Origin of the sequence: Myxococcus sp. CA056 (assembly GCF_013336715.1) — a bacterium.
Classification (GTDB): domain Bacteria; phylum Myxococcota; class Myxococcia; order Myxococcales; family Myxococcaceae; genus Myxococcus; species Myxococcus llanfairpwllgwyngyllgogerychwyrndrobwllllantysiliogogogochensis.
Window position 1 is genome coordinate 126,188 of record NZ_JABUMT010000005.1, and the last position, 57,671, is coordinate 183,858.

39 protein-coding genes, 1 tRNA gene and 1 pseudogene (1 of these 41 cut by a window edge) are annotated in these 57,671 nt (G+C 67.6%); 28 read left to right on the forward strand and 13 right to left on the reverse strand.

Going from position 1 to position 57,671, the window contains the following annotated elements:
* Positions 1–5,915 (reverse strand): non-ribosomal peptide synthetase (locus HUA76_RS22810; protein WP_174462059.1); only part of this gene is annotated, 5,915 nt, incomplete at its 3' end.
* A 178-nt stretch (positions 5,916–6,093) separates the two neighbouring features.
* Positions 6,094–9,039 (reverse strand): hypothetical protein, encoded by a 2,946-nt coding sequence (locus HUA76_RS22815; RefSeq protein WP_254614410.1) that lies wholly within the window; start codon positions 9,037–9,039, stop codon positions 6,094–6,096.
* A gap of 69 nt (positions 9,040–9,108) precedes the next feature.
* Between HUA76_RS22815 and HUA76_RS22820 the strand changes: the two genes are divergently transcribed.
* The 7 genes from HUA76_RS22820 (at position 9,109) to HUA76_RS22850 (ending at position 19,230) form a co-directional block, all read left to right on the forward strand.
* On the forward strand, positions 9,109–10,056 hold the full coding sequence (locus HUA76_RS22820) for a pirin family protein (RefSeq protein ID WP_254614411.1): 948 nt from the start codon (positions 9,109–9,111) through the stop codon (positions 10,054–10,056).
* A gap of 273 nt (positions 10,057–10,329) precedes the next feature.
* The gene (locus HUA76_RS22825; RefSeq protein ID WP_217440057.1) at positions 10,330–12,081 is read left to right on the forward strand and encodes an alpha-keto acid decarboxylase family protein; all 1,752 of its coding nucleotides are present in this window, start codon (positions 10,330–10,332) and stop codon (positions 12,079–12,081) included.
* A gap of 473 nt (positions 12,082–12,554) precedes the next feature.
* The gene (locus tag HUA76_RS22830) at positions 12,555–13,904 is read left to right on the forward strand and encodes an FAD-dependent oxidoreductase (protein WP_254614412.1); all 1,350 of its coding nucleotides are present in this window, start codon (positions 12,555–12,557) and stop codon (positions 13,902–13,904) included.
* Positions 13,901–16,912, forward strand: a complete 3,012-nt coding sequence (gene vioB, locus HUA76_RS22835) for an iminophenyl-pyruvate dimer synthase VioB (protein ID WP_174462062.1) — start codon at positions 13,901–13,903, stop codon at positions 16,910–16,912. The genes HUA76_RS22830 and vioB overlap by 4 nt, the downstream gene beginning before the upstream one ends.
* Positions 16,913–18,202, forward strand: coding sequence for an NAD(P)/FAD-dependent oxidoreductase (locus tag HUA76_RS22840; RefSeq protein WP_174462063.1), 1,290 nt, complete (start codon positions 16,913–16,915; stop codon positions 18,200–18,202).
* Positions 18,203–18,209: 7 nt separating this feature from the next.
* Positions 18,210–18,839, forward strand: coding sequence for a violacein biosynthesis enzyme VioE (gene vioE, locus HUA76_RS22845; RefSeq protein ID WP_174455285.1), 630 nt, complete (start codon positions 18,210–18,212; stop codon positions 18,837–18,839).
* Positions 18,840–18,954: 115 nt separating this feature from the next.
* A complete protein-coding gene (locus tag HUA76_RS22850; RefSeq protein WP_174462064.1) occupies positions 18,955–19,230 on the forward strand; it encodes a hypothetical protein in 276 nt (91 codons plus the stop codon).
* An 87-nt stretch (positions 19,231–19,317) separates the two neighbouring features.
* Here the strand turns inward: HUA76_RS22850 and hutH are convergent, their stop codons facing one another.
* Positions 19,318–20,844 carry a histidine ammonia-lyase gene (hutH, locus tag HUA76_RS22855; protein WP_174462065.1) on the reverse strand — a complete coding sequence of 509 codons (1,527 nt, stop codon included), beginning with the start codon at positions 20,842–20,844 and terminating at the stop codon, positions 19,318–19,320.
* 107 nt (positions 20,845–20,951) lie between these two features.
* Here hutH and HUA76_RS22860 point away from each other — a divergent pair, with 107 nt between their 5' ends.
* From HUA76_RS22860 to HUA76_RS22875, 5 genes and pseudogenes are all read left to right on the forward strand, one after another.
* On the forward strand, positions 20,952–22,229 hold the full coding sequence (locus HUA76_RS22860; RefSeq protein ID WP_174455288.1) for an aspartate kinase: 1,278 nt from the start codon (positions 20,952–20,954) through the stop codon (positions 22,227–22,229).
* A 4-nt stretch (positions 22,230–22,233) separates the two neighbouring features.
* Entirely contained in the window at positions 22,234–22,650 is a 417-nt protein-coding gene (locus HUA76_RS22865) for a helix-hairpin-helix domain-containing protein (protein ID WP_141641282.1), read from the forward strand.
* Between the two features lie 9 nt (positions 22,651–22,659).
* A pseudogene (locus HUA76_RS46475) lies at positions 22,660–22,758 on the forward strand (zinc-ribbon domain-containing protein); the annotation flags it as partial.
* A 114-nt stretch (positions 22,759–22,872) separates the two neighbouring features.
* Positions 22,873–25,104 carry a lipopolysaccharide assembly protein LapB gene (locus tag HUA76_RS22870; protein WP_254614414.1) on the forward strand — a complete coding sequence of 744 codons (2,232 nt, stop codon included), beginning with the start codon at positions 22,873–22,875 and terminating at the stop codon, positions 25,102–25,104.
* 169 nt (positions 25,105–25,273) lie between these two features.
* Positions 25,274–26,458: a glycosyltransferase family 2 protein gene (locus HUA76_RS22875; RefSeq protein WP_174462067.1), complete on the forward strand. Its 1,185-nt coding sequence runs from the start codon at positions 25,274–25,276 to the stop codon at positions 26,456–26,458.
* 61 nt (positions 26,459–26,519) lie between these two features.
* Here the strand turns inward: HUA76_RS22875 and HUA76_RS22880 are convergent, their stop codons facing one another.
* Complete coding sequence (locus HUA76_RS22880) at positions 26,520–27,386, reverse strand: CHAP domain-containing protein (protein ID WP_174455292.1); 867 nt, start codon at positions 27,384–27,386, stop codon at positions 26,520–26,522.
* A gap of 136 nt (positions 27,387–27,522) precedes the next feature.
* On the opposite strand from HUA76_RS22880, the gene HUA76_RS22885 reads away from it, so the two are divergent.
* The 6 genes from HUA76_RS22885 (at position 27,523) to HUA76_RS22910 (ending at position 33,920) form a co-directional block, all read left to right on the forward strand.
* Positions 27,523–29,214: a HEAT repeat domain-containing protein gene (locus HUA76_RS22885; RefSeq protein WP_174462068.1), complete on the forward strand. Its 1,692-nt coding sequence runs from the start codon at positions 27,523–27,525 to the stop codon at positions 29,212–29,214.
* A 53-nt stretch (positions 29,215–29,267) separates the two neighbouring features.
* Complete coding sequence (locus HUA76_RS22890) at positions 29,268–31,349, forward strand: ATP-dependent helicase (RefSeq protein ID WP_174462069.1); 2,082 nt, start codon at positions 29,268–29,270, stop codon at positions 31,347–31,349.
* Between the two features lie 89 nt (positions 31,350–31,438).
* Positions 31,439–33,058, forward strand: coding sequence for an Hsp70 family protein (locus tag HUA76_RS22895; protein ID WP_141641288.1), 1,620 nt, complete (start codon positions 31,439–31,441; stop codon positions 33,056–33,058).
* Positions 33,059–33,064: 6 nt separating this feature from the next.
* Positions 33,065–33,490: a hypothetical protein gene (locus HUA76_RS22900; protein ID WP_141641289.1), complete on the forward strand. Its 426-nt coding sequence runs from the start codon at positions 33,065–33,067 to the stop codon at positions 33,488–33,490.
* A 14-nt stretch (positions 33,491–33,504) separates the two neighbouring features.
* Positions 33,505–33,774 carry a hypothetical protein gene (locus tag HUA76_RS22905; RefSeq protein ID WP_141641290.1) on the forward strand — a complete coding sequence of 90 codons (270 nt, stop codon included), beginning with the start codon at positions 33,505–33,507 and terminating at the stop codon, positions 33,772–33,774.
* Positions 33,775–33,848: 74 nt separating this feature from the next.
* A tRNA-Val gene (locus HUA76_RS22910) sits at positions 33,849–33,920 on the forward strand.
* Between the two features lie 155 nt (positions 33,921–34,075).
* On the opposite strand, the gene HUA76_RS22915 is transcribed toward HUA76_RS22910, so the two are convergent.
* Positions 34,076–35,062 carry a TerC family protein gene (locus tag HUA76_RS22915; RefSeq protein ID WP_174455296.1) on the reverse strand — a complete coding sequence of 329 codons (987 nt, stop codon included), beginning with the start codon at positions 35,060–35,062 and terminating at the stop codon, positions 34,076–34,078.
* A gap of 349 nt (positions 35,063–35,411) precedes the next feature.
* Here HUA76_RS22915 and HUA76_RS22920 point away from each other — a divergent pair, with 349 nt between their 5' ends.
* From HUA76_RS22920 to HUA76_RS22940, 5 genes are all read left to right on the forward strand, one after another.
* On the forward strand, positions 35,412–36,482 hold the full coding sequence (locus tag HUA76_RS22920) for a carbohydrate-binding protein (protein WP_174462070.1): 1,071 nt from the start codon (positions 35,412–35,414) through the stop codon (positions 36,480–36,482).
* A gap of 245 nt (positions 36,483–36,727) precedes the next feature.
* Positions 36,728–38,344, forward strand: coding sequence for a Rieske 2Fe-2S domain-containing protein (locus HUA76_RS22925; RefSeq protein ID WP_174462071.1), 1,617 nt, complete (start codon positions 36,728–36,730; stop codon positions 38,342–38,344).
* A gap of 348 nt (positions 38,345–38,692) precedes the next feature.
* The gene (locus HUA76_RS22930) at positions 38,693–39,994 is read left to right on the forward strand and encodes an ankyrin repeat domain-containing protein (protein WP_254614415.1); all 1,302 of its coding nucleotides are present in this window, start codon (positions 38,693–38,695) and stop codon (positions 39,992–39,994) included.
* 296 nt (positions 39,995–40,290) lie between these two features.
* The gene (locus HUA76_RS22935; protein ID WP_174462072.1) at positions 40,291–41,544 is read left to right on the forward strand and encodes a carboxypeptidase-like regulatory domain-containing protein; all 1,254 of its coding nucleotides are present in this window, start codon (positions 40,291–40,293) and stop codon (positions 41,542–41,544) included.
* 468 nt (positions 41,545–42,012) lie between these two features.
* Positions 42,013–42,600 carry a hypothetical protein gene (locus HUA76_RS22940; RefSeq protein ID WP_174462073.1) on the forward strand — a complete coding sequence of 196 codons (588 nt, stop codon included), beginning with the start codon at positions 42,013–42,015 and terminating at the stop codon, positions 42,598–42,600.
* Positions 42,601–42,667: 67 nt separating this feature from the next.
* Here HUA76_RS22940 and HUA76_RS22945 read toward each other — a convergent pair whose 3' ends face one another.
* The gene (locus tag HUA76_RS22945; RefSeq protein WP_174462074.1) at positions 42,668–44,251 is read right to left on the reverse strand and encodes a carboxypeptidase-like regulatory domain-containing protein; all 1,584 of its coding nucleotides are present in this window, start codon (positions 44,249–44,251) and stop codon (positions 42,668–42,670) included.
* A 168-nt stretch (positions 44,252–44,419) separates the two neighbouring features.
* On the opposite strand from HUA76_RS22945, the gene HUA76_RS22950 reads away from it, so the two are divergent.
* Complete coding sequence (locus tag HUA76_RS22950) at positions 44,420–45,565, forward strand: mannosyltransferase family protein (protein WP_174462075.1); 1,146 nt, start codon at positions 44,420–44,422, stop codon at positions 45,563–45,565.
* 27 nt (positions 45,566–45,592) lie between these two features.
* Here HUA76_RS22950 and HUA76_RS22955 read toward each other — a convergent pair whose 3' ends face one another.
* The 6 genes from HUA76_RS22955 to HUA76_RS22980 form a co-directional block, all read right to left on the reverse strand.
* The gene (locus tag HUA76_RS22955; protein WP_174462076.1) at positions 45,593–47,473 is read right to left on the reverse strand and encodes a Vps62-related protein; all 1,881 of its coding nucleotides are present in this window, start codon (positions 47,471–47,473) and stop codon (positions 45,593–45,595) included.
* 85 nt (positions 47,474–47,558) lie between these two features.
* On the reverse strand, positions 47,559–48,137 hold the full coding sequence (locus HUA76_RS22960; RefSeq protein ID WP_371823509.1) for a hypothetical protein: 579 nt from the start codon (positions 48,135–48,137) through the stop codon (positions 47,559–47,561).
* A 143-nt stretch (positions 48,138–48,280) separates the two neighbouring features.
* A complete protein-coding gene (locus HUA76_RS22965; RefSeq protein ID WP_141644544.1) occupies positions 48,281–49,411 on the reverse strand; it encodes a hypothetical protein in 1,131 nt (376 codons plus the stop codon).
* Between the two features lie 33 nt (positions 49,412–49,444).
* Positions 49,445–50,545 carry a hypothetical protein gene (locus HUA76_RS22970; RefSeq protein WP_141644543.1) on the reverse strand — a complete coding sequence of 367 codons (1,101 nt, stop codon included), beginning with the start codon at positions 50,543–50,545 and terminating at the stop codon, positions 49,445–49,447.
* Entirely contained in the window at positions 50,542–51,792 is a 1,251-nt protein-coding gene (locus HUA76_RS22975) for a glycosyltransferase family 2 protein (protein ID WP_174455306.1), read from the reverse strand. Before HUA76_RS22975 ends, HUA76_RS22970 begins: the two co-directional genes overlap by 4 nt.
* Positions 51,793–52,035: 243 nt before the next feature.
* Positions 52,036–53,250 (reverse strand): phosphatase domain-containing protein, encoded by a 1,215-nt coding sequence (locus tag HUA76_RS22980; RefSeq protein ID WP_141644541.1) that lies wholly within the window; start codon positions 53,248–53,250, stop codon positions 52,036–52,038.
* An 83-nt stretch (positions 53,251–53,333) separates the two neighbouring features.
* Between HUA76_RS22980 and HUA76_RS22985 the strand changes: the two genes are divergently transcribed.
* Entirely contained in the window at positions 53,334–54,113 is a 780-nt protein-coding gene (locus tag HUA76_RS22985; protein WP_141644540.1) for a 4'-phosphopantetheinyl transferase superfamily protein, read from the forward strand.
* A gap of 3 nt (positions 54,114–54,116) precedes the next feature.
* Here HUA76_RS22985 and HUA76_RS22990 read toward each other — a convergent pair whose 3' ends face one another.
* Positions 54,117–54,902: a thioesterase II family protein gene (locus tag HUA76_RS22990; RefSeq protein ID WP_141644539.1), complete on the reverse strand. Its 786-nt coding sequence runs from the start codon at positions 54,900–54,902 to the stop codon at positions 54,117–54,119.
* A gap of 164 nt (positions 54,903–55,066) precedes the next feature.
* Between HUA76_RS22990 and cysD the strand changes: the two genes are divergently transcribed.
* The 3 genes in view from cysD to cysC are tightly spaced (at most 7 nt apart) and all read left to right on the forward strand, a layout consistent with a single transcriptional unit that may run on beyond the window.
* Positions 55,067–55,972, forward strand: coding sequence for a sulfate adenylyltransferase subunit CysD (gene cysD, locus HUA76_RS22995; protein ID WP_220137878.1), 906 nt, complete (start codon positions 55,067–55,069; stop codon positions 55,970–55,972).
* Positions 55,972–57,228, forward strand: a complete 1,257-nt coding sequence (locus tag HUA76_RS23000) for a GTP-binding protein (protein WP_174462078.1) — start codon at positions 55,972–55,974, stop codon at positions 57,226–57,228. The genes cysD and HUA76_RS23000 overlap by 1 nt, the downstream gene beginning before the upstream one ends.
* A gap of 7 nt (positions 57,229–57,235) precedes the next feature.
* Positions 57,236–57,671, forward strand: the 5' portion of a protein-coding gene (gene cysC, locus HUA76_RS23005) for an adenylyl-sulfate kinase (protein ID WP_174462079.1). Its footprint extends 122 nt past the window's final position; 436 of the gene's 558 nt are visible here — the first part of the coding sequence; its start codon is at positions 57,236–57,238; its stop codon lies off the right edge, out of view.

Sequence of the window (57,671 nt, forward strand, 5' to 3'; positions counted from 1 at the left end):
AGGAGGACGTCGAGGAAGGAAGGGTTGCCGGAGAGGCGAGCGGGGAGAGGGAGAGTGTTGACGAAGAATCCGATGAGGGATTCGAGCTGAGGACGGGTGCGGTTGGCGATGGGAGAGCCGACGAGGAAGTCGAGCTGGCCGGAGTAGCGGGAGAGGAGGAGCTGGAAGGAGGAGAGCAGTGCCATGAAGAGGGTGGCACCGTGGAGACGGGAGAGGGAGTCGAGGGAGTCGCGAAGGTGGAGGGGAAGAGAGAAGCGGTGAGTGGAGCCCTCGAAGGATTGGAGAGAGGGACGAGGAAAGTCAGTGGGAAGAGAGAGGACGTGAGGGACGCCGTCGAGGAGGCGAGTCCAGAAGGAGAGCTGGGAGGAGAGGGTGTCGCCGGAGAGCCAGTGACGCTGCCAGGAGGAGAAGTCGGCGTACTGGATGGAGAGCGGGGCGAGGGAGGAGGCCACGCCCTGGAGGCGAGCGAGGTACTCGGCGGAGAGCTCCTGGTAGAGAACGCCGAAGGACCAACCGTCGGAGATGATGTGGTGGAGGTTGAGCAGCAGCAGATGCCGCTGAGGCGCGAGGAGGAAGAGGCGCGCGCGGAAGAGAGGACCGAGGGCGAGGTTGAAGGGCGCCTCGGCATCGAGTTGGAGCAGGCGAAGGGCTTCGTCGTCGGAGTTGGGAGAGGACGAGAGGTCGACGAGTTCCCAGTCGAAGTCGAGGGAGTCGGAGATGTGCTGAGAGGGAACGCCGTCGCCGGGGAAGTGAGTGCGGAGAGCCTCGTGACGAAGGACGAGCGCGCGGAGGCTGTCGTGGAGTGCGGCGACGTCAAGAGCGCCCTCCAGACGCAGCGCGAAGGGCATGTTGTAGACGGCCTGCTGCTCATGAAGCTGGCTGAGGAACCAGAGACGCTCCTGCGCGAAGGAGAGCGGCAGCGGCGCGTCTCTGCTCACCGTTGGGACGAGGGCCACGTCTGTCGGAGCAGGAACGTCGTTTCGGCGCTGCTCGACGACGCGAGCAAGGGCCTCGATGGAGGGCGCCTCGAATAGCGCGCGAACGGGAATCAACGTGCCCAGGTGCTCCTGGATGCGAGAGATGACCTGGGTGGCGAGCAAGGAGTGCCCGCCCAGGTCGAAGAAGTTCGCGGTGACGCTGACGCTGTCGAGCTGAAGCACAGCGGCCCAGATGGCCGCGAGCCGCGACTCCAGCTCCGTGCGTGGAGCGACGAACGAGTCCGTCTCCAACGCTCCGAACTCAGGCGCCGGCAACGCGCGCCGATCCACCTTGCCATTGGGTGTGAGTGGAAGCGCGTCGAGGACGACGACCGCCGAGGGCACCATGTAGCTGGGAAGCTGTTGTCCCAGGTGCTCACGCAACAGTGTCCCGGAGCTTCGCGTCACGACGTATGCGACCAGTCGCTTGTCACCCGGCGAGTCCTCTCGCACGAGCACGACGGCGTCGCGCACGGCGGGATGGGCACGCAGCGCGGCCTCGACTTCACCCAGTTCGATGCGGAATCCGCGCAGCTTCACCTGGTTGTCGCGGCGGCCAATGAAGTCCAGCTCTCCGTCCTGACGGAAGCGAACGAGGTCGCCCGTGCGATAGAGGCGCGCGCCCGGAGTCGTGCTGAAGGGATGGGGAATGAAGCGCTCGGCGGTGAGGTCGGGTCTGTCCCAATAGCCCCAGGCGAGGCCGTCGCCTCCGACGAACAGCTCACCCGCGACACCCCGAGGAACAGGTTGCAGATTCGCATCGAGCACATAGGCGGTGCTGTTGGAGACAGGCCTTCCAATGGGGACCGACAGCTCGGTGGAGGGCTGGGCCTGATACCAGGTGCTGTACGTGGTGTTCTCGGTGGGGCCGTAGCCGTTCACCAATGCGACCGGTGCTCCGTGTGTGAGCACGCGTTGAACAGTCGTTGCGTCGGCGGCCTCTCCTCCGAAGATGACCCAGCGCAACCCCGCGAACGCATCAGGGTGCGTGCGCGCGGTGTGGTGGAAGATGGCGGTCGCGACGACCAGCGCGGAGATGCGCTCCTCCCGCAGGTGGCGCGCGAAGACGTCGGGCTGGATGACCTCGTCCTTGTCGAAGATGACGAGCGCGGCGCCATTGAGCAGCGCACCCCAGATCTCCAAGGTGGAGAGGTCGAACGTCACCGTGGTCACCTGGGCGACCCGGTCGTCTGGCCCCAGGCGGACCTGGTCCGGGTCGAGCGCCATGCGAACCACACCCCGGTGTGGAATGCAGACACCCTTGGGACGCCCCGTGGACCCGGAGGTGTAGATGATGTGCGCCAGGTCATCGGCGGTGCTGTCATCCACCCACGGAGTTGACGCCGAACCCTCCAGCGCATCCCCGAGCCGATCCAGGTTCACCACGTGCCACGGTCCCTCGGGAAGCCGCGTGCTCAGCGCATCGTGAGAGACGATGGCCGCGAGTCGGGCGTCATGGGCCATGAAGGCCAGTCGCTCCGTGGGGTGCTCGGGGTCGAGCGGAACGTACGCTCCGCCGGCCTTGAGACTCGCGAGGAACGCGACGATGAGCTCCGGGGACCGAGGCAGGCACACGCCCACCTGCGGATGCCGGCGGTTGACGCCCTGGGCTCGCAGTACCTGGGCCAGCGCATTGGCGCGCGAATCGAGCTGGGCATAGGTGAGCGCGCGCTCTCCCTGTCGAACCGCCACGGCTTCGGGCCGCAGCGCCACCTGTGCATTGAAGAGGCGCACGAGAGACGACTCGGACGGGTAGGCGCGCGCCGTGTGGTTCCAGTCGATGAGCCACTGGCGTTGCTCGTCGTCGGAGAGGATCGGCACTTGTCCGCAAGGACGCTCGGGTTCCCGGACGAACGCCTCGACGAGTCGCACGAAGTGCTCCGCCATCCGTTCGATGGTGTGCGGAGCGAACAGCGCGGTGGAGTACTCGATGGAGCCCCGGAGTCCCTCGGGGGATTCCTCCAGCGCGAGGAACAGCTCGAACCGCGACGTCCGTGTCTCCAGATCCAGCGGAGCGACCTGGAGCCCTGGAAGCTGAAGCTGTCCCCCGGGAGCGTTCTGGAGCGCGAATAGGACCTGGACCAACGGACTGCGTCCGGGCTCGCGCTCGACGTGGAGTTCCTCGACGAGCTTCTCGAAGGGAAGCTCCTGGTGGGAGTAGGCGCCCAGGCAGGAGTCGCGAGTGCGAAGGAGGACGTCGAGGAAGGAAGGGTTGCCGGAGAGGCGAGCGGGGAGAGGGAGAGTGTTGACGAAGAATCCGATGAGGGATTCGAGCTGAGGACGGGTGCGGTTGGCGATGGGAGAGCCGACGAGGAAGTCGAGCTGGCCGGAGTAGCGGGAGAGGAGGAGCTGGAAGGAGGAGAGCAGTGCCATGAAGAGGGTGGCACCGTGGAGACGGGAGAGGGAGTCGAGGGAGTCGCGAAGGTGGAGGGGAAGAGAGAAGCGGTGAGTGGAGCCCTCGAAGGATTGGAGAGAGGGACGAGGAAAGTCAGTGGGAAGAGAGAGGACGTGAGGGACGCCGTCGAGGAGGCGAGTCCAGAAGGAGAGCTGGGAGGAGAGGGTGTCGCCGGAGAGCCAGTGACGCTGCCAGGAGGAGAAGTCGGCATACTGGATGGAGAGAGGGGCGAGGGAGGAGGCCACGCCCTGAAGGCGAGCGAGGTACTCGGCGGAGAGCTCCTGGTAGAGGACGCCGAAGGACCAGCCGTCGGAGATGATGTGGTGGAGGTTGAGCAGCAACAGATGCTCATGTTCGTGAGCAGCGGTCGTCACCAGCAGTGCTCGAAAGAGCGGACCACGTGCGAGGTCGAACGGACGTTCCGCCGCGGCACGCAGCAGGGCGTGGGCCTGTTCGACTGAACTCACGGAGCTCCGATCCAGCCGCACGGACACGGACTCCGCCACGAGTTGCACGGGAGCGCCTTCGCCCGGGAAGGTCGTGCGCAGGGACTCGTGACGGTCAACCAGTGCCTGGATGCTTTGCTCCAGGGCTGTGACGTCGAGAGGCCCCTCCAACCGGAACGCCATGGGCAGCGAGTACACGGCCGTGTCCGGCATCCACTGGTCGAGGAACCACAGGCGCTGCTGCGCGAACGATGGGCTCAGGCGCGCCTCGCCCTGGGCGGGTCGGATGAGGTCCTCGGAGAACGCGCTCGTGGTCTCCTCGAGATTGGCGCACAGCTCGCGAAGGACGGGCCTATCGAAGAGCGCACGCAGCGGAAGGTGGAACCGTGTCTCCTCGCGCATCCGGGTGATGACCTGCGTGGCGAGCAGCGAGTGGCCCCCCAGGTCGAAGAAGTTCGCGGTGGCGCTCACGGCGTCCATTCCCAGCACCTCCGCCCAGATGCGCGCGACGGCGGTCTCCAGGGCCGACTCCGGCGCGATGAAGTCCTCGGAGTGCGCCTGGGGTGTGGGCAGCAACGCGCGGTCCACCTTGCCGTTGGGCGTGAGTGGCAGTGCGTCCAGCACCACGATGGCGGCGGGCACCATGTACCCGGGGAGCAGGCGTTGCACGTGCTCGCGCAGCTCGACGGAGGACGCTCGCGCGACGACGTACGCGACCAGCCTCCGGTCTCCCGGTAAGTCCTCTCGCACGAGCGCGAGTGCCTCCAGCACGGAGGAATGCTGGCGCAGCGCGCTCTCCACTTCCCCCAGCTCGATTCGGAAGCCACGCAGCTTCACCTGGTGGTCGCGACGGCCGATGAACTCCATGACTCCATCGACGCGCTGCCGCACCAGATCTCCGGTGCGGTACATCCGCCCACCGGGCGTATCGCTCCAGGGGTCGGGCAGGAAGCGCTCTCCCGTCAGGTCCGCGCGCTCCCAGTATCCCCACGCGAGGCCCAGGCCCCCCGTGTACAGCTCACCCACGGTTCCGACGGGAACGGGCCGCAGCGCCTCGTCCAGCACATACATCCGCGTCCCGGAGATGGCGCGCCCAATGGCGACGGCCGTGGTGTCATCTGTCTCCAGTGCTCCGCGCATCGGGTGGAAGCTGGTGAACGTCGTGTTCTCGGTGGGCCCGTAGAAGTTGACGAGCCGGATATGAGGAAGCTGCTCCAGCGCCTTGCGCGCATGGGGCACGGAGAGGACCTCGCCTCCCGTGAGCAGCTCGCGCACGCGGCCCATTCCAGGCAGGCCGAGCTCGACGAGTTGATGGAAGAGGCCCGTTGTCACCCAGACCACCGTCACTCCCTGCGCCTCCAGGAAGGGACCCAGCTCGTCCAGCCCCGCGGCGCCCTGGGTGAACACGGCGAGCCGCGCGCCATTGAGGAGCGCTCCCCAGATTTCAAAGGTCGACGCATCGAAGGCCACGGGCGCGAGCTGCAGCAGCACGTCGTCGGGGCCCACGTCCACGTAGTTGGCGCCCAGCACCAGCCGCAACACGCCCCGGTGGGGAACACAGACGCCCTTGGGTTTGCCCGTGGAGCCCGATGTGAAGACCACGTAGGCGAGGTCGTCCGGGCAGACCTCCCGCTTGGGCGGATGCGCGGGAAGCGCGTCCAGCTCCGCCTCCAGTGCGTCCAGGCACAGCGTGGGCACACCGCCCGACGGCAGGCGGGAGCGCAGGCCCGTCTGCGTGACGATGGCGTGGACCCCCGCGTCCTCCGCCATCAACCGCAGTCGCTCGGACGGGTAGTCGGGATCGAGCGGAACGTAGGCGCCGCCCGCCTTGACGATGGCGAGGAGGGTGACCAGCAGCTCCGCCGAGCGCGGGAGACAGACGCCCACCTGGGGATGCTCTCGACCGATGCCCTGGGCGCGCAGGCGCCACGCGAGCTGGTTCGCCCGCGCGTCGAGTCCCGCATACGTCAGGCTCACGCTGTCGCTGCTGACCGCGACAGCGTGAGGACGCAGCGCTACCTGGGCTTCGAAGGCGTCCGCGATGTTGGAGGGAAGAGAAGCCGGAGAGGGAGCCGACAAGGAGAGGGCGTCGAGCATGTCAACGCGTCGCCCTCACAGGATGAGAAAGCGACGGCTGCCGCGGGGGGCACGGCAGCCGATGAGACGGGGCGGAACGCGTGAGTCATATCTAGGAGGCTTGCCGAGACATGCGCAAGATTGGCTGGTCCTCCCCGCCCTGATGAGGCGGATCTCCGTTGAGTTGTGTTTCAGTTTATTACGGGTGACTCGTCGGGTCCGCCGGGTTCGTGCCAGCGGAGCGCTCGTCGCCATCGCGGAAGCCGTCGAGGTCCCGGTCGATGCCGATGCGCGTTCCCGAGCCCGGGGGCACGCACGTGTACGTCAGCACGCCGTTGCTCGCCGTGGTGGCGGCGCGAAGGTTTGCGTCCGACACTCCTGGCAGACCCTGTCGGTCGACGATGAACTGACCTCCTCCCACGTAGAGGAAGCCCGCATCGTGCGGGCCCACCCGGCCCTTGGCGACCAGGTCGCACTCGCCCGCGTTCGCTCGCGCCACCAGCAGGTTGATGCGCGGCCCCACCACGGCGGCCTGGGCTGCCGTCAGCGTCACCTGCTGGCCGACGATGGGCGCCAGGTTCGTGTCGAAGACGAAGATGAACTGCTCCATGTTCTTCTTCGCCGCGACGCCCTCCGGCGTATCCGGGATGCCCACCGAGTTGAAGATGGGGTGGAAGTCGAAGCCGCTGTTGAACGTGAAGAGGGTGGGGACGGTGCCGTCGCTGTTGAAGCCGAAGCCGCGCACCTGGTCTCCCATGAAGGGATCCACGGGCAGGTTGCCCGTGGCGAAGGGCGCGCCGAACATTCCGACCTTCTGGTACGCGTTGCGCAGGTGCGGCACCTTGGGAAACTGCGGCACCACGTCGAACGACGACCGACCGTCCGTGCCGAAGAAGCCCTTGAAGACACCTTCGCCAGGGTTCGCGTTGGGGTCGAGCGTGTGGCACGAGCCGCAGGGCCCGTGGAAGAACGTCGTCGTGTTCAGGAAGAAGTCCCGGCCCGCCTGCTGCGTGGTCGTGAGGGAGTTGTCCAGCTTGCGGATGGGGTTGGGCGGATAGACGACCTGGAGCGCGAAGTCGGTGAACTTCTGGAGCTGCTGCGGCGTGAGCTGGGCGTTGCGGCCCAACAGGTCCATGAAGGCCGGGTTGAACTGCTTGAAGGCCTCCGACTCATTGAAGGAGCCGTTGTTGGGCTGGGCGTTCGCCGCGCTGTCTCCGCCGTTGCGGTCTCCTCGCCAGTGCATGGGGCCGTGGTTGGCCATGCCTCGGAGGCTCTGCGTCGTCATCGGGCCCTTCAGCGGGTGGAAGGCCGTGCTCTGGCCGAACGTCGGATCGCTGCCGAACTCGGGCATGATGGGGACGACGGGGCTGGGGTTGTTCTTCACCGCGCCGTCCGGGTTGCCCAGGTCCCAGGCCAGGCTGTCGAAGTCGCCGAAGATGTGGCAGCTGGCGCACGAGGAGTCGCCGTGGCTGGAGCTGTTCCGGGCGTCGTAGAGGAACGGACGGCCCTCCACCACGCTCGCGGGCTCCGGGTTGTACATGGGCAGGTGGGCGATCTCCTGGCGCGTCGTCGTGTTGATGACGGAGATGGCGTTGTCGAAGCGGGTGAGCACGTAGAGCCGCCGCCGCGCCTCGTCCAGCACCAGCCCCGTGGGGCCGCCGCCGGTGAGCTGAATCTGGTTCGCGGCGTTCGGCACGAAGGTGTCCGCCTCCAGCGCCGCGGTGGAGTAGACGCCCAGCTTCGAGGAGCCGAAGGCCGTGACGAACAGCGTGGCGCCGTCGGAGGTCACCGCCATGCCCAGCGGCTGCGCGAGGCTCTTCTCGCTCTCCGGATTGGGCGTGGGCGCGCAGCAGGTGCCGTAGTTGATGTGCTTGTTGAGGTGGCGCGGCGTGACGCTGGTGGGGCCGAGCACGGTGATGCGGCTCTCGTGGATGTGGCCGCGCAGCGTGGTGTTGGCGAAGGTGCCGGGCCCCTCGAAGCGCAGGTCATTCCGGGCCTCGGTGTTGCTGACGTACACCTTCCCGTTGGCGGGGTTGACCACCATGTTGAACAGGATGGTGCCCACGCCGGCGTAGACGCTCCCGCTGCCGGTGAGCGGCGCGGGCGGGTTGGAGGTGGCGTCGATGGCGAAGACGTCCTTGTCCGGCAGGGACAGGCGCACCTGCGGCGTCCACGAGCGGTTCACCACGTCCACCCAGTCCTGCCCGTTGTACTTGACGATGACGGAGACCTCCGGGGCGGGGACGCCCGCGAAGTTGGTGTTGGGGCTCGGAACGCCGCCCGCGGCTTCGCCACCGTTGGGAATGGCCGCCTCGTGCAGCACCGTGGTGCGATTGCCGGAGTGGAAGGCCGCCGCGTACACCCGCGAGCCGTCGGGCGTCGTCGCCAGGGCCCGGGGCGTGTCGGCGAACAGCGACAGGATGGTGAGCGGCGTGCCACCCAGCGAGCTGCCCAGGTGGTCCGAGTCGAAGACCCAGACGTCGGCCCGGCCCACGCCCGGCGTGGTGAGCTGGGGGTCGAACGGCGCGTTCTGTCCGCGATGCGCCGCGGTGATGAACGCGCGCCGCCGGCCCGGGCCCGCGAAGACCAGGTCGCGAGGCTCGTCACCCACGAGCAGCGTGCGCGTCACGATGCCGCTGTTTCCCTCACCGTCCACGCGGACGATGCTGACGCTGTCAGACAGGTGGTTGACGACCCAGACCTCGTCGTTCGTCCTCGCGGCGACGGCCACGGGCTCCAGGCCCACCGGCACCGAGCCCCGGTGGCTGAGGCCACTGTTGCCGACGCGGAAGATCTCCAGGCGGTTGTCCGGAGTGTTGACGGCGAACAGCAGCCTTCCGTCAGGGGAGAGGGCCAGGGGCCGCACCTGTCCGCTTTCGAAGAGCGTGAAGGGCGCCGCCACGGCTTCGCGGCTTGAAAAGACTCCCGCCAGCAGCAACGTCAAGACAACGCTTCTCAGCGAACCAGCTCGAACGGCAGTGCACCGGGGTTTCACATCATCCTCCAGGGGAGAGGGACTCTTCCCTCCCTCCGTCGAGGGAGTGACGGTTGGAAGGGAATGCGGAATCTTCCGTGGATACGGTGTGAACCGTAAATACTGGCATTCGCTTTCGTGGAAATGCCCGTGACGGTGACGCAGTCTCATGGGTCTGGAGTGTCCGGACCTACCCATGGCATGTCCGGACGGAGCGAATTTTTACAGGAGTGTGAGCCGATGGCCTGGAAGATGCCCGAGGAACCCTATGTCGACGCGGAGCCTGGCTCCGCGCTGGAGACCGTCATCGTTCCGCGCACGCGGGACCTGGGGGATGGCTTCGAGGTGCGCCGGGCGCTGCCGTCGTCGCGGCGGCGGATGGTGGGCCCGTTCATCTTCCTGGACCAGATGGGGCCCTCGGTGCTCCAGGCGGGCAAGGGGCTCGACGTGCGGCCCCATCCGCACATTGGCCTGGCCACGGTGACGTATCTGTTCGATGGCGAGGTCCTGCACCGGGACTCGCTGGGCGTGGTGCAGACCATCCGGCCCGGCGCGGTGAACTGGATGGTGGCGGGACGCGGCATCGTCCACTCGGAGCGCACGCCGCCGGAGGCGCGCGTGAAGGCGAACCGGCTGTTCGGCATCCAGTTCTGGGTGGCGCTGCCCGGCAAGCACGAGGAGGTCGCGCCGTCCTTCGTACACACGCCGGTGGAGGCGCTTCCGGTCATCCAGGACCACGGCCTGGAGCTGAGGCTCATCGCAGGCGAGCTCTTCGGCGAGCGTTCTCCGGCGAAGACGCAGTCAGAGCTGTTCTACGCGGACGTGAAGCTCGACGTGGGCACCCGGCTTCCCGTGCCGTCCGTGCATGAGGAGCGGGGCCTGTTCATCGCGGAGGGGCAGGTGGAGGTCGGCGGCGAGAGCTTCGGTCCCGGTCAGCTCCTGGTGCTGCGTCCGGGCGCGGACGTCGTCGCCCGGGGCGGCGGGGCCACGCGCTCGCGCTTGTTGCTCTTTGGCGGCGAGCCCATGGATGGGCCGCGTCACATCTGGTGGAACTTCGTCTCCAGCTCGAAGGAGCGCATCGAGCAGGCCAAGGAAGACTGGCTCGCGGGGCGCATCGGCCAGGTCCCGGGTGAGACGGAATTCATTCCGCTCCCGGAGCCCGAGCCAAACGTGCCCCGCTATCCCTGACACGCCCGCAAGGTTGATTGAGACAGCCCCGCAGGAGGTCCTTCTGCGGGGAGTGTCTGTGTGCCCCGAGGCAGCTCAATCCTTGTGCAAACACTCTCCATTTCAGTATCCGCCGCTTGGATTGATGGGAAGCCGACGGGCGAGGGAGGGCAGGGTTTTCACGGATTGAGTTGTGAGGCTTGCGATGCAAATCCTTTCGCAGTGACCTTGGGTGTCTGGAGATGCCCGAGCGAGTCTCTTGTGCGGGGAGGAATCGCCGTGAGCCATCCGAACATGAAGTCGCGAGAAGTGTCCGTCTCTGTCGGAGATTATCTGCTGGCCCGCTTGCAGGAGCTGGGCATCCACCATGTCTTCGGCGTCCCGGGAGACTTCAACCTGGGCGTGCTCGAGCAGTTGCTCAAGCATCCGGGGCTGCGGTGGGTCGGGTGCTGCAACGAACTCAATGCCGCCTACGCCGCGGACGGGTATGCCCGCATGCGAGGGGTTGCCGCGCTGCTGACGGCCTACGGCGTGGGGGAGTTGAGCACCATCAACGGCATCGCCGGCGCGTATGCCGAGCGGGTGCCCGTGGTGGCCATCACCGGAGCCCCTCCGCTGTCCCATCTCCAGAAGCGCTCCGTGATTCACCACAGCCTGGGGGATGGAGACTTCGGCAACACGCTGGCGAGCGTGGCGCCCTTCACCGTGGCGCAAGCGGTGCTGACACAGGCGAATGCACCCCAGGAGATCGACCGGGTGCTGCGCACGTGTCTTCGGGAGCGGCGGCCCGTGTATCTCCAGCTCCCCTCCGACGTGACCTTCCAGCACGTCCCAGCTCCCGAGGCGCCGCTGGTGCAGGAGGCTCCACGGAGCGACCCCGACAGTCTTCGGCTGCTCCTCGAGGAACTGGTGCCAAGGTTGAGGGGCGCCCGACGGTGCGCGCTGCTGGTGGACAGCGATATCCAGCGCTTCGGCCTCGCGCCGAAGGTGCTCGCGATGGCGGAGGCCGGCCGACTTCCTATCGCGTTGCTCAGCTCCGCGCGGGGCCTGGTCGACGAGGGGCATCCGGCGTTCCTCGGCTTCTATGGCGGGCGCCTGTCCGATGCATACGTGCGGGATTGGGTGGATGGCGCGGACTGCGTGGTGGCCCTGGGCACGCGCTTCACGGACCTCAACACGCACTCCTTCTCTCATCGCCTGGAGTCCGCCCGGCTGGTGGATCTCCAGCTCTTCAGCGCCGCGCTGGGGCAGGGGACGCAGGGTGAGCCACCGTCCCTGTACAGCGGATTGGTGTTGAGCGAGGTGCTGGAGGCGTTGACGGAGTCGCTGGGCGCTCGGGGGGCCCAGGACTTTGTTCCCCGCTCCGCCCGGCTGCGAGCCACGGCGGCGGCCCGGGCGCCAGTGCCCATCCCCAAGACCGGGACGCCGCTGACCCACGCGCAGCTCTGGCCCGCGCTCGCGGGGGTGCTGGAGCCGGAGGATGTCCTCGTCGTCGAGGCGGGCAGCCCCATGGTGGGCTTTTCATCCACGCAGCTTCCCCGAGGCGTGAGCTGGGTGGCCCAGCCGCTGTGGTGCTCCATCGGCTACACGCTGCCGGCGTTGCTGGGCACCAGCCTGGCGGCGGCCCCGGAGCGGCGCCACCTGCTCTTCATCGGCGACGGCTCCTTCATCATGACGGCCCAGGAGCTCTCCACGTTGCTGCATTTGAAGCTCAAGCCCCTCGTCTTCCTCATCAACAACGCGGGCTACACCATCGAGCGCCTCATCGTCGGTCCGGAGTCCGTCTACAATGACATCCCGAAGTGGAACTACCCGGCCGTCTGTGATGCGCTGGGGGCTCCAGGTCAGTCGCTGACCTTGCTCATCGAGAAGCCGGAGCAGGTGGCGCCTGTCTTGGCCGAGGCGGTGCGTGCCCAGCGCGGCGGACGGCTGGTGTTCGTGGAGGTTCGGCTGGCTCCGCTGGACGCCCCCGCGGGCCTGGCTCAGATGGGGGCCTCCCTCTATTCCTTGTCATACCGGGACGACAGCGGACTGCCTCGCTTCTGAGCCCCTGGTGCATTCCCTTGCGGGGCGGCGGGATGGGGAAGTTACTCCCAGTGTGTTGGTCTGGGAGTGCCGTACACCCCATAAGCTGTCCTCGACTACTCCACCGCGGCGCGTACGGTGATCGTGGGGTACAGCGGCTGCGGACCCTGGACGAGGTGGGGCCAGACGACGACATACACTCGTGCCACGAGTCTGTGCCCCACGCCGCCTGAAGCATGAATGAGCAGACGTCGTCGTGAATCGAAAACGGCCCGCCCCGGAATGTCTCCAGGGCGGGCCGTCGCATTTCCGCTTCCTGAGCAGTCGAGAGAGTGATTGGCAAAGCCCGTTAACTATCGGGGCGGCGTTTATCAACATTCTCCTAGTACTGCCTGGTCGGTTGTATTCAGCGGGCGAGCGTGACTTACTCCAGGGGCCATCAGATCTTCGTCGGCTGGATTCCGAGGGCTGAGCCATGCTTTTTGCTCAGCACGATGAGGATCCGCCCCAGTGGTCCCTCTTCTGTCCAGAACCTTGAGATGACACATCATTCAGATGTCTGCATTGTTGGTGCCGGAATCGGAGGGCTGACCTGCGCCACTGGATTGGCGACTTCCCCCCTGAGCAACCGTCTGCGCGTCAGAGTGTTTGATTTGAATGCCAGCGTGGGAGGCCGCATCCAGTCAAGAAAGCTGGACGGTGGGGAAATCACCGAGCTGGGTGCCGCTCGCTACTCGCCGCAGTTGCATCCACGTTTCCAGGCGCTCATGCATTGTTTCCAACATCAACATGAGACCTACCCATTCACTCAGGCCGTATTTCAAGACGACATGCAGGGAAAGCTGAGAGCGACCTTGCTCGGCTTGCTCTCCAATCTGGATGAGCATCCCCAGGCCTCATTCCTGGAATTCGTCAGCCACTATCTGGGGGAAGGGGAGGCCAGGAAGATCATCAAGGCCATGGGGTATGACGCCCTCCTTCTGCCGATGGTCTCTGCGTCCATGGCATACAGCATCATCAAGAAGCACCCGGAAACGCAAAGCCTGGTTGATGACACAAGCAACCAATGGCGCTATGCCCCGGAAGGCTACGGCCAGCTGCTGGCGCGCCTTCAGTGTCAGGCACAGGAGGGCCGGGTCGAGTTTCGGATGGAACACCGGTTGCTCTCCGTTTCGCGCTCTGGAGATGGATACGGCCTCGCCTTCAGTCATCAAGACAACATACAAATACATCGGGCGCGGCACGTCATATTGGCCATCCCACCCTCCGCCATGACACAGCTCAATCTCGGCTTTCCCACCCATTGGAGTCCCTACCAATATGGCTCCCTGCCTTTGTTCAAGGGGTTTCTGACCTTCAATGGCGCCTGGTGGCGAGACTGTCAGATGACAGACAAGGTCCTGGTGGTTAACAACCCTTTGAGGAAGATCTACTTCAAAGGTGAAAAATACGTACAGTTCTACACCGACGGCGAAAACGCGACGTATTGGCAGGACAGCCTGGGGCAAGGCGAGGACGTCTATTTGAAGAGGGTGCGCGCCTGCCTGGAACAGGTTCTCCCCCTCGGTGGAAAGCCCCTACCTCCCATCAAGGACCATTTTCACAAGCATTGGCCACATGGAGTGGAGTTCTGTCTGGAATCCAAGGCGGATCAGCCCACCGCCTTGGTTCATCGCGATGGTGTCATCGCCTGCTCAGATGCCTACACGCCGCATGGCGGCTGGATGGAAGGTGGACTGCTCAGTGCGCATCAAGCAGTTCGGCTCTTGCTGGAACAGCTCACCAGCGCTTCCGAGAACCGGTATCAACAAAGCCCTCGTAGCACCGCTTGTCGAACGCCATGAGTATCCTCTATTTTCCTCGGCTGTTCTTTCGAGGCTTTGCTCGCGCCAATGTTCCAACCGCGAATCGAAACACGCATGGCCAGATCGACATCGCCACGAATACCGTCTTCATGGAGGGCGCTCCGTTCGATCTTCGCCGTCCGCCGTCCGAATTCCACGAGCATCTGAAGCAGCTGGCTCCCAGATACGACGCGGAGGGGAGGGCGGCCTCCGGAGGAATCTTCAGCGAGGCCGCCGGCTATAACTTCGGCGGCAACAATCACTTCTCCTGGGAGAACGTCAGGATCACGGGCGTGCAGTTGCGGGAAGGGGACCTCGACACCAGCGACAGTCTGGTGGGGGCCCAACTGGCGCTGTGGGGAAACTACAACGAATACCTTCGCACGACGTTCAATCGCGCCCGATGGGTGGACAACAACCCCAGCCGGGCCGACACCACCTTGATATACGCCGGACAGGTGACGCTGAGCGACAAGCACGCTTCGCCTCACACTCCGGCGCTGCTCACGGCGAGCATTCCGCGGGCTCATTCCGTTCGCTGGGTGGGGACCGGGCATGTCGTCGAGCGCAACGACCACTTCCTCGCCGAAGAATTCACCCGCTCGCGGCTGTTTCAATTCTCCGTTTCAAAAAACGACACCCAGTTTCTACCCACGTCGCAAGCATCCCCATCTCCCGGCCTGGAGGCCGTGCTGCAAGCGCTGGAGGGCGACGAGGTACAGGGACTGACGGTCCAGTACGCCTTGTTCAACATGTCGACGCCGCGGGGGGCGGATTCACCTGTCTTTTATGATCTGATTGGCACCGTTGGCCTGTGGTGCCGGCATGAGCTGGAAACCTATCCGACGGGGCGTCTGCTGGTGCCACGCCAGCCCGGCCTGGGACCGGTCGTGGTGAGGGTGCAGTCGGACCGGGTGTCACTCAACATGCCGACCGCCGTCCCATTCACGACCCGAAGCGCCCAACCTGTCTCGGACCAGCATCCCACCCATGCCTTGGGCGGAAAACTGCCGCTGGGAGATCTTGCACTCCTCAACCAGTCCGGCGCACTGGTTGCCAGAATCCCTGAAAAACTCTACCTCGATTTTTGGCGCCATCATGGCGTGCTGGATGTGCCGTTGTTGAACTCCGCCACGGATTCGCTTCTCCTGACAAGCGAACACGCCCAGTGGAGAGAAGCCGATTGGGTGGTGCAGTCCGACAGCAACCACCTGTTTCTGGAGGCGCCCAACAAGCGGAAGGACCAGGTCTTCCCGGAGACCATCACCGTGCAAAGCCGCCTCCGTGGCGAACTGGCATCGCACTCGGCGCTCGCGGTGCAGGCTGAAGACTCCGGCATGCTGACTGCGCACCTGACTTCGTCGGCACTGGGGGCTGGCTATGCGCAAGTCACCCTTACGGGCCAACGCCCTGGCGCGACTCGCGTTGCGCTGAGCGCCGGAGAAGACAGCCAGTCCATTGGCGTCAGGGTATTGCCCGACGACTGGCACCTGGATGAGGTCCCCGCCGAGCAGGTGGACTATGCATTCTTGTATCAGCACGTCATGAGCTATTACGAGCTGGTATACCCCTTCATGTCGAACAAGGTGTTCAGCCTGGCGGACCGCTGTAAGTGCGAAACGTATTCCCGGCTGATGTGGCAGATGTGCGATCCGCTCAACCGGGACAAAAGCTACTACATGCCGAGCACCAGGGAACTCTCCCTGCCCAAGTCCAAGCTGTTCCTGAAATACCTGACGCACCTCGAAGCGGCCTCCAGGACCTCCCTTCCTGAGCCTCCTGGTCCGCAGCCGATCAGCAGTAGGGCCCACCTGGTCAAGGAGTTGAAGAGAGCGATCGACCTGGAGCTGTCCCTGCTGTTTCAGTATCTGTATGCCGCCTACTCCATTCCCAACTACGAACAAGGGCTCAAGCAGGTTCAGGCGGGCCGTTGGCAGATGGCGGAGCTGGAGCTGGCCTGCGGCACCGAGGACAGGCGCCGCAACAGTGGTGTGCGCGGCACGTTGCTGGAAATCGCGCATGAAGAGATGATTCACTATCTCGTGATGAACAATGTGCTGATGGCCTTGGGCGAACCCTTCCATGCGGGCACCCCCATGGTGGGAGCGCAGGCGCGGCTCCATTTTGGTCTGGATACCGAGTTTTCCTTCGAGCCCTTCTCGGAGCATGTGCTCGCCAGGTTCGTTCGGTTTGAATGGCCTGGACATATCCCCGTGCCAGGAAAGTCCATCGCGGATTTCTACAGCTCGATTCGCCAGGCGCTTCGTGAGCTGCCTGACCTGTTCGACACCCGCCCCGGCAAACGCGGCGGGGAACATCATCTCTTCTTGAATGAACTGACGAACAAGCTGTTCCCAGGGTATCAGCTGGAGGTTTTTGATCGGGACAGCGCGCTCTTCTCCATCGACTATGTCACCGAGCAGGGAGAGGGTGTCGCGGTCGATGCCCCATCCTTCGAGTCCTCGCATTTTCAAAGACTGCGCCGCATGGCCACCCGATTCAGCGCCCAGAAGAAACCGTTTGAGCCGGCCGTACCGGCATTGAGGAATCCGGCCCTGGAGCCACGCGACGATTGTGTCCAGGTGGTGAACGAGGATGCCAGGTCGCTGATGGGCCTGTATCAAGGGTGTCATGAGTTGATGGTGCTACTGATGGCCCATCATTTCGCGCAAAGACCGCTGGGCAGTTTGCGCCGCTCCCGCTTGATGAATGCCTCCATCGACATCATGACGGGTCTGCTGCGCCCTTTGTCGATCACCTTGATGAATACGCCGTCGGGTCTGCCCGGGCGCAATGCCGGACCGCCAGTGCCCGAGCCAGTCAAGGGCCAGGTCGGCGGCGATTACGCCTCGGGATGCCAGATGCTGGCTCAGAAATGCCTGACATTGGCGCAGGTGGCCCGCGGCATTGGCGCGGACCTTGTCGGCGTGGCACCGATAGAAATGTTGGAGTTCTTCAATCGTCAACTGACCGATCTGGCCCAGGGGAACATTCCAAGGGAGGCCTGAATGCACAAAGCCATCATTGTGGGCGGCGGACTGGCAGGCAGCCTGACCGCCATTTATCTGGCGCGGCGTGGGTACGACGTTCGTGTCGTCGAAAGGCGGAGAGACCCGCTGCAGAACACCTTCTCCTCCCTGGAGATGACCAGCTCGCGCGCCATCGGCGTCAGCATGAACGTCAGGGGCATCAAGGCGGTGCTGCGGGCCGGGATTGAGCCACAAGAGTTGAAGCGGTGCGGCGAACCCATCGCCGGCATGGCCTTCTCTGTTGGCGGAAAGTACAGGATCCGCGAACTCACTCCGTCCGAGGGGATTTCCCCTCTGTCCCTGGATCGGTTGGCGTTTCAAAGGCTGTTGAACAAGCACGCCGCCCTTCTCGGCGTGAAGTACCACTTCGAATCCAGATGCCTGGGTGTCGACCTGGAGAAGAAGTCAGTCCTCGTCCAGGAAAACGACGGTGGGGTCCAGCGCCATCAAGGGGATTTGATCATCGGCGCGGATGGCGCACACTCCGCGGTACGCCAGTCCATGCAGAGCGGCCTGCGGCGCTTCGAATTCAAACAGACCTTCTTCCGCCACGGCTACAAGACGCTGGTCCTCACCAATGCCGCGGAGTTGGGCTATCGGAAGGACCTGTTGTATTTTTTTGGCATGGACTCCAAGGGGCTCTTCGCCGGCCGCGCGGCGACCATCCCCGGTGATAGCATCAGCTTCGCGATTTGTCTGCCATACACGGGGGCCCTGAGCCTGGCGACGCAAGATGGAGACACCCTGCGCGCCTTCTTCAACCACTATTTCGGGGGCCTGCCGCTCGCCCGCCGGCAAGAAATGCTGGAGCAGTTCATGACACTGCCCAGCAACGACCTCGTCAATGTTCGCTCCAGCACCTTTCACTATCGTGGGAATGCAGTGCTGATGGGCGATGCGGCGCATGCCACCGCACCCTTCATGGGGCAAGGCATGAACATGGCCCTGGAAGATGCCTATGTCTTCTCCACCCTGCTGGACAAACACGCCCATGACCTTGAGGTCGTGCTCCCGGAGTTCACCCGCCAGCGGAAGGTGCAGGCGGATGCGATGCAGGACATGTCCATCGCGAACTACGAGATGCTGAGCAATCCTCGCTTCATCTTCTTCTTGCGGGCCCAGTATGCCCGCTACATGCATCAGAAATTTCCCAGCCTCTATCCGCCGGACATGGCGGAGAAGCTGTATTTCGATTCGGTCCCTTACGACGAGTTGCAGCGAATCCAGCGGAAGCAGAATGTGTGGTACAAGCTTGGAAGGATGAACTAGCTCGGCCATGCAAGCACATCCCCCTCCGCCGCTCCTGCCAATGCAGTGGAGTAGCGCCTATGTCTCCTATTGGTCGCCCATGCTGCGTGGCGACCAGATGACTTCTGGCTACTGCTGGTTCAACTACGCTCGCGATGTCTGCCGAATTGACGGGCTGTTCAATCCCTGGCCCGAGAAGGAGAGGGGGGAGCACCTCTGGATGTCGGAGGTCGGCGATGTCGCGCGCGGACAGAGCTTCAAGAGGAAGATGGCCTACTGGAAGAAGGCGACCCCCATCGGGGAACGCCTTTGTGAGACCTTGTTGCCGGATGAAAGGTCGTCGTTCCATGAGTTGTTCCTGCCTCGCACCGTATTGCTGGACGGGAACGCGCGTCATGCTGGATGTGACCCTGTGCTGGGCCAGTTGGCGGATGTCTGGACCATCGAGAGGCCGAACAAGGCGCCCCTGACGCTCTACCTCCAGGCTGGAACCAACCTGCTGCTCCGCATGGTTTCCGGCAACGACAAGGTGCACGTCTCGGTGCGTGATTTCCCGAACGTATTCGTCGGAGACATCCCCGAGAGTGTTTTCGCGATGCCGAGAACCCCGTTCCCACCCGGCATGGCCGGGGAGGTCCCGCGCGTCGTTGAAACTTGAAGGGGACTCGACTCGATGCGGCATCCCCTCTCATGCCTGGCGAGATTCTCGCAACCTGTCCAGTGTGCTAAACTGGAAAAGTCGTACAGACCATGGACTGTCCCTGGAGGCACGAATGCAGGCTGGAAGGTTCGTCAGCGGTGCGTTGCTTGCGGTGGGGTTGATGCTGGCTGGCTGCGGTGGTGCGGCGGTGGAAGACACCGAGGCCCAGGACCTCACCTCGCGCGAGGACGCCGCCCAAAACTGCGATGGGCTCAACTACGAGTACACGTATTACAGCGACGCGACGTACACCACAATTGTGGGCGGCCGGGGCTGTGACTGCTCCTTCTGGTCGGCCTGGGGGAAGATTACGGCTTTCCGCGAGTACGTCGGCGGGACCTGCTGGTAACGCGCGCTCCGCGTCTCGTTGAATGAAGACGGCCCGCCCCCGAGTGCTTCCGGGAGCGGGCCGTCGCACTTCAGTCTGGCATTGCGCTCAGGCGGTGGCGGAGCGCACGGCCGCGAGCAGCTCGCCGGAGTCGACCAGCTGGCTGACGGCCTCGATGTCCTTGTGCAGCTCGCGGTCCCTGTCCATGTGCGGCACCTTGGAGCGGATGAGCTCGTAGGCCGCCAGCGCGCCCTTGCCGGGCTTCCCAGGCAGGCGGAAGTCCAACGCCTGCGCGGCCACCAGCAGCTCGATGGCCAGACACGAGCGGGTGAAGTCGCTCACCTGCCGGCCCTTGAGCGCCGCCGTCATGCCCATGGACACGTGGTCCTCGCGGCCCGCGGAGGACGGAATCGAGTCCACCGACGCGGGGTGGCTGAGCACGCGCGACTCGGCCACCAGCGCCGCGCTCGTCACCTGGGCAATCATGAAGCCCGAGTTGAGCCCGGAGTTCTTCGCCAGGAACGCGGGCAGGCCCGACAGCGACGGGTTCACCAGCTGCTCCACGCGGCGCTCGCTGATGGAGGACAGCTGCGTGAGCGCCATCGCCACCACGTCCATCGCCAACGAGATGGGCTGGCCGTGGAAGTTGCCGCCGGAGACGATGCGCTCCGTCTCCGTGAAGACGAGCGGGTTGTCCGTGGCGCTGTTGACCTCCACCTCCAGGATGCGCCGGGCGAAGGACAGGCCCTCGCGCGCCGAGCCGTGCACCTGGGGCATGCAGCGCAGCGAGTAGGGGTCCTGCACCTTGCTGCAGTTGACGTGCGTCTCCACCAGCTCGCTGTTGACCAGGATGCGCCGCAGGTTCGCCGCGCAGGCCTTCTGGCCCGGATGCGCCCGCACGTCGTGAATCTCCGGGATGAACGGCTTGTGGCTGCCGAGCAGACCTTCCAGCGTCATCGCGCCCGCCACGTCGGCCAGCTCCGCGAGGGACTCGGCGCGAAGCTGGAGGAGGGTGCCCACCGCGCACATGGCCTGGGTGCCGTTCACCAGGGCCAGGCCCTCCTTGGCCTCCAGGACGACGGGCTGGAGGCCCGCCATCTCCAAGGCCTTGCGCGCGGGCAGCCGCTGTCCCTCGTGGAAGGCCTCGCCCTCGCCGATGAAGACGAGCGCCAGATGCGCCAGCGGGGCCAGGTCACCGGAGGCGCCCACGCTGCCGCGCTCGGGGACCACGGGGATGACGCCCCGGTTGAGCATCTCCAGCGCCAGCGTCAGCGTCTCCGAGCGGATGCCGGAGTAGCCCTTCGCCAGCACGTTGCAGCGCAGCAGCAGCAGCGCGCGGGCCTCGGGGAGGGGCAGGGGCGTGCCGACGCCACAGGCGTGGGAGAGGATGAGGTTGCGCTGGAGGTCGCGCAGGTCCTTCTTGTCGATGCGGACCTCGGCCAGGGTGCCGAAGCCGGTGTTGATGCCGTAGGAGGGCGTGTCTCCGGCGGCGACCCGGTCCACGAGGGCGCGCGCGGCGCGGACTCGGGTGGCGGCCTCGGGGGCCAGCTCCACGGTGACCTCGTTCCGGGCGACCTGGAGAATCTGCTCCAGCGTCAGGGTGTCTCCGTCGATGAGGATGCGGGGGCGCGACATTGGGGCTCCAAGGGAAGGCGTATTCAGGGGTCTTCGGCAGCGGGGCTTTACACCCGGGAGCCGTGCTCGTATAGGTCCGCCGACTGAAGAGGGAGGTCACGGACTCCGTGGCGCTGATCGTCCAGAAGTATGGCGGTACCTCAGTGGGTGACACCGAGCGGATGAAGAATGTCGCTCGCCGCTGTCTGGCTGCCCAGGCGGCGGGTCATGACGTGGTGGTCGTCGTCTCCGCGATGTCGGGAGAGACCAACCGGCTGCTCAAACTCGTGGCGCAGATCACCGACCGGCCAGACGAGCGGGAGCAGGACGTGGTGGTGGCCACCGGCGAGCAGGTCTCCATCGGTCTGGTGGCGATGGCCATCCATGCGCAGGGGGGCAAGGCGACGAGCTTCCTGGGGCATCAGGTGCGCATCGTCACCGACAGCACCTTCTCCAAGGCGCGCATCAAGAGCATCGACGCGCAGCCCATCCGCGCGGCCCTGTCCAAGGGGCACATCGTGGTGGTCGCGGGCTTCCAGGGCGTGGACGAGGAGGGCAGCGTCACGACGTTGGGGCGCGGTGGCTCGGACACCACGGCGGTGGCGGTGGCGGCGGCGCTCAGCGCGGATGCCTGTGAAATCTACACGGACGTCGACGGCGTCTACACCACGGACCCGAACATGGTCCCCGCCGCGCGCAAGCTGGAGCGCATCGCCTACGAGGAGATGCTGGAGCTGGCGAGCGTGGGCGCGAAGGTGTTGCAGATCCGCTCCGTCGAATTCGCCATGAAGTACAAGGTGCCGCTCTGGGTGAAGTCGTCGTTCTCCCAGGACCCGGGCACACTCGTGTGTGAGGAGGACAAGTCCATGGAGGACGTGCTGGTCCGCGGCGTGGCGTATGACCGGAACGAGGCGAAGATCACCGTCTGTGGCGTGCCGGACGTGCCGGGCGTCGCCGCGAAGATCTTCGGACCGCTCGACGAGAAGCACATCGTGGTGGACCTCATCGTCCAGAACCCGTCGCGGGATGGGCGCACGGACCTGACCTTCACGGTGGGCAAGTCGGACTTCCTCAAGGCGCAGGAGGTGGTGCGCGAGGCGGTGAAGGAGATTCACGCCGCCGGCATCGAGACGGACGAGAACATCGCCAAGGTGTCCATCGTCGGCGTGGGCATGCGCAACCACTCGGGCGTGGCGGCGCGGATGTTCACGGCGCTGTCCTCCGAGGGCATCAACATCCAGATCATCTCCACCTCGGAGATCAAGGTGTCGTGCGTGGTCCACGCCAAGTACACGGAGCTTGCGGTGCGGGCGCTGCACACGGCGTTCGGGTTGGATCAGCCGCTGCCTCCCGAGGGTGTCGCCACCGTGTCGGAGACGGCCGCGCTCAAGGGCGAGAAGGTCTGAGCCGGTGGCAGGGCGCACCGCCGCGCTCGCCGTCGTCGCGCTGGGAGTGATCGGGCTGGGGGCGGTGGCTCGCTGGCGCTGGCCGGATTCCGAGCCAGCGCTGGATTGTGCTCCAGAGTCCGTGCGGCTTCGGGCCGATGGCGTGGCCACGTGTGGCGAGGGTGAGGTGCCGACGGGGGCCACGGCGTTGGCGCTGGGGCGGCGGTTGGACCTGAACGCCGCGACGGAGGAGGAGCTGGCGCTCTTGCCGGGCGTGGGGTCGTCGCTGGCGCGGGGGCTGGTGGAAGCCCGCGAGGCGGCGGGTGGCTTCAGGAGCTGGGACGCGGTGGACGAGGTTCCCGGGGTGGGTGCTGCCCGGTTGAAGACCCTCCAGGCGGCCACCCTGTTGGGGCCGACTCCGGATGCCGGGCCCGTGTGGTAAGCACGCGACGTGCAGATCGCCTGCCCTCAGTGCTCGATGCAGTATGTCCTTGATCCCCGCCTGCTGCCGCCGGGAGGGGCATCGGTCCAGTGCACGCGTTGTGGCCATGTGTTCATGGCCTCGCCGCAGGCGGAGGCTCCGCGTCCGCCACCGGTGGACCCCGCGGGGCCACGCACACCGAGCGGCTCATGGGCCTCGGCCTCGAGTCCCGCCGCGTCGAGCATGCTGAGGACGCAGATTTTCGGCTCGGGCCAGAATCAGGGCGCGTCTGGTGTGGTGCCTCCGGTGGACGCGGGGGCCGCTGCACATGGCGCGGTGCCGAACACGACGCAGACGTTTGGCGCGGTGCCGCCGGTGCGCGCGGATTCGGGCCCGCATGGCGCGGTGCCGAACACGACGCAGACGTTTGGCGCGGTACCACCGGTGAGTGCAGGGCCGCACGGCGCGGTGCCGAACACGACGCAGACGTTTGGCGCGGTGCCTCCGGTGAGTGCAGGGCCACACGGCGCGGTGCCGAACACGACGCAGACATTCGGAGCCGTGCCTCCGGTGAGTGCAGGGCCATACGGCGCGGTGCCGAATACGACGCAGACGTTCGGCGCGGTGCCTCCGGTGCGCACGGATTCGGGCCCGCCCGGCGCGGTGCCGAACACGACGCAGACGTTCGGTGCAGTGCCTCCCGTGAATGCGGGGCCGCATGGCGCGGTGCCGAACACGACGCAGACCTTCGGCGCGGTGTCTCCGGTGAGTTCGGGCACGCACGGGGTGGTGCCGAACACGACGCAGACGTTCGGTGCGGTGCCTCCGGTGAGTTTGGGGCCGCACGGCGCGGTGCCGAACACGACGCAGACCTTCGGCGCGGTGCCTCCGGTGAGTTCGGGCCCGCACGGCGCGGTGCCGAACACGACGCAGACCTTCGGCGCGGTGCCTCCGGTGAGTTCGGGCCCGCACGGCGCGGTGCCGAACACGACGCAGACCTTCGGCGCGGTGCCGGGCCCGGCGCACGCATCGAGTGGGGATCCCTCGGGCCAGGGCTCCTCCGCCGGCGGTGTGCGGCAGTCCACCCAGGTCTTCGGTCTCGCGGCCCAGGGAAGCACCGTGCCGCCCTCGATTGCGCCGGTGACGGGGGGCTCGACCGAGGCCCCTGCGTCCCTTGGACGGACCCTGACGTTCGGCGCGATGGCCGCTCAGTCCACACCCTCCGCCCCCGGCGAGGCACCGTCGCTCGCGGGTGAGGCCCAGACTCGCGCCTATGGGGATGCCCCTGGCGGCACCCAGAGCTACGGAGCCATCGGCTCCGAGTCGTCGCCCACGGGCCTGCTTTCGGCGCCGGTGGAGCGCAAGACGACGCTGTACGGCGCGGCCCTGGGGCCTGGGGCCCAGTCCGGGAGTGTGCGGTTGCCGCCCGAGGACATGTCGGGTGTCGGGACCTTTGGCGCGGGAGCCAGCCTCGGAGCCTCCGAGCCGAGAACCCCGTCCTCGCGCCGGGTCCCCGTGTCGCTTCCTCCCGAGTTGCTGGCGGCGGGCAGGGACGACTCGGAGTTCCCCGGGATGGCCTCGTCGAGTCGCTCCTCCCGGCTGTGGCTCGGGTTGCTGGTGGCGGCGGGAGTGCTCCTCGCGGGAGTGCTCGCCTATCCGGCCTGGAGGGATCGCAACGCGAACATGCCGGCGGACGCGGTGGCGGACAAGGACCGCGCGGCGGCGCTGCTTCGGAGGGATGACGCGACCTCCAGGGACCAGGCCATCAAGACCCTCAGGGGCCTGACGACCGTCCATCCCAAGTACACCGAGGCACGGGCCGAACTCGTCGGCGCGCTGTCCCTGCGTCTGGGAGAGCTCCAGGCCCAGGCCGAGCGACTTCGAATGCGGAGCGAATACCTCCAGCGCGAAATCGAGATCCTCACCCGGACCCGCGAGTCGGTGGACTGGGAGAGCCGGGTCAACGTGCTGCGCGAGTCGACAGCCGAGGTCGTTCAGCTCAGCGGCCCGCTGCGGGTCGAGGTCGACACGCTTCGCAAGGAAGTAGACGTCCTCGCCTCCGAGCTGGAAGCCGCGCCGGAAGTGGAGCCCGCCCCGGCCCTGGCGGCTCGGGTGAAGGCGCTGGCCCTGCACGCCGGAGTGACGGCGGCTCCGGATGCCCTGGCCCTGGCGGAGCGCCTGCGCAACGTGGAGAGCGCCCCGAAAATCTGGAGCACCGTGGCCAAGGCCGAGTACGTGCTCAGCTCGGGTTCTCCTCCAGACTCCGTGGCCCAATCCGTGAGCGAGCTGGAGGCATTGCGCCAGGCCGACGGCACGCTCCTGCGCGCCCATGTCCTGGGTGCTCGCCTGGCCCTGCGTCAGAAGAAGCCGGAGGCGGCGCGTTCACTCCTGGACGAAGTGATTGCCCTCAATCCGAACCACGAGCTGGCGCGCAAGCTGCTCGAACAGTTGGATGCCACGGGCTTCCAGCCCTGAAACGACGTCCGTCGCGTTCCGAGGCAGGCTGGAGAAAGTCCAGTCCCTCCGTGGCGATGATCCTCGCCTTTCCCAGGTTCTTCGGGCGGAACGCGCGCCGGTGCGCGGGGCATGCCTCTTGCTGGTCACCCGTGCGGAGTCGGGGACTGGGTCTTGGGAGGCATGGTCGATGGCGGAGGTCTTCTTCTGGTGTGCCGCGCTGCTGTTGGCGCACACGTACTTTCTCTACCCATTGAGCCTGTTCGTGCTGGATGGGGCGGCGCAGGTGGCGCAGAACATCCGGGCGATGCGGGGTGGGGCGCCGCGTCGGAGCCTAGCGGCCAGTCGGGGGCCGGCTCCGTCGGTGAGCCTCGTCGTGGCCGCGTACAACGAGGTGTCCTGCATCGAGCAGAAGCTGGAGAACAGCCTCGCGCTCGATTATCCGGTGGAGCGCTTCGAGGTGGTGATTGGCTCGGACGGCTCGACGGATGGAACGAACGAGCGGGTCCTCCAGTGCCAGGATGAGCGGGTGCGGTTGTCGCCGGCGCCGCGCGCGGGCAAGACGACGGTGCTCAATCGCTGCATTCCAACGGCGAAGGGCGACATCGTGGTCCTCTCGGACGCGAACACGATGATTGAACCGGAGGCCATCCAGAAGCTCGTGCGCCACTTCGAGGACCCTGAAGTCGGGGCCGTCTGCGGCAAGCTGCGCCTCTACAATCCGACGAAGCAGGACTACGAGGAGAGCGCGTACTGGAGCTACGAGTCCCTCATCAAGATGTACGAGGGGCGCCGGGGCGCGGTGGTGGGGGCTAACGGAGGCCTGTACGCCATCCGTCGCACGCTGTTCACGGAGCTGCCGCCGTCCACCATCGTCGACGACTTCGTCATCCCGCTGCGCATCCTCGAGAAGGGCTACAAGGTCGCCTATGAGGAAGAGGCCGTCGCCCATGAGGAGACGACGGAGGACTACGGCAAGGAGTTCGGCCGTCGCGCGAGAATCGCCGCGGGCAACTTCCAGAGTCTCCGCATGGTGCCGGGCCTGCTCCTGCCCACCGCGGGCTTCCCCGCGTTCGCGTTCTGGTCGCACAAGCTCTTGCGCTGGTGTGCGCCCGCGCTGATGGGACTGGCGCTGATCGCCAACCTGTTCCTGCTCGACAGCGTGTTCTACCGCTTCACCCTCCTGGGGCAGGGCCTGTTCTATGCCCTGGCCTATCTCGGAAAGGTGGGGGTGCTGAAGCGCGGCGCGGCGAAGCGAGTCGCCTCGGTGGCCTACTATTTCGTCACCATGAACCTGGCCATCGTCGTGGGCTTCTGGCGCTTCCTGCGCAACTCGCAGCGCGCCGCGTGGGACCGCACCGCTCGCGCGTCCTGAGTCGCGAGCACGTCGTGCGTCCTGGCGCTCGGTCCCTCTGGGGGCCGGGCGCCTCGTCGTTCTACCGCAGCGAGGCGACGGGGACGGGTGCGGGCTTCTTCGTCGCGGGGCTGGGGGGCAGCACGCTGCCGAACGAGGCGAAGAGCTGGCCGGTGAGGACCGGGTCCTTGTTCGGACCCGCGTGGCGCAGCAGGTCGTTGAGCACCGCGCCCGTCTTGGGGTCCCTGGGCAGGTGAGGGCGGGCCAGGTTCATCCGGTAGCGCACGACGCCCCGGCGCACCCGGTGGATGACGGTGACGGTGCCCTGCGCATCCACGGAGTCGACGATGCCCACGTGCGTGAGGCCGTCGTTGCGGCGGCCGTCCCGGTTCTGGTCATACGTCTCGTTGAAGAAGACCAGGTCCCCCGCCGCGGGGCGACCTTCCGAGTACACGCGGCCATTCGCGCGGGCGTAGCGGTAGAGGGCGGTGACGCCGTTGTCGCCGGGCTTGAGCGTCCCTCGGAAGGACAGGCCCGCCTGGGCGTAGACGCCCTCGATGAGTCCCGTGCAGTCCGCCGGGTACTTGCGCCCGTCGAGCGTCACCTGGGGCTTGCCCACCAGCGAGCGGGCCGACGCGAGCACCGTCGCGCGCGCATCGGCCGAGGCGGGCCGCACGTGCGTGCTCGCCGGAACGGTGGCGGGCTTGCCCTTCGCGGGGCGGGCGGCGGTGGCGCGCGCGGGCGTGCGCTTGACGGGGGCGGCCTTCCGCTCGGCCGTCTGGGCCTTGGGGGCCACGGGGCTGGAGAGCGACTCGCGCGGAAAGGCGGGCGGAGACGCGGAGCGGTAGCGCACGGCGTAGGAGTCCAGCCACGGCTCCAGCCGGTTCGACGGGGTGGCGCAGCCCGTCGCCGTCATCGCGAGGATTCCCATCAGCGTGAGCCACCGCATGCGCGACCTCCCTGTAGCGTCCTGAGGCACCCATGGTCGCCCCGGTGGCTTGTGTCGTCAAAAAACCTACCCAGGCAACCGTCCGTGACGGCTCGGGTTTCCGGGGGCGCTCGGGTGCGGTATTGCTCCCAGGAGAATGGTCTCCCTCCGCCGAGCCCTCGCCATCCTCCTGCTGTCCGCTGGCTGTCTGCCGTCGCCGTATGACCGCGCCGCCAGGACCGACACCGTGGAGGGCTACCGCGCCTTCCTGCGTGAGAACCCGACCCACCCGGACGCGGACGCCGCCGAGTCGCGCTTGGAGGAGCTGGAGTTCGAGGACGCGAAGAAGCTCCACACGGTGCTCGCCTACAAGCGCTTCCTGGAGGTGTACCCGGACGCGCCGCACACGCGCACCGCGAAGACGCTGCTGGAAGGGCTGCGCTTCAACGCCGCGAAGGAGGCCGCCACGGTGGCCGCGTGGCGGCAGTTCCTCCAGGAGCACCCGGAGGGTCTGCAGCGCGACGAGGCGAAGCGGCTGATGGCGGAGGTGGAGACGCGGGAGCTGGCGACGACGCAGGACCCCCGGCGTCTGGCCGAGTACCTGCGCGAGCGCCCGGATGATCCGCGCCGCATGGAGGTGGAGTCGCGGCTGGACGGGCAGGCCTTCGAGCAGGCCAGGTCCGGGGGCGCGGCGAAGCTGTTCGCGTACCTCAAGGACTTCCCGGCGGGGACGCACCGCGAGGAGGCGCGCGGCCTCCTGCTGGAGCTGGAAGTGGAAGGGCTGCTCGTCTCGGGCCTGGTGGACGAGGCCGAGGCCCGGGTGAAGACGCATCCCCTGGGGCCCACGCTCACGGGTTTTCCGGCGCGGCTGGCTCGCGCTCGCGCGGAGAAGGCCGCGCTGGCCCAGCCGGAGCCGCTGGTGCAGGCGGCGTACGTGGGGCACTACCTGAGGGACTTGGAGGACCTGAAGCGCGCCATGGTGGCGCCGGATGCGTTGGACCGGTGGCAGGCGGCCGAGGAGATGGGTCAGCATGTGTCCGTGCGCGCGGTGGAGCCGCTGCTGGATGCGCTGCGCTCCGCGCGCAATCCGCTCATCCGGCAGAACGCGCTCGAGTCGCTGCGCACGGTGCTGGCCTCGCTGCCGCGTCCGGTGGCCGACTACGAGGTGGCCTCGCGGCTGGACGCCCTGCGCGAGCGGGCCGGCAGCGCGGAGATGTACCTCACGGTGGCGGTGCTGCTGGACCTCTCCGGTCAGCTCGCCCAGGCCTCCACGGAGTATCAGCGCGCCTTCGATACGGGCGTGCCGGACCCCGTCGTCCTGCGCCGCTGGGTGGACATCCGCGAGGCGCGCAAGCAGCCGTTCTCCGCGGCGGTGGCCGCGCGGCAGCTCGCCGTGTGGGCGCTGGGCGTGGCGCGCGAGGAGACGGTGACGGCGGAGGGCCGCGTGCCCCTGGCCTCCGCGCGGCAGCTGTGCGCGGCGGCCGTCAACGCTCGCTTCGCGGCCGGGGCCATCTCCCGGGCCCGCGCGGCGTCCAGCGAGTTTCCCGAGGACCTGGCCGAGTTCGAGCGTCGGGCGGAGGAGGCGCGGCGGCTGGCCGAGGCGCGACTGGCGGACGCGGAGCTGCTCCTGCGTGAGCAGAGCCCGGGCGTGCGCACCTGCGCGGACCGGGGTGTCAGCGAGCGACTGGAGGGTGGGGTGAAGGAGCGCACCGCGGCGCTGGCCACGGTGGGAACGAAGCTGCCGCAGGTGGGACGGCTGCTCCTGGAGCTGGCGCGGGAGAGAGACCCCTCGCCCCAGGTCCGCGAGGCGGCCTCCGCGCGGCTGACGGCGCTCAAGCCGGTGCCCTGAGCCGACTGATCCGTTCGTCCCCGGAGGGCGGGGCGGTTAGAGTTCGCCGCCCCATGGTCACCCTGCCCACCCCTCGGACCGTCGCTCCGACGAGCGCCTCGTCGCGCATCGACTACGCCGGCCTGCTCAACGAGGAGCAGCTGCGGGCGGTGGAGGCGGAGGCCGGGCCAGTGCTGGTCATCGCCGGCGCGGGCTCCGGCAAGACGCGCACGCTCACGTTCCGCGTGGCGCGTCTGCTGGAGCGTGGCGTCCAGCCCGAGAACCTCCTGCTGCTGACCTTCACCAACAAGGCAGCGCGGGAGATGACCCGGCGGGTGGCGGACCTGGCGGGCTCGTTCGCGGACGTGCGGCGCATCCTCGGAGGGACCTTCCACCACGCGGCGCACCTGCTCCTGCGCCAGCACGCGGGGATGCTGGGCTACTCGGACCGCTTCACCGTGCTGGACCGGGAGGACGCCCGGGACTTGATGGTCACCTGTCTGGCCGAGCGCAAGCTCAAGAGCGACAAGCGCTTCCCTCGACCGGAGCTGGTGTTGGACCTGGTGTCGTTGGCCACCAATCTCCAGCAGGCCGTCTCCGAGGTCCTCTTCGACCGGCGGCCCCAGTTTCTTCCCCTGGCCCCGGAGATCCTCGCGACGGCGGCGCGCTACCGGCAGCGCAAGGCGCAGCTGCACCTGATGGACTTCGATGACCTGCTGCTCAACCTGAAGCGGCTGCTCACCGAATACCCCACGGTGCGCGCCCAGCTCACCGAGCGCTTCCATAGCGTCCTCGTGGACGAGTACCAGGACACCAACAAGCTCCAGGGAGAGCTGGTGGATCTGCTCGCCGGCGAGCGCCGTGACTTGACGGTGGTGGGGGACGACTGCCAGTCCATCTACAGCTTCCGGGGCGCGGACTTCTCCAACATCATCGGCTTTCCCGAGCGCCATCCCGGCTGCGCCGTCTTCACGCTCACTCGCAACTACCGCTCGACCCCTGAGGTCCTCCAGCTCGCCAACGCGGCCATCTCCCGCAACGAGCGGCAGTTTCCCAAGACGCTCGTCGCGGAGCGTCCTTCGGGGGCCCGTCCCGTCGTCGTCCCCGCGCTCGACGCCGCCGACCAGGCCGCCTGGGTGGCCCGCCGCGTCCTGGAGCTGCGCGACGGAGGCCTGTCCCTGGAGGCGATGGCCGTCCTCTATCGCGCGCACAACCACTCGCTCGAACTCCAACTGGAGCTCACGCGCCTGGGCATCCCGTTCCGGGTCCGCTCGGGGGTGCGGTTCTTCGAGCAGCCCCACGTCAAGGACGTGCTGGCCCACCTGCGGCTGGTGAACAACCCCGGGGATGAGCTCGCCTTCAAGCGGGTGGTGCGCGCGGTGCCCGGGGTGGGGCCCACGACGGCGGAGCACCTGTGGACGTCCCTTCGCGCGCTGCCGGAGGGACTGTCCCTGGCGGAAGGCCTCGCGCGCGATGAGGTCCGGACCCATCTGTCGCGCAAGTCGCGCCCGGGCTTCGAGCGCTTCGCTCAGCTGATGGGTCGGCTCGGACGTCCGGAGGCCGCGGCTGACCCGGGTCTTCTCATCGAGGAGGTGCTGGCGGGAGGGTACGCGGAGGTCCTCGCGGCGGAGTCCTCACCCGAGGAAGGCCGGGAGGACGACCTGCGGCAGCTGGCCGAGTACGCGCGCCGGTTCGAGGACCTGCCCCGCTTCCTGTCGGAGCTCGCGCTCGTCGCGGAGTTCGCCGCGAAGGAGGCCCTGGGGGCCGGGGCTCCCGGAGACGTCCTGACACTCACCACCGTCCATCAGTCCAAGGGGCTGGAGTGGCGGGCCGTCTTCGTCCTCTGGCTGGTGGACGGGCGGTTTCCCATGTCCCAGGCCGCCCGCTCGGCGGAGGAGGAAGAGGAGGAGCGACGACTCTTCTACGTCGCCACCACTCGGGCCCGGGACCACCTGGCGCTGGTGTACCCCTTGTCGGTGCTGCCCCGGGAGGGGGAGCGCATCCTCCTGCGGCCGTCCCGCTTCCTGGAAGAGCTGCCAGCCGGGGAGGGGGCTCCCTATGATCGGCTCGTCCTGGCTTCCGCCGAGGCGGTACTGGGGGGGCTCCCCCTGGGGTTGCCTGGGCCTGGGCCGATGGGGTCCGAGCCGGAGGACTGAGCGGACGCCCAGAAACGCGCGCGCGAAGTCGCGACGTGATACAGAGTGGGACGAGGGCGTGCGTCTTGTGACCCGCGCCTGTGAACTTCATGGCGGACAGACCTCGCATCGTCGGGATTGACCTGGGCACCACCAACACGCTGGTGGCGTCCGTGCGCAACCGCATCCCGAAGATCGTCCCCACGGACCGCGGCAATCTCATCCTCCCCTCCGTCGTCGCCCTGTCGTCCAAGGGTGACCTGCTGGTGGGTGGGGTGGCCAAGGATCAGATGGTCACCAACCCCCGCAACACGCTGTGGGGGACCAAGCGGCTCATCGGACGGAAGTACCATTCCAAGTCCGTGGAAGACCTCCGCGGTGCCTTCCCGTACGACATCGTCGAAGGCCCTGGCGGTGACGCCGCGGTGATGTTGGACGGCAAGCTCTACTCGCTGCCCCAGGTCTCCAGCTTCGTGTTGTCCCAGCTGAAGACCATCGCCGAGCAGTTCCTGGGCGGCCCCATCGACGCGGCCGTCATCTCCGTCCCGGCCTACTACAACGACAACCAGCGCCAGGCGGTGAAGGAGGCGGGCCGGTTGGCCGGCTTCGACGTCAAGCGCATCGTCAACGAGCCGACGGCGGCGGCGCTGGCCTACGGCTTCAACCGGGGCCTGGACCAGAAGATCCTCGTCTATGACCTGGGCGGCGGCACCTTCGACGTCTCCGTCCTGCACCTGTCCGGCAATGTCTTCGAGGTGCTCGCGACGGGCGGCGATACCTTCCTGGGCGGCGCGGACTTCGACAACCGCATCATGGAGTACGTGCTGGAGCGCTTCCGCGAGGAGACCAAGGTCGACCTCGCCGAGAACCCCATCGCGCTCCAGCGCATCAAGAACGCCGCCGAGGCGGCGAAGATCGACCTGACGCTCATCCCCAACGTCGTCATCGACCTGCCCTTCATCGACGAGCGCAAGGGCAAGCCGTTGGACCTGCGCATCCCCCTGACGCGCGAGTTCCTCAACAGCCTCACCGGCGACCTGGTGGACCGGACGTTCGACATCTGTGATCGCGTGCTGGCGGAGAAGGGCATCGCCCGCTCGGAGATCGACGAGATCATCCTCGTCGGCGGGCAGAGCCGGATGCCGCTCGTGCAGCAGAAGATCCAGGCGCACTTCGGCAAGCCGCCTCGCAAGGGCGTGCACCCCGACGAGTGCGTGGCCCTGGGCGCGGCGCTGCTGGGTGACTCGCTGGGCAGCATCGACGCGGTGACGCTGCTGGACGCGCTGTCCATGCCCATTGGCTACGCGCTGCCCAATGGCCGCGTGAAGCGCATCATCGAGAAGAACTCGCTCATCCCCATGGTGAAGAGCTTCCGCCTGCCTCCTCCCAAGGAGCCCGGCGCGCCCTTCATCGAGCTGGACATCTTCCAGGGCGACAGCGACCTGATGGTGGACAACGAGTACCTGGGCACCGTCCGTGTTCCTTCCGCCGCCGCCGGTCGCAAGATCGACTTCCGCCTCACCGAGGAGTGTCTGCTCCAGGTGATGGTGGAAGAGGCCAGCGGCATGCGGAAGGTGGACCTGGCGACCCGAGACACCCCGGAGCAGCTCAAGAAGGCGCTCCAGGAGGTCGTCATCAAGCGCGACACCCAGCCGGTGCCCAGCTCCAACGGCACCAACGATGACCGGGGCCTCCTCTCGAGCATCAAGAGCATCTTCCGGAGAGGTTAGTGGGGCATGGCGAAGTTCCCGTCGAAAGAGTGGCTGGACGAAGCGGTCCGGCTCACGAACGAAGATCCCGAGTGCGCGGTGGCCGGCAGGGGCTGGAAGGGCGACTTCGGGGCGGTCATCGAAGCGGAGCCCGGCAAGCTGGCGAAGGCGTTCGTCATCCACGTCGTCCCCGGTGACTGCCGCATCGAGAAGGCGCGTGTGCTCGCGGACCCGGACGACCTGGATGAGCTCGAGCCCATCTATCTGGCGCGCGCCCCGTACACCGTCTGGAAGCAGCTGCTCCAGGGGACGTTGGACCCGGTGGAGGCGGTGCTCAAGCGCCGCATCACCATGAAGGGTGACCTGCAGCCGCTCATCGAGCGCATGAAGTACAAGGGCATCGCGGACCGAGTCTTCGCGAAGCTGCAGACGCAGTTCGTCGACGAGCCGTAGGCCGGGGGGCAATCATGGGTATCCGTGACGACTTGAAGAAGCAGGCGCTGGAGGTCTCCAGCAAGGCGGTGGAGAAGCTGATGGCCGACGAGAGTCGCGCCATGGCCATCGCCAACGCCATTGGCAAGGTTCAGCGTGGCAAACAGGCGCTGGACCGGGGCCAGGAGGAGCTGTTGAAGGCGTTCCACTTCGCGCCGCGCAGCGAGTTCAAGGCCGTGGGAAAGCAGCTCTCCGGACTCAAGCGTCGGCTGCGCGAACTGGAAGAGAAGCTGGATGGGCTGTAGTTGAAATTGCGTTGACACCCACGGGGGCAGATGGCATTTACCCCCTCGTCGCGTCTCGGTCGCACACGAAGCGCGGGCGCATAGCTCAGTGGTAGAGCACTGCCTTCACACGGCAGGGGTCGCAGGTTCAAGCCCTGCTGCGCCCAACAGAAGAGGCCGTGAATCCAAGGGGAAACCCAAGGGTTCACGGCCTCTTCGCTTTTCGGCTCAGGCGGCGCCGGATGTCTCTTCGGAGCGTCGGCTCGGCGCGCCCGGGCATGGACTCCCAGGCGCGCCGCGAGTTCCCCGTGCGGGGTGGACTTCAGCCCTCCGACGGCTTGGCGAGCGGCTCGGCGCCGGGCGTCACCGGCGCGTGGGGCGGCGTGTTCCGCGACTTGATCAGCGACGCGACGATGCTGAGGCCCAGCAGGCCCGCGATGACGCCCAGGGACACCGCGGGGTGGATCTTCACGAAGTCGATGATGGCCATCTTCGTGCCCACGAAGACGAGCACGCCCGACAGGCCCACCTTCAGGTAGCTGAACTTCTCCACCGCCCCGGCCAGGAGGAAGAACAGCGAGCGCAGGCCGAGGATGGCGAAGATGTTGGACGTGAAGACGATGAATGGATCCCGCGTGACGGCGAAGATGGCGGGGATGGAGTCGAGCGCGAAGAGGATGTCCGACGCCTCCACCAGGATGAGCGCCATCAACAGCGGCGTGGCCAGCTTGCGTCCGTTTTCCACGGTGAAGAAGTGGTGCCCGTCGAAGCGGGGCGTGGAGGGAATGGTCCGCCGCGCCATCTTCATCATCCACCCGTCCTCCGGGTGGTCCTCCTTGTTGCGCTGGAAGAAGAGCTTCAGGCCCGTGAGGATGAGGAACGCGCCGAAGACGTAGATGAGCCAGTGGAAGCGCTCCAGCATGGCCACGCCCGCGAAGATCATGATGGCCCGCAGGACCAGCGCGCTGAGGATGCCCCAGAAGAGCACCCGGTGCTGGTACAGCGCGGGGATTCGCAGCGCGGAGAAGATGACGACGAAGACGAAGATGTTGTCGACGGAGAGCGACTTCTCGATGAGGTAGCCGGTGAGGAACTCCACCGCCGGACCCCCGCCGAACTTCCACCACAGCCCCGCGTTGAACACGAGCGCCAGGCTGATCCACACCGTGCTCCAGCCCAGCGCCTCCTTGAAGCCGACCGCGTGGGCCTTCCGGTGGAAGACGCCCAGGTCCAGGGCGAGCATGGCGATGACGAAGGCAATGAAGCCGCCCCACAGGGCGGGACTGCCGACGGTTTGTAGGGATTCCATAGGTGGATTTCAGATAAGAGCGCCCGTTCTCATCGACAAATAGGGATTCCGGTTGCGCTCCATCGAGAAAACCTAAGAGATGCCGGGAGCGGATGGAGGCCTGTCCCGGGAGGGGCCAGCCCGAGGGGGGCTGGAGCGGGCGACGCTGGCTGGGGAAGGGTTGCGGGACGTGGTGGGTTTCGGCCCGTCCGGTTGGAACTCGACAGTCACCGGGCCATTGAGACCAACCAGGCGTCCGCGCTCGGAGGCATTTCTGGCCTCCGGCGGGATGGGCGCGGCGAGGGCTCGCAGGGCGATTGGCGTCCGCGGCTCCTGTCACCTCGTGGCCCCCCGAAGAAGGACCGCCCTTTTGACCCGGAACCGTCTTCTCTCCTCGATTTGCGGGGCCTTGCTTGCCCTGTCCGCCACGGCTTGTGGCGCTGACTCCTCTGGTACGACGTCTCCTGGCAGTGGCACCGAGCCACCTTCCGAGCAGCCCCAGGTCCCCACGCCTGATCCCACTCCCACGCCGGACCCGACGCCCAATCCGGACCCGACGCCAACCCCCACTCCCACGCCGGACCCGACTCCCAATCCGGACCCGACGCCGACGCCCGATCCAGATCCGACGCCAACTCCCAATCCGGACCCCACGCCCGAGCAGCCAGGCGCGGACGCGTTCGGCGTGACGATGCTCTATCCCTCCAAGGCAGGGGGCGAGGCCTGGTCACTGTCGGACAACCCCACGTCGGACTCGCGGTTCGATCCCCAGGGCACCATCACCCGCAACTCGGATGGCTCCTGGAAGATGAAGAGCAGCCAGGTTCGCATGGGTGTCACCACGTCGACGGGTTACTCGGCGGCGAAGATCCCCACCTATGACCGGGACGTGTTGGCCAGCCGTGGCTACATGCAGGCGGCGAACGATTGGAAGAACCTGGAGATGACGGGCTTCGTGAAGCTCAACTCCGCCTCCGACGGCTCGGACAACTTCGACTGGTATGCGCGGGGCGGGAAGCACAACGACAAGGAGTCGGGCTGCGAGGGCAGCAGCTACAAGGGTGGTCTGCACTACGACGGCCGTGCCCGCTGGCAGAAGGAGACGTGGCACGTGTCCTACGAGCAGGCGCCCTACAAGCCCGCGACGTCGGCGTTGAAGGGCCGCTGGGTGGGCTTCAAGGCGGTGATGCGCAACACCACCGTCAGCGGCAAGGAGGCCGTGAAGCTGGAGCTGTACGTCAACGAGAACGCCGACAAGGTGACGTGGAAGAAGGTCCACGACATGGTCGACGCGGGAGACTGGGGCGGTGACGCCGAGCACTGCGGTGGTTCCGTCGGTCCCATGCCCATCACCTGGGGTGGCCCCATCGCCACGTTCCGCTGGGACAACGCGGAGGACGTCGACTTCAAGTGGCTGTCCGTTCGTGAAATCCAGCCGTAGTTGATGCGGCGTCACGGACCGCGGTGGACGCGGCCGTGTCAGGGCGCGGAGGGCGGAAGCCTTCCGCGCCCTTTTTCGTGTCCGGGGGCTTCATGTCTCCGCGCCAACGAGGTGCGAGACCCCAAGGCAGGTGGCCGGAGTGTCCGGGAACGCGCAGCCTTCTTCGCGCCGGCGCGGGAGCGGACGGCATCCGAGGGTGTGGGCGCGGCGCTTCGCCGGTCCACTTCGGGCGAGGGGCGGCGTTCATGCGAATCACCTTCCTGGGCCATGCGGGCTTCGCCGTGGAAACCGCGCGGAGCGTCGTCGTCATGGACCCGTGGCTCACCGAGCGGGGAGCTTTCGACTCGGCGTGGATGCAGCTTCCGCGCAACCACCACCTGGCGCCGCGCGTGCGCGAGCTGTTGGAGACGCCGGGCCGGGAGCGCTTCCTCTACGTCAGCCACGAGCACAAGGACCACTTCGACCCGGAGTTCCTGGCCACGCTCCAGCGCCGCGACTTCACGGTGGTGATTCCTCGCTTCCTGCGCTCGGAGCTACAGGACATCTTCGCGAAGTACGGCTGCAAGCGCGTCATCGCCTGTGAGGATGGCCGCGAAATCCCCTTCAAGGGGGGCTACCTCAAGCTCTACGTGTCGGAGCAGGGCACCAACCGGGACTCGGCCGTCATGGTGCGAGGGGACGGCCAGTGCTTCATCAACCTCAATGACTGCAAGCTGCATGACCGCCTGGCGCGCATCACCGAGGAGGAGGGGCCCATCGACGTCTTCACGGCCCAGTTCTCCGGCGCCATCTGGCATCCCACCTGTTACGAGTACTCGCCGGAGACGTACGCGGCCATCTCGCTGAAGAAGCGCGACAGCAAGTTCGAGGCGGTGGCGCGGGCGCTGGAGGTGGTGCGCCCTCGGGCCTACCTCGCGTCCGCGGGGCCGGCGTGCTTCCTGGACCCGACGCTGTTCCACCTCAACTTCGAGAAGGTGAACATCTTCCCCAATGCCACCACGCTGTTCAGGTTCCTGGAGCAGCGCCTGCCGGGGGCCGCGTCGAAGTACCTGGAGCCGATGCCCGGGGACGTGCTGGACATCGGCTCGCTGGACTTCGTCTCGCTGGACCAGGAGCGCGTGACGCAGGAGGGCTTCGATGCGTACCTCCGGAAATACGCGGACGACATGGCGCCGCTGTTCCGGGAGCGCCGCCGCAACATGCTGCGCGCGGAGGTGGATGAGATTCACGCGCGGCTGCGCGTGGAGCTGCAGCGCAAGCTGGACCTGTTGGACCTGCACGAGCGCGTGGGCATGCCCCTGTACGTGGAGCTGACGGAGTTGCCGGAGCGGTTGTTGCGGGTGGACTTCAAGGGCCGGCGCGTGGACGAGGTCTCCGAGCTTCGCGAGACGACGCGCTACACGATGAAGGTCTCCGCCGCGGACATGGTGCGAGTGCTCGACAGGAAGCTGACGTGGGAGGACTTCCTGCTGTCGTTCCGCCTGCGGCTGAGCCGGTCGCCAGACGTCTATGAGCCCATCCTCCATGGCTTCCTGGGGGTGGAAATCGAAGACATGCGCGCCTTCTGCGAAGGCGTGCGCTCCACGGAGTCGCAGCGCGAGCGGACGGTGGTGTCCGTGGGGCAGAAGCGCTTCTCCGTGCAGCGGTTCTGTCCGCATCAGGGCGCGGACCTGGCGGAGGGCTGGGTGGAGGAGGGCAAGTACCTCGTCTGTCCTCGCCACCGCTGGCAGTTCGACCTGGACAACGGAGGTCGCTGCTTGATGAATGGCTCCACGCTCTGCGCGGAGCCGGCGACGGACGTCGTTCCCGAGGAGACGGAGAAGCCCACCGTCCCCGCGCCAGTCGTCGAGCCTCGCGTGTAGCTCGCGGACGCGAGGTGTGAGGTGGGGCGCTCAGGGCTCGAAGCTGACGCCGCCCTGAGCGAGGAATGGATGCCAATGCGCGCCAGCCTCGCGTTCACGGTGGCGTTCAGCTCTCCCGCCGGACCGAAGCACTCGATGAATCAATGCCGCCCGAGGTTTTCCATGGATGGCTTGGAATGGGCTGGCAGGAGGAGCGTCTGACCCGCTCGGGAATCCCTGGGTTCTGGTGGATGTCTGTCTGTGTATCGGAATGAATCCGGGGATTCATGGGAGCCGGTGGATTCATCAGGCGTCCCTGGGTGAAAAGGTGAGCCCGGCGGCCGGTATGGGCGGTATTTTCGGTCCGCCATGTCTCATGCCCCCAAGCCCCCGAAGAAGATGGATGTCGCCAGGCTGATGAAGAAGGTGGACGGCCTGCTCGACGAGTCGCCGCCTCAACTGGATGACGCGGTTCCCCTTCTGCGCCAGGTGCTGGAGGCCGAGCCAGAGCGACTGATGGCGTTGCACTCCCTGAGCTGGGCGCTGGACGCCTCGCGTCGCACCGATCCGCGTCGCTGGGAGCGAACGCTGAAGGCGGAGCACTGGAGGGCCAGGGACCGCGTCCTCGAGCTGACGCGAGGCACCCGGGCCGGTGGCGACCTGAGCGATGCCCAGCGGGCGCGCTCGCTGGCCCTGAGCCTGTGGGCGGAGGAGGTCGTCGGGGGCAGTCCCACGGACGCCCAGCTCGACGCCGTGGAGGCCGCGTTGGAGGAGGCCGAGGGGCTGCGCCCGCTGCCGGACCATGCGCGGGCGCGCCGGGGGCTCGACGCCTGGCGCACCTTGCGGAAGGGCCCGGGGACGAAGGGCTACGAGAAGCTGCTCGCCGTGCTGGAAGCGGCGCCCGAGCAGCGAACCCTCGACGTGGAGGACGACGGCCCGGATTGCTTCAGCGGTCTGCAGGGGGCCTTCTCCGACGAGGGCTTCGTGGCGTGGCTGCGAAAGCAGAAGCCGGCGGCGCGGCCCAAGGGGAAGAAGGCCCGTCAGCTTGACGCGGGCCTGCTGCTCGCGGCGGGGCAGGACGCCGCCCCGTTCTTCGGCCCGGGCTTCGGCGGAGGTCGAGTGGCCCGGGTGCTGGCCTTGCGCGCGCTGGGCGCGAACCTGGACGTCCAGGACGAGGATGAGCAGGGGCTGCTCCACCTGGCCGCCCGCGTGGATGACGCGGCGCTGGTGCGGGAGTTGCTCGCCCTGGGACTCTCCACGTCCGCCGTCGCCGCCGAGTCGGCCACGCCGCTGCACCTCGCGGCCGAGGATGGCGCGGTCTCCTGCATCCCCGTGCTCGTCAAGGGCGGAGCCCAGGTGGACGCGCTCGACGAGAATGGACGCACCCCGCTCTTCAACGCCCAGGTGCCTGAGGTGGCCCAGGCACTGCTCGACGTGGGCGCCGACCCCAACGGGGGCGATGGCTGGACACCGCTGCACCAGCACGTGTGCTTCCTGGACCGGGAGCCGGTCATCGAGCTCCTCCTTCGCGCGGGCGCGGACGTCACGCGCAAGGACGCGGGGGAGAAGACCCCCGCCCAGGAAGCGCTGCGCCACAAGAACCCGCGGCTCGCCGAACTCCTGGGGGCGCCGCGGCCGCCGGGCGGAAGGAAAGCCACGCTGGCGAAATGATGAGACCTGGTTCGCCCCGGCGCTTGCGGGAATCCCGTATGCGCTGGGGTCGGACGTCGATGTTTGTGGCATTCCATGTCACACGCCGCCAGCTGAGAGGCATTGTTTGTAGCGCTTCATGTCACATGAGGGTCCCGCCTGCCGTGGGTCGTGTGTGGCATGGCTGTGTTTGGATGGATATTGACGCCGGGATTGGAACGCCTGTGACAGTCGTGGCAACGTCAGATGAATCACATATCGTGCTCCTGGGTGTCATCGAGCCCGATGCCACCTCTCTCCCAATCCGGAGGTATGTGATGTCTCTGTCGAGAATCGCTGGCAAGCAGTGGCTATGGTTGTGCGGTCTGCTCGGAGGCGCGGTGGTGCTCGGTGGCGGCTGTGGCGCGCCTGACGCGGAGGTCGAGCCTCAGCCCTCCGTGGAGCAGGCGCGTCCGCTCGTCCAGTGTACGCCCTCGTCGACGGGCCTGACGGCCTGTGGCGTCGTCACGACGGCCACGGGCGCGCCGGTCGCTGGCGCGATGGTGGACCTGCGTGGCATTGGGACGCTCACGGCCGCGGATGGCTCATTCTCCGTGTCCGCGCCGGCGCCGATGGGCTCCGCGCTGACCATCACCGCGCCGGGGTACATGCCCCACGTCGGCGCCATCACGCGCAACGTGCTCGGGGCCCGGTTCGTGCTCCACACGCTCCACCGTCAGACCTTCACTGGCGGCACCCCCACGGTGGCGGACCCGCGCAGCGGCGCCTCCATCCAGGTGAACCTGAGCGCGCTCCAGGGACCCTCCGGTGAGCAGCCCCTCCCCCCGTTCACGGTGGGCGTGCGCTACATCGACACGGGCCTGCTCGCGATGCCGGGCGCGGACGCCGCCATCAACCGCGCGGGCCAGACGGTCTTCCTGGAGTCGCGTGGCGCCATCTACACGGAGGTGCGCGACGCCAAGGGCACCCTGCTCAAGCTGCGCGCGGGCGCGACGGCCCGCATCTTCATCCCGCTCACCAACGACATGGCCGGCTCCGCGCCGAGCTCCATCGCGCTGTGGTCCATGGGTGTCGGCACCAACGTGTGGAACCAGCAGGCCGCCCCCGCCACGCGGGCGCCCAACCCGACGCAGTGCGGGGTGCGTGAGACCGTCACGTGTGACCCTGACGACTGCAGCCGCATCTCGTCCACCGGCTTCGGGGGCAACACCAGCGAGATTGGCTTCGTCAATGCGGACATCGAAAAGACGAACCCCGCCTGTCTGCGCGTGGTGGTGAACGCCGCGTCGCTGCCGCCCGGCACCGTGCTGCCCATCTGCCTGGAGCTGGAGATTCCGATCCCCACCGGTGGGACGCAGACGCGCAACATGTGCGTGGGGGCGGGCACCGACGTCCTCTACAACCTGCCGGCCAACGTCAACGTCACCGTGCGCCAGGCCTCGGGCTTCGGGTGTCCGCCGCCGCCCAGCGGCAGCGTGACGGTGAACACGGGCGCGCCGTGGGGCGGCGCCGGCGTGCCTGCTTCCCCCGGCCAGTGCAACGGCGTGCTGACGCTGCCGCCGCTGCCTTGACCTGAGTCGATGGTTGCAAGGGGCTCCGGCGTGCTCGCGCGCCGGGGCCTTGTCGTCGCCGAAATGAAGGGTGCCGTGTCCGGAAAGGTCGCCGTCCAGCAGCCGACAGCCATCCGCGACTGACAGGCGATTACGAGCCCCCGCCCGAACGGAGACCATCCCGGCCTCCGAATGCGTGCCATTCCCACAGGGCGAACCCCCTTCCGTCGACGTCGTGTGGCTGTCATTGGCGCGGGGGTCGCGCGCGACGCCGTCATGCTTGTTCGGGGCGACCGCTGGGGAGCGCCTCGCAACGCCGCGGTGACCGTCGCGCCTTCCATGCCGCCAGCCCTGCCGCTGAGTTCCCCGCGCTCCGCGCTGCTCCAGGGCGCGCTGACGGGCCTGGCGCCGCCGCGTGGTTTTTCTGTCCGGGCTTGATGCGTGCTCGGGCTCGAAGCAGCTTCACCACCCCAGTCGGAGGTATCCCAGATGAGGGATGTCGCGCATTCCACCCTGTCTCTCCATGAGTCCCGAAGCAGTGCGGCGGAGCTCGTCCGGAGCATCCTGCCCATCCTCTATGGCGTCGACGAGCGCCCGCCTCGGGCGGCCGCGACGAAGCACTACCATCCCGATGCCACCTTCCAGGATCCGCTCCTCTCGGTGCAGGGAATCGAGAGCATCCGGCGGCTCGTCTACGTCAACCGGGCGTTCCTCACGGACTGCCGCATCGTGTTCGGGGATGTCGCGGAGACCGTCCGTCCGGATGGCTCGCACGTCGTGCTGGCCGACGTGACGTGCACGCTGGTCTTCAAGCACTTCCTCCTGTGGCGCCCCTGGCAGAAGCTGGTCGGGGACTCCTTCACCTATCAAGCGGTGCACAAGGTCGTGCTCGACGAGGACCTCAAGGTCACCGCGCATGAAGAGCATTTCAGCGTGAGGTCCGTGCTCGATACCGTCCCGGTGGGCCGCGCGCTGTATGCGCTGCTCCGCAAGGTGGATGCCGGCTGTACGTCGGACTTCGGCTACACGCTGAACCAGTACATCGCCGGGGACCGGTCCATCCGCACCGTGCTCTGAAGTGTCGCCCGCGCGCTTCGGCCCTCGCCGAGGCGCGCCGGGACCCGACGCGAGGGCTTCGCGCGAGTCAGGGCGTCCGGGCCAGCGTGTCCGCCTTGAGGTGTCCCAGGTCCGTGCGAGCCCCGCCCTCGATGACGAAGGGGCGCTTGTCGAGACTTCCCTCCATCGTCAGGAAGTGATCTCCGGGCGGAAGACCCGCCACGATGAAGCGCCCGTCCGCCCCCCGGAAGGACATGGGGTGGTAGAGCCAGTCGTCGACGTTCAGGCGCGGGCCCACGACATACGTCCCCTCCTGGGTGACGTCGACGTGGCCGACGACGGCGCCGGTGTCCTCCAAGCGGATGTCCGCGACCACCCGCTGGCCCTCGGTGGCCGTGACGGTGACGCTGCCGGCGCGGCCGTCATCGAGCCACGCATGGACGGTCTGCGTCCCCATGACGGGATTCACCACGAAGGCCGAGCCCTCGAAGCGGATCTGGCTGAAGTAGCGAGGGCTCTGACTGCAGCCTCTCCAGTACTGGGTGGGCTTCATCACGGAGATGCGTGCCCCCTTCGCGGGCGTGCCGTCCGGCATGAGGACATGACCCGCCAGCTCGAAGTAGTGCGGCACCGGAGGATGGGGTGGCCCGATGGTGACTCCGTGGACGTTCGAGTCATACGGAACCTTGATGGACAGCGGGACTCCGGGGGCCAATTCCACCTTCTTCCATCCGTCGAGGGTCGACCAGCCGTGGACGCCGCTCACGTGCGCGGTGTGGCTTCCCACCTCGACGTTGCCGGTCCAACCGCCATCGTCCTGACGCCGCAGCGGAACGCCGACGGAGACGGATTCGATGACATCCACGTTGTTGGACTTCTTGAACCGGGACCAGCGGCGATTGCGGCTGCGCGAGGGTTGGACTGTCACGGTGGTGAAGCCCGCGAACTGGATGTCCAGCCGAGCCTCCTCTCCCGCTTTGACGTCGAGGTCGCGACCCAGCCCCTGGCCCTCGTGGGAGAAGGGATGGATGTAGACGGGGCCCGGCGAAACGCCATCCAGGCGGTAGTGGCCTTGCGCGTCCGTGATGGCCTGGGTGGGCATCCACTTCTCGACCGAGCGCTCGCCCCTGGCCATCAATCGCACCCCCTGGGCGGGCGTCCCATCGAGCTTGAGCACCTGTCCGGTGACGGTGGCGCCAGGAGGCAGCGCCAGGTGGGCGGTGATGGTTCCTCCGGCGACGAGCCCCACGTCCGGCACGCAGTCCTCGCCATGCCCCGCGCCGCGCGCGCAGAGGTGGAAGTGACCGGGGAGCGCAGCGGGGAACCGCGCCAGACCCTGCTCATCCGTGAGCGCGGACTCCAAGGGATTGGCCAGGTCGACGGGCTCGCGAATGATGGCGACCATGGCTCCCGCGAGCGGCCGCTGATCCTGGGCGGAGACGACGCGGACCTCGGCGAGTCCCGTCCCATCCCGCGTGGGCGGCGTCAGAGGTGGACGAGGGCTGGGTGCGGAGGGGCTCGCGTGAGGGGCCGCGGGTTGGAGGGGCACGGGCGTGACGGCGGCCGGAGGAGGCGGACGGATTCGTGCCGTCAGCTCCTGGCGCAGCAGCGCGGCGACTCCGAGGGCCGTCACGACTCCCGCGGTCGCGACCCAGCCAGCCTTTGCACGCATGATGTGGACCTCCCAGGCTCCTCGCACCCGCGCAACCTGGGCGAGACAGATGAGACTACCATTCCCGGGGTCGTTCTGGGCACGGCCGCCGGGGTCTTCCCCGCTGTGAAGGGCGAGGGAGTAGGGTAGGGTGTCCGCCGTTCCCGCACCCTCGGATTTCTCCACCGCATGTCCACCGATGTTCCTGTTTCAGGAGAGGCGCCGCTGCCTATGTCCCTGGGCGCGCGGTTGCGCGTGCTGGGCGCGGAGCTGGCCTTTCCCGTGGGGCTCTTCTTCTTCAGCCGTCTGGCCTTGTTGCTGCTCGCGCGCGTATCGCTCGCGTTCGACAACAGGCTCCACCGCGCGCCCTTCCAGCAGGTGGGCCCGGCGGGGCTGGATGCGTTCTGTCGATGGGACTGTGGTTGGTACATGGAGATCGCGCAGAAGGGCTACGAGCGCCCCCAGGCCACGAACTTCTTCCCGCTGCTGCCCATGTTGGGGCGACTGGTGCGAGACGCCACGGGCCTGAGCATCCAGGTCTCGTTGGTGCTGGTGGCCAACGTCGCCGGGTTGTTGGGACTCATCGTCCTGTATCGGCTGTTTCGCGCGCTGGAAGGCGAGGAGGCGGCCCGTGTCTCGCTGCTGCTCTTCACGGCGTATCCCTTCGCCTTCTTCCAGTCCGCGGGCTACCCCGAGTCGTGGATGGTGTTCCTCACCGCGCTCGCGCTGCTCTTGAGCCTGCGCGGCTGTCACTGGTGGGCGGCGCTCGCCCTGGGCTTCGGCGGTCTGGCGCGGCACCTGTCCCTGGCGGCGGGCCTGTCCCTCTTGTTCCAGCAGGTGCGCTCTCGTGGGGGCGGGCTTCGGGCGTGGTTCCACCGCGACATGCTCGCGCTGGCGATACCGCTGGTGATGACCTCGCTCTACTTCGTCTTCCTCTGGCGGAAGTTCGGAGACCCGCAGATCTGGTGGAAGGTGCGCGGAGGCGAGTGGGCGGGGGCCTGGGCGGGGCTGCTGACCTGGTGGAAGGGTGACTGGGCGCCCGAGGTCAGCCTCTACGTGGCGCTCTCCTTCGTCCCCGGCGTGGGGGCCTTGCTGCTCCTGGCGCGCCGGCGCTGGTGGGCGCTGGCGGCCTTTGGCGTTCCGCTGATGCTCGTGTTGTGGACCGTCGGGCTGGTGGGCCTGGGCCGCTACAGCGCGGCTGCGTGGCCCGCCTTCCTGCCCCTGGGAGCCTGGCTCGGCCGGCACCCCGCGCTGCGAGGGCCCGTGGTGCTCGGCTTCGCGCTGTTCCAGGGCATGCTCGTCTTCCTCTTCGTCCACGCGTACCCCATCAACTAGGGCCGCAAGGCGAGTGCCCCTCTCGTGTCAGTCGAGGGGCAGGAAGTCCGGCCGTGACGCGCTCTTCGACATGGGGCCGGTGGGCCCGTCGTTGAGGACGCACTCCCCCGCGATGGGCTCGGAGACCTCGCAGCCCGACTTCGGGTTTCCCCAGCGCTCGGTGCGGTTCAGCCACGCCAGGCTCCCCTCGAAGGTGCCCGGCGTGCGCCAGTCGAAGGGCACCAGCGCGCTCCACGTGTCCCAGGCGATGCCGCGTCCGGTGTCATCCGCCAGGAAGTCGCCGTTGGGCAACTGCCGGTAGATGTGTCGGGCGGCATCCGCGTAGACGCCGTGGGAGCCCTGGGCTGAGAAGAGCTCCGGCCGCCAGCCCAGCAAGCCCATGCCCTTGTCGCCATAGGTGAAGGTCTGCCCGTTGGAGTGCTGGCTCAGGTAGACCTGCGACGGCCGGCCCTCCACGAAGCGCACCGTCGCGTGCTCCCAATCCCCCACGTGGTTGCCGAAGGTGGAATAGCCCCCCACGCAACCCCAGGGGGAGTACCAGCCAATGCAGACGCGCTTGCCATTGTTGTACGGGTAGAACATCCAATACACCACGTCGGTCGTGGACGTGGGCAGCCCATTCACGGTGCGGGTGATGAGCTCCGCATAGACAGGCACGGGCGCCTGGTTCGGCCGCTGCCCATCCAGGAACTGCGGGTCCGTACACGAGTCACAGCCCAGGGCCTGGTTCGTCACCTGATGGCCGCCCTCCACGTGGACGTTGGCGAGGTGGAACTCCGTGGAGGAGGGGAAGTACGCCTCGCCGGGGTGCATCCACACGCGAGGGGCGAAGGCCGCCGCCGTCGCGGCGCTCACGGGCAGCCCCTGGAGCTCCGGGTGCGCCGTCGCGCTCTTGTTGAGGGCCCAGTAGCGACTGCCTCCCGTGTCGGAGTGACTGGGCCGTGCCACGAAGGTGGCGACAGGCAGTCCCCGGTGGTCCCTGGCGTTGCTCTGCCAGAGGCCCACGTCGTTGTTCGCGCCAGAGCCGCTGTCGTTCCACACGGCGCCAGGGTCGGCGGCCACCACGTACTCGCTCTTGAGGCAGCGGATGAGGTCCGTGGAGGGCTTGCCGTAACCCAGCACCCCGACCGCGCCCAGGCAGGTGTAGCCGGCGGGCGCCACGGGCTCCCAGAACGAGCCATCGTGGGTTCCTCCGGAGCCCTTGTCGTCCCAGACCCAGACGTAGTCCACGGGGCGGGCGAGCAGGTCTCCCTCGCCCTGCACCACGAGCGCTGTCGCGGGAGCGGGCCCTCCGCCGCCGTTGGGCATCGCGACATCGCCGAGTGAGTAATAGCCGGGCGCCTGGGCGAGGTTGGGGCGCCAGATGGAGACGTCGTTGTTGGAGCCCGTGCCGCTGTCGTCGTAGATCCACTGGAAGGTCGACACGGGCTTCAAGAGCAGTCGCTGGCTGAAGCGCAGCGGCGCCCTGTCGGAGGCGAGAGTGAGGTCCGCGCTCTGGCCCGGTGAAGCGGTCGCCGCGACGAGCTTGTAGGTGCCCGGGGCCAGGGAGAGGGACACGCGCGCGCCCAGGTTGCCCGCGCTGTTGTCGTCCTCCGCGAGCACGTTGCCGCTGGCATCGAGCAGGTAGAGGTACGCATCCACGGACGAGGTGAGGGTGAAGGTCACCGTCGCCGTGGGGCCCGCGTGGTCGACGAAGAACGTGCGGTTGCCGGGATGGGTGGGATTGCGTCCACCAGAGCCGAGCCATCGCCCATACACGGTGTTGCCCTGGAGTCCCGTGAGGGCGGCCTCCGTGTCGCGCGGCGACGTGTCTTCGACGGCCTCCAGCGAACCGCCACACCCCAGCGCGCCCACTCCCAACGACGACAGCACGAGCCAGCGGAGTGAACCCAGACGTCCAGCGAGCATACGGGCCTCTTCATGTCCCTGCGTGGACGCGCAGGATGCCCTCAAGTCTCTTCAAGACACCAGTCTGGCACCTGGAAGGAATGCGTCAGGGTGGGGGGACTCGGAGCTGGAGCGTCAATCGCACGTTGTCCGAGCGCAGGCCCACGGGACCGTCGAGCGCGAGGGCCTCTGGGGGAAGGTCGCCCTCCCAGACCAGCGAGTCGTCCGCCCAGACGCGCAACGTCACTCCGGCCAGCTCGGCGCGCAGGGTGTGTTCCTCTCCCTTGGAGGGCGCGCTCACCGCGCTGCGTCGGAACGGGCGGACGGTGACATAGCCTCGATTGCCACAATCACTGCTGTGGTGCTGGTCGGGGTTGCGCTTGTAGTTGACGACGATGTCCGCCTTCGGAGCCAAGCGCCACATCACGTACAGCACGTTGCAGCCGTCGCGTGCGCGCAGCTTGAGGCCTGCCTGCTGTCGCTGTTCTCCGGACTGCAGGGCCCGCTGCTCGCTGGAGGAGCCTCGGAGCGAGAAGCGCAGCTCCGCGCGTGACGTCGTGTTCGTGCCGGGAACGATGGCTCGCAGCCGTGCGCCTTCCACGTCGAGCCGTCCATCGGTCCGTTCGCGCAGCGCGCCCTGCGTGACCCGCAACTTCGACAAGGGCACCGGGGCGAAGGTCGTCACACGTTCCTTCTTCCGCGCGCCCGCGCCTCGGATGGCGCCGGGACTCTGGGCGTCACCGGGCGGAGGCCGAGCCCACCCGAGGACAGAGAGCACTCCGAACCCCAGACAGGCCACGAGGACACGGCTCGGGGCCCTGGCCGACATCAGGGACGCGTCGTCCCGAGGAAGGACGTGAGCGCCTCCACGTGCGCCGTCAGGTACGCCTGCTCCGCGCGCAACCGCGCCAGCTCCAGGAGGAGGTAGTCGCGGAAGCGGCGAATCTCACGCGTCTGGAGTGCTTCCACTTCGCGAAGCTGTCCCTCCAGGTCCGACACGAGCGCGGAGACCTCCCTCAGCCGAGCCTCCTCCGTCCGATGCCGCGAGCGCAGCTCCACCAGCAACTCGGAGATCTTCTGATGCACGCCGTCCACGTCATTCGTCGTCGAACGACGACGACCGTCGCGGGCCCGGGCATTCGCCTTGCCTTGCCACAGGTGGCCCAGGTCATACGTCAGCATGACCTGCCCGAAGAGGGGGACTTCCTGCTCCACGTCGAAGACCTCGTCATACCCTCCGCGCACGCTCAGCTCCCACGCCTTGGCGCGGCGCAGGCTTCCGGTGGCGACCTCCACCGCGTCATCCGCCGCGCGCAGCTCCTCCAGCAAGGGCTCCAGTCGCTGTCCGCGAGGAAACTCGGGGCGCGACGCCAGGCGCTCTCGCGCCAGCGCGGTGTCCGTGCTCAGGGAGCGCAGGTTGTCCAGGCGCACCTGCATCGCGTTGAGTTCTTCCAGCGTCGCCCGGCCGTCCCGGAGGTCCGCGCGCAAGGCGTTGACGAGCTCCTCGGCGCGGGGCAGGGCGTCCTGGAGGACGCGGGCCCGGGCTTCCAGCGCCGAGTCCTCACCCAGCCCCATGCCCTGTCTCACCGCCGCCTGGAGCGAGGAGAGCGCCTGGTGTCGGCGGCACTCCGCCGCCGCGCGTCGGTGAATCTTGTGGCCCCGGTACAGGCCCACGAAGTCGTAGCTCAGGCCCGCCGTCACCCGCAGCTTCGGCTTGCCAAGAGGGACGCCGCCCTCGGCCTCACCGGTGTTCACCACGCCAAAGCTGCCGAACACCTCGGGTGCCAGCTCCAGCGCGGCCTCCGCGTCGCCCAGTCCTTGAACCCAGTCGCAGTAGCCCGCGGCGCGCTGCTCCACGCGGGCGTCGGGAGTGGCCGACTCGGTGGGCTGCTCCGCGTGGGCCGCCGGGGTTCGCGCGGCGAGCAACACCAACACGCCACAAGTGAGAGTCTTCCGCATGGGGCTTCTCCACGTCTTCATGTGCGCATGCCCTCACAGCACCAGGGGCGCGCGGCCCAGGTGCAGCAGGTCCTCGCGCGCCGACGCGGAGTCCGTGAGCTTCACCTCCACCATCACCCCGCGCAGCATGTGCTGACGGATGGGGTGTTTGATGGAGACCTCACCCTCCAGCACCCGGCCCACGACGCCCACCTCGCGGCACCAGATGACCTTCGCGGCGCACGCGAAGAGGGGCGTGCCCACGGCCGCGTTGTTCAGGTTCTCGTACGGCACGAAGGCCACCGTCAGGTCCTTCTCGATGGCGCGCAGATAGGGCGAGGCTCGCAGCGACACGATGAGCGCCTCGTAGCGCTGGGACACGTCGTCGAGCGCCTTCAGGTCATGCTCCAGGCTTCGCAGCGTCGCCACGGCGCGGGCCTGCTCCAGCACCGAGTGCGTGTACTCGCGCTCCAGGAGCAGCACGTCCGGAGTGATTCCCACGGGCGTGCCGTCCTTGCCCATGCCGTTCTGCACCGCCGTCAGCCCCGCGAGCTCCCGATGGAGCGAGTCGACTCGAGTCTCCATGTCCACCGTGGTCTGCGCGAGGGCCAGGTTGCTCTGCGCCAGCTGCGCCAGGTGGTGATTGATGGTGAGCTTGTCCTCCTGCTGGAGCAGCCGCGCGCCATACATCGCGTCCGTGCGTGCGCGGGACAGCCCCGCGTAGGCCCGGTTGGACTTGAGGATCTCCTCACGGGCCCGGCCGTACTCATGGCGCAGGGAGGCCAGTCGCTTCGCGGCGCGGTCCTTGGATGCACGCTCGCCGCGCAGGGCCACCAGGAAGCGCTGTTGGAAGGCGCGCTCCGCGGACACGGTGCGCTCCGCATCCTCGATGCGGTTCTCCACCGCGCGCCGCTCGGCGACGACGTGGTCTCTCGCCGACGTCTGCGCCGCGAGCTGCGTGTTCAGTGAGAGGATTTGCGGGTCCGTGGGGGACACCACCGTGGGCGTCACCCAGCCATGGCTCAGGAGGAAGAAGCCCTGGACCGCGAGGAAGGACACCAGCGCCGCCAGGATGATCCCCAGGAGCACCGAGCCCAGGAGCTTGTACGTGGACACGGCGATGGCATTGATGCGATTCGCGACACGTTGGTTCATGGCGAGCCCTCTCCGGCGGGGTTGGGCGGCAGTCCGCTCCGGTTTTCTTCGGTGGAGGGAGCCGGGGCGACGCTGGGGCTGCCCCGCGTCTCCCAACTCCCGGAGTCCAGTGTCAGCAGTGCCAACGGCGTGAAGAGCGCGTACGTCACCGGCATCAGCAGCGCCATGGGCAGGAAGCACGCCCCGTGCACGCGTCGGTCCTCGGGCAGATGCCGCGTCTCCAGTCGGTAGATGATTCCCAGCAACCCGATGACGAGGAAGTGGAACGAGAGGATGTCCAGGAACTCGCCGGTGAGGACGTTGTGGACGATGACGACGGGGTAGGCGAGCAGCAGCGCGAGCTGGGACACGTAGTGGATGGTGATGACCGGGTGCAGGCGCCACGCGTGGGACAGGCCGCCGAGCAGGTCCACCAGGTTGGAGCGCCGCCACCGCAGCTGCTGGGAGAAGTAGCCGGCCAGCGTCGCGGGCGCGGCGGTGAAGCAGAACGCGTCCAGCGTGTAGACCGTCTCGTAGTCGTGCTTGACGATCTGCCGCGTGAGGAACCGGTCCTCGCCGTATTTGATGGGTATGCCGGCGATGGAGCGCGCCTCCAGGATGGGCTCCAGCTCCAGGAGCACATGCCGGCGATACGCGGTGAGGCAGCCGGACAGACACATCACCTGGCGGAAGCTGCGCTCCAGGTCCTTCAGCCACTGCTGGGCGAAGTGGAACTTGATTTCCACCATCCGCGTCAGCCAGTTCTGGTGCCGGTTCGTCACGTACGTCCGTCCGCCCACCGCCGCGATGCGGGAGCTGACGAAGCGGCGCACGAGGTTGCGCACCGCGGAGCGGTCCACGATGACGTCGGAGTCCACCGAGACGATGATCTCCGCGTCGACCGCGGCCTTCACGCCCCGGTTGATGCCCTTGCGCTTGCCCATGTTCTCCGGGTTGCGCATGACCAGGACATTGGAGTGTCCCTCCGCGGCCTTCAGGGCCCACGTGTAGCTGTCATCGTTGGAGCAGTCGTCCACCACCACGATTTGCAGCAGGTCGCTGGGGTAGTCCTGCTCCAGCAGGCTGCGGATGGCGTGGAAGATGCCTTTCCCCTCGTTGAAGAGGGGGATGACGATGGCGACGCGAGGCCGGTACGTGTCGTCCACCCGGTCGATGCTGGACCCGCGCAGGCGCCGCAGGAACGGACCGAGGATGTAGCGGTTCATCAAGACGACGATGAACAGCAGCTGGATGGGAAAGAGCTCCATCAGGTCCCGTCCCCCATCACGCCGCCACCCCTTCCCCGTGGCGGCCCGCGCCGCCCCCATTTCTCCCATGAGGGAGCGGGGGGAAAGTTGGTGGGGGTTGGGCCCACGCCAACTGCCCCCAGGGACGGTGGAAGGGGATTGCTCACCCAGGCGTCATCGCGCGCCGGAGGCCGTCCGGTACGCGTCAGCGCGCCGGGCCCGGAGGGCACCCCCGAGCTTCTCGTGCTCGACGCCTGGGAGGCGTCAGTGCGCCGCGGGAGGCGACGGAGACGTCAGCGCGTCCGCGCGCTGGAGGTCCCGGGTCAGCTCCACCTTGCGGGCATCTCGCTGGGCCGCGGAGGTGAAGGCGATGCCCTCCATCGACTCGCGCGCGGCGATGGCCACCCGAGCCAGTCCGTCGCGGGAGATGAGGCCCAGCGCGAAGGCCTCCAGCGCGGCGCCCACATAGGTGTCGAAGAAGTGGATGCGCTTCTCGCGCCACGCGCGCCGGGTGGTCTCCGGGGTGTCCACCACGTCGTGGATGAACACGGCGTGGACGGCGTGCGGGGCGGCGGTGAGCATCTTGTCGCCGAACTCCACGTCGCCCTGTCCGCTGTCGCCCACGAAGACGAAGCCGTACTCCGGGAAGACGCGCACGTAGCGCTGGAAGTTGTCGAACTTCTTCGCGGCGATGCGGGAGTTGCCCAGCAGGTGGGTGAGGCTGCCGGAGAGCACGACATGGGGCGGGACGCCGTGCTTGCGCAGGGAGTCGAAGGTCAGGTTCTCCACCGCGCCCAGCGGGTCCATGGGCCGGGCCGTGACGAAGGTGAGGTCGCCCTCCCGGCCGGGGATGATGCCCGGGCCGCGGTCCAGTTCCGCGTAGAAGGCGAGCACGCCCGGGTACACGGTCTTGGATGGGTACCGGGTGTCCTTGAGGTTGGCGAAGAAGGTGTCGTCGATGTCGCTGAGGACCTTGTTCTCGCCACTGGGTGCCGCTTCGCCCTCGCGGAGGATGTGCGCGAGGATCTCCTCGCGCAGCGCCGGGTCGTCCACGTCGTCGAAGAGGAGCTTCTCCAGGTCCTGGTGGTTGTTGCCGGCGTCGAGCAGGTTCTTGAAGGCGGTCAGCTCTCGGCCGTGCACGCTCAGGAACATGTCGCGCAGGGCGCGCTCCGCGGTGGCGGGGGTGCCCCCGCGCTGGAGCGCTGTCACCAGGCTTGCGCGCACCGGCAGGGCCAATTGGGCGGCGCGCTCGCGACAGAGCATCGTCAACAGGGCGGTGTGGTGGTCCGGCCCGAAGATGCGGTCATCCATGTCCCCCAGCAGGGACTCGAGGTCGATGTTGGCCAGGAGGTAGTTCAGCTCGGCGGCGTTGGCGTCGCGCAGGAGGTCCAGGATGCGACGCTCCTCGCTGGTATCGGTGTGGCCGGCCATGAGCGTGCGCAGCGTCTCCAGCTTCTTCGTCGCGGCGTGCGGATCCATGTTGCTCCCCCCATTCCGGCGCGAGGCCGGACTTGGAGTTCCGAGCCTACGCGGGGTGCGGCCCGGCGTGGTAGAGGTGAGGCATGTCGACTGTCGCCGTTCCGCTGGAGCTTCGTCCGGACGAAGTCCATGTGTGGATTGTCGAGCCCGAGCGCATCCAGGAACAGCGGCTCCTGGACGCCTACTGGGGGCTGTTGGATTCAGGGGAGCGCGAGAAGCAGAAGCGCTTCCGCTTCGAGCGTCACCAGCGGCAATACCTGGTGAGTCACGCGCTGGTGCGGCTGACGCTGTCGCGCTACGCGCCGGTGGCGCCCTCGGCGTGGAGCTTCTCGACCAACGCATACGGGAGGCCGGAGGTGCGGGGTGAGTGGGGCGCGCGGCTGCGCTTCAACCTGTCGCACACGGACGGCATGGCGCTGGTGGCGGTGGGGCTCGACGCGGAGCTGGGCGCGGATGTGGAAGATGCCCAGCGGCCGGGCGAGACGGTGGAGATCGCCGACCACTTCTTCGCCCCCCCGGAGATCTCCGCCCTCCGGGCCCTGCCCGCCGCCGAGCAGCGCGGGCGCTTCTTCGAGTACTGGACGCTCAAGGAGTCCTACATCAAGGCCCGGGGCGCGGGGCTGTCCCTGCCGCTGGACCAGTTCGCCTTCCACCTGGAGGCCGGCAAGGAGCCGCGCATCTCCTTCGATGCGCGGATGGTGGACACGCCGGAGACCTGGCGCTTCATGCAGCTGCGTCCCTCCGAACGCCATCAAGCGGCGGTGGCGATGCGGGGGCCAAGGGAGCGGCCCTTCCGCGTGAGGTGGCAGTTCACCGTGCCGCTGGAGTCGGACGCGCCGCCCCGCTTCGACGAGGCGGCGTGAGCCTCAGGCCGGAGCGGCCATCCAGCGCGTGAGGTCCTCGCCCAGCGCGGCGAGCATCGCGGGCTGCTGCTTACGCAGGAAGAAGTGGCCGCCCTCGAAGTGGCGGATGCGGAAGTCGGCGTTGCGCGTCTCCTCGCGCCACGTCTCCAGGCGCGCGAGGGACACGTGCTTGTCCTCGGTGCCGCCCATGACGGAGATGGGCACGTCGAGCTTCACGGGCCCGGGGCCGTTCTCCCACCACGCGAGCGCGAAGTCCGCGCGCAGGGTGGGCACCAGCAGCTCCAGCAGCTCCCGGTGCTGGAGGATCTCCTCCGGCGTGCCGTCATAGCGCCGCAGCTCTTCGATGAACTGCTCCTGCGGCAGGTGGTGGATGGGCTTGCGGTCCGACTCGCGGGGCGCGCCGGACGCGGCCAGCACCAGGCCCCGGGGCAGCGGGCCGTTGCGCGCCTGCAGGCGCCGCGTCAGCTCCAGGGAGATGCGCGAGCCCATGCTGTAGCCGAAGAAGGCGAACGGCTTGTCCAGCAGCGGAGCGAGCACCGGCAGCAGCACGTCCATCAGCGCGGACATGTTGTCGAAGGGCTTCTCCATCAACCGCCGCTCACGGCCGGGCAGCTGTACCGCGCACAGCTCCACGCCCGGAGGCAGGCCTCCCTGCCAGCCGCTGTAGATGGACGCGCTGCCTCCGGCGAACGGCAGGCAGAACAGCCGCAGGCGAGGGTCTGTCAGCGGCTTCCGGGAGGGAAACCAACGTTCGGGAGAGTTCGGGTTCGGGGTGGGAGCACTGGGCATGGCGGTATGGTTCTGTCGCACAGCCGAGGAAAACGGGTCAAGGCCCCGGTACTTCGAGCGTGTTGAAGACTTCTACCCAGCGTACAGGACTGGCTGCCTCTGCTCGGAATTCGTGAATGAGTGGACTGGCGGGACTCCTCGGAAGACGTGCTAGCGTTTTTCGCGTGAGCTACGAGCTGTCGCACCTGGACGCCCTGGAGGCGGAGTCCGTCTTCATCATCCGGGAAGTGGTCGCCGAACTGGACAGCCCGGTGTTGCTGTTCTCCGGCGGCAAGGACTCCGCGGTGATGTTGCACCTGGCGGTGAAGGCCTTCGCGCCCGCGCCGCTCCCGTTCCCGCTGATGCACGTGGACACCGGGCACAACTTCCCGGAGGTGCTCGAGTACCGCGACGCGCGCGTGGCGGAGCTGGGCGCGCGTCTGCTCGTGGCGTCCGTGCAGGAGGCCATCGACGGGGGCCGGGTGGCGGAGGAGAAGGGGCCGCGGGCCTCGCGCAACCGCGCGCAGACGGTGCCGTTGCTGGAGGCCATCGAGAAGCACCGCTTCAACGCCGTCTTCGGTGGTGCGCGCCGCGACGAGGAGAAGGCGCGCGCGAAGGAACGGGTGTTCTCGTTCCGCGACGAGTTCGGTCAGTGGGACCCGAAGAACCAGCGCCCGGAGCTGTGGAACCTCTACAACGGTCGCCACCGCCGGGGAGAGCACCTGCGCGTCTTCCCGCTGTCCAATTGGACGGAGCTGGACGTGTGGCAGTACATCGCGAGGGAGGGTGTGGCGCTGCCGTCCATCTACTTCAGCCACCGGCGCGAGGTGTTCCGCCGGGACGGCATGTTGATGGCGTGGTCTCCCTACCTGCCGCTGCTTCCGGGCGAGGAGGTCACCACGGCGCCGGTGCGCTTCCGCACGGTGGGGGACATGACCTGCACCGCGTGCGTGGAGTCCGGCGCCGTCACGGTGGCGGAGGTCATCACGGAAATTGTCGCCTCGCGAGTCACGGAGCGGGGCGCGAGCCGGGCGGATGACAAGTTCAGTGAGACGGCGATGGAAGACCGCAAGCGCGAGGGCTACTTCTAGTGGAACTGCTTCGATTCGCGACCGCGGGCTCCGTCGATGACGGGAAGAGCACCCTCATCGGCAGGCTGCTCCATGACACCCGCTCGATTCTGGAGGACCAGCTCGCCGCGGTGGAGCGCACCAGCCGCGCGCGAGGGGACGAGTACGTCAACCTGGCGCTCCTCCTGGATGGCCTGAAGGCCGAGCGCGAGCAGGGCATCACCATCGACGTGGCCTACCGGTACTTCGCCACGGCGCAGCGCAAGTTCATCATCGCGGACACGCCGGGGCACCTCCAGTACACGCGCAACATGGTGACGGGGGCCTCCACCGCGGACCTGGCGCTCATCCTCGTCGATGCGCGCAAGGGCGTGCTGGAGCAGACGCGGCGCCATGCGTTCCTGGCTTCGCTGCTGCGCGTGCCGCACCTGGTCCTCTGCGTGAACAAGATGGACCTGGTGGACTTCGACGTGGCGGTCTTCGAGCGCATCCGCGAGGAGTTCCGCCAGTTCTCCATGAAGCTGGACGTGGCGGACCTGTCGTTCATCCCCATCTCCGCGCTGGGCGGGGACAACGTGGTGACGCGCTCCGAGCGGATGCCCTGGTATCAGGGACCCACGCTGCTGCACCACCTGGAGAACGTGCACATCGCGTCGGACCGCAACCTCATCCACGTGCGCTTCCCCGTGCAGAGCGTCATCCGACCCATGTCCTCGAAGTTCCCCGACTACCGGGCGTACGCGGGGCAGGTGCTGGGCGGCGTGCTGCGGCCGGGCGACGAGGTGATGGCGCTCCCCTCCGGCTTCACCACGCGCATCCGCGAACTGGACCTGGCGGGGAAGGCCGTGGCTCAGGCGTTCCCGCCCATGTCGGTGAATGTCTCGCTGGCGGACGAGCTGGATATCAGCCGGGGCGACATGCTGTGCCGGCCGGGCAATCCGCCCATGGTGGGGCAGGACCTGGATGCGATGGTGTGCTGGCTGGCGGAGGGCGTGTCGCTCCAGCCGGGAGCCAGGTTCGCGCTCAAGCACACCACGCGCTCGGCGCGGGCCCAGGTGAAGCAGTTGCACTACCGGCTGGATGTCAACACGCTGAGCCGGGACGAGACGAGTCCCCGGCTGGCGCTCAACGAGATTGGCCGGGTGACCTTGCGCACCACGGTGCCGCTCTTCTTCGATGAGTATCGCCGCAACCGGCACACGGGCAGCTTCATCCTCATCGACGAAGGCACGAACGCGACGGTGGGTGCCGGGATGATCAACGGACCCGCGGTCTGAGGTGCGCATGAATCGGCAAGGCTCCGGATTCATTCTCTGGCTGACGGGCATGTCGGGCGCGGGCAAGAGCACGCTCTCGCGGGCGCTGCGCTCGCGGCTGGAGCCGTTGCGTCCGGTGGAGGTGATGGACGGTGACGAGGTGCGCACCTGGCTGACGCGCGGACTGGGCTTCTCGCGGGAGGACCGGGAGGAGAACGTCCGGCGCATCGGCCACGTGGCGCGCCTTCTGGCCCGGCACGGCGTCGGCGTCATCGTCGCCGCGATTTCGCCCTATCAGAGCTCGCGCGCGGAGGTGCGGCAGTTGGCCGCGGACGCGGGGCTGGCCTTCGTGGAGGTCTACATCGAGGCGCCGCTGGAGGCGCTCATCGCGCGCGACGTGAAGGGGCTCTACAAGAAGGCCCTCGCCGGTGAGCTGCCCCACTTCACCGGCGTGTCGGACCCGT

Excerpts from the sequence above, each read along its gene's own strand:
- HUA76_RS22815 (WP_254614410.1), bottom strand. The coding sequence starts at position 9,039 with ATGAGACTGCGTCACCGTCACGGGCATTTCCACGAAAGCGAATGCCAG.
- HUA76_RS22820 (WP_254614411.1), top strand. The coding sequence starts at position 9,109 with ATGGCCTGGAAGATGCCCGAGGAACCCTATGTCGACGCGGAGCCTGGC.
- HUA76_RS22825 (WP_217440057.1), top strand. The coding sequence starts at position 10,330 with ATGAAGTCGCGAGAAGTGTCCGTCTCTGTCGGAGATTATCTGCTGGCC.
- HUA76_RS22830 (WP_254614412.1), top strand. The coding sequence starts at position 12,555 with ATGAGGATCCGCCCCAGTGGTCCCTCTTCTGTCCAGAACCTTGAGATG.
- vioB (WP_174462062.1), top strand. The coding sequence starts at position 13,901 with ATGAGTATCCTCTATTTTCCTCGGCTGTTCTTTCGAGGCTTTGCTCGC.
- HUA76_RS22840 (WP_174462063.1), top strand. The coding sequence starts at position 16,913 with ATGCACAAAGCCATCATTGTGGGCGGCGGACTGGCAGGCAGCCTGACC.
- vioE (WP_174455285.1), top strand. The coding sequence starts at position 18,210 with ATGCAAGCACATCCCCCTCCGCCGCTCCTGCCAATGCAGTGGAGTAGC.
- HUA76_RS22850 (WP_174462064.1), top strand. The coding sequence starts at position 18,955 with ATGCAGGCTGGAAGGTTCGTCAGCGGTGCGTTGCTTGCGGTGGGGTTG.
- hutH (WP_174462065.1), bottom strand. The coding sequence starts at position 20,844 with ATGTCGCGCCCCCGCATCCTCATCGACGGAGACACCCTGACGCTGGAG.
- HUA76_RS22870 (WP_254614414.1), top strand. The coding sequence starts at position 22,873 with ATGCTGAGGACGCAGATTTTCGGCTCGGGCCAGAATCAGGGCGCGTCT.
- HUA76_RS22875 (WP_174462067.1), top strand. The coding sequence starts at position 25,274 with ATGGCGGAGGTCTTCTTCTGGTGTGCCGCGCTGCTGTTGGCGCACACG.
- HUA76_RS22880 (WP_174455292.1), bottom strand. The coding sequence starts at position 27,386 with ATGCGGTGGCTCACGCTGATGGGAATCCTCGCGATGACGGCGACGGGC.
- HUA76_RS22885 (WP_174462068.1), top strand. The coding sequence starts at position 27,523 with ATGGTCTCCCTCCGCCGAGCCCTCGCCATCCTCCTGCTGTCCGCTGGC.
- HUA76_RS22890 (WP_174462069.1), top strand. The coding sequence starts at position 29,268 with ATGGTCACCCTGCCCACCCCTCGGACCGTCGCTCCGACGAGCGCCTCG.
- HUA76_RS22895 (WP_141641288.1), top strand. The coding sequence starts at position 31,439 with ATGGCGGACAGACCTCGCATCGTCGGGATTGACCTGGGCACCACCAAC.
- HUA76_RS22900 (WP_141641289.1), top strand. The coding sequence starts at position 33,065 with ATGGCGAAGTTCCCGTCGAAAGAGTGGCTGGACGAAGCGGTCCGGCTC.
- HUA76_RS22905 (WP_141641290.1), top strand. The coding sequence starts at position 33,505 with ATGGGTATCCGTGACGACTTGAAGAAGCAGGCGCTGGAGGTCTCCAGC.
- HUA76_RS22915 (WP_174455296.1), bottom strand. The coding sequence starts at position 35,062 with ATGGAATCCCTACAAACCGTCGGCAGTCCCGCCCTGTGGGGCGGCTTC.
- HUA76_RS22925 (WP_174462071.1), top strand. The coding sequence starts at position 36,728 with ATGCGAATCACCTTCCTGGGCCATGCGGGCTTCGCCGTGGAAACCGCG.
- HUA76_RS22930 (WP_254614415.1), top strand. The coding sequence starts at position 38,693 with ATGTCTCATGCCCCCAAGCCCCCGAAGAAGATGGATGTCGCCAGGCTG.
- HUA76_RS22935 (WP_174462072.1), top strand. The coding sequence starts at position 40,291 with ATGTCTCTGTCGAGAATCGCTGGCAAGCAGTGGCTATGGTTGTGCGGT.
- HUA76_RS22940 (WP_174462073.1), top strand. The coding sequence starts at position 42,013 with ATGAGGGATGTCGCGCATTCCACCCTGTCTCTCCATGAGTCCCGAAGC.
- HUA76_RS22945 (WP_174462074.1), bottom strand. The coding sequence starts at position 44,251 with ATGCGTGCAAAGGCTGGCTGGGTCGCGACCGCGGGAGTCGTGACGGCC.
- HUA76_RS22950 (WP_174462075.1), top strand. The coding sequence starts at position 44,420 with ATGTCCACCGATGTTCCTGTTTCAGGAGAGGCGCCGCTGCCTATGTCC.
- HUA76_RS22955 (WP_174462076.1), bottom strand. The coding sequence starts at position 47,473 with ATGCTCGCTGGACGTCTGGGTTCACTCCGCTGGCTCGTGCTGTCGTCG.
- HUA76_RS22965 (WP_141644544.1), bottom strand. The coding sequence starts at position 49,411 with ATGCGGAAGACTCTCACTTGTGGCGTGTTGGTGTTGCTCGCCGCGCGA.
- HUA76_RS22970 (WP_141644543.1), bottom strand. The coding sequence starts at position 50,545 with ATGAACCAACGTGTCGCGAATCGCATCAATGCCATCGCCGTGTCCACG.
- HUA76_RS22975 (WP_174455306.1), bottom strand. The coding sequence starts at position 51,792 with ATGGAGCTCTTTCCCATCCAGCTGCTGTTCATCGTCGTCTTGATGAAC.
- HUA76_RS22980 (WP_141644541.1), bottom strand. The coding sequence starts at position 53,250 with ATGGATCCGCACGCCGCGACGAAGAAGCTGGAGACGCTGCGCACGCTC.
- HUA76_RS22985 (WP_141644540.1), top strand. The coding sequence starts at position 53,334 with ATGTCGACTGTCGCCGTTCCGCTGGAGCTTCGTCCGGACGAAGTCCAT.
- HUA76_RS22990 (WP_141644539.1), bottom strand. The coding sequence starts at position 54,902 with ATGCCCAGTGCTCCCACCCCGAACCCGAACTCTCCCGAACGTTGGTTT.